The 57671-nt window shown below is 54.1% G+C and carries 55 protein-coding genes and 1 riboswitch (1 of these 56 cut by a window edge); of the genes, 26 read left to right on the forward strand and 29 right to left on the reverse strand.

Annotation, left to right across the window (positions count from 1 at the left end; genetic code table 11):
* Positions 1-71: 71 nt before the first annotated feature.
* On the reverse strand, positions 72-950 hold the full coding sequence (ilvY, locus tag KUC_RS01110) for an HTH-type transcriptional activator IlvY (RefSeq protein WP_007111218.1): 879 nt from the start codon (positions 948-950) through the stop codon (positions 72-74).
* A gap of 244 nt (positions 951-1194) precedes the next feature.
* Between ilvY and ilvC the strand changes: the two genes are divergently transcribed.
* Together ilvC and modF are read left to right on the forward strand one after the other, a co-directional pair.
* Positions 1195-2667: a ketol-acid reductoisomerase gene (ilvC, locus tag KUC_RS01115; RefSeq protein WP_040479118.1), complete on the forward strand. Its 1473-nt coding sequence runs from the start codon at positions 1195-1197 to the stop codon at positions 2665-2667.
* 119 nt (positions 2668-2786) lie between these two features.
* Positions 2787-4289: a molybdate ABC transporter ATP-binding protein ModF gene (gene modF, locus KUC_RS01120; protein ID WP_040479121.1), complete on the forward strand. Its 1503-nt coding sequence runs from the start codon at positions 2787-2789 to the stop codon at positions 4287-4289.
* A 49-nt stretch (positions 4290-4338) separates the two neighbouring features.
* Here modF and KUC_RS19645 read toward each other — a convergent pair whose 3' ends face one another.
* The 5 genes from KUC_RS19645 to KUC_RS01155 form a co-directional block, all read right to left on the reverse strand.
* Complete coding sequence (locus KUC_RS19645; RefSeq protein ID WP_162836261.1) at positions 4339-4509, reverse strand: hypothetical protein; 171 nt, start codon at positions 4507-4509, stop codon at positions 4339-4341.
* A gap of 614 nt (positions 4510-5123) precedes the next feature.
* Positions 5124-5669 carry a DUF6630 family protein gene (locus KUC_RS01130; RefSeq protein ID WP_007111222.1) on the reverse strand — a complete coding sequence of 182 codons (546 nt, stop codon included), beginning with the start codon at positions 5667-5669 and terminating at the stop codon, positions 5124-5126.
* Between the two features lie 644 nt (positions 5670-6313).
* Positions 6314-7467, reverse strand: a protein-coding gene (locus KUC_RS01135) for an IS3 family transposase (protein ID WP_085940825.1) whose coding sequence is annotated in 2 segments (ribosomal slippage) — positions 6314-7230 and positions 7230-7467 — 1155 coding nt in all. Because the reading frame shifts where the segments join, the coding sequence is not laid out codon by codon here.
* 40 nt (positions 7468-7507) lie between these two features.
* Positions 7508-7789 (reverse strand): nitroreductase family protein, encoded by a 282-nt coding sequence (locus KUC_RS01145; protein ID WP_007111225.1) that lies wholly within the window; start codon positions 7787-7789, stop codon positions 7508-7510.
* Positions 7790-8169: 380 nt separating this feature from the next.
* A complete protein-coding gene (locus tag KUC_RS01155; RefSeq protein WP_007111227.1) occupies positions 8170-9087 on the reverse strand; it encodes a LysR family transcriptional regulator in 918 nt (305 codons plus the stop codon).
* 160 nt (positions 9088-9247) lie between these two features.
* Between KUC_RS01155 and KUC_RS19535 the strand changes: the two genes are divergently transcribed.
* Positions 9248-9484 carry a hypothetical protein gene (locus KUC_RS19535; protein ID WP_141243400.1) on the forward strand — a complete coding sequence of 79 codons (237 nt, stop codon included), beginning with the start codon at positions 9248-9250 and terminating at the stop codon, positions 9482-9484.
* 216 nt (positions 9485-9700) lie between these two features.
* Here the strand turns inward: KUC_RS19535 and KUC_RS01160 are convergent, their stop codons facing one another.
* Both KUC_RS01160 and KUC_RS01165 read right to left on the reverse strand, forming a co-directional pair.
* Positions 9701-10219, reverse strand: a complete 519-nt coding sequence (locus tag KUC_RS01160) for a GNAT family N-acetyltransferase (RefSeq protein ID WP_040479130.1) — start codon at positions 10217-10219, stop codon at positions 9701-9703.
* Between the two features lie 37 nt (positions 10220-10256).
* On the reverse strand, positions 10257-10805 hold the full coding sequence (locus KUC_RS01165) for a GNAT family N-acetyltransferase (RefSeq protein WP_050804796.1): 549 nt from the start codon (positions 10803-10805) through the stop codon (positions 10257-10259).
* A gap of 283 nt (positions 10806-11088) precedes the next feature.
* Here KUC_RS01165 and KUC_RS01170 point away from each other — a divergent pair, with 283 nt between their 5' ends.
* The 3 genes from KUC_RS01170 to KUC_RS01180 all read left to right on the forward strand — a co-directional run bounded on the left by KUC_RS01170 (position 11089) and on the right by KUC_RS01180 (position 12729).
* Positions 11089-11910: an aldo/keto reductase gene (locus tag KUC_RS01170; protein ID WP_007111230.1), complete on the forward strand. Its 822-nt coding sequence runs from the start codon at positions 11089-11091 to the stop codon at positions 11908-11910.
* Positions 11911-12226: 316 nt separating this feature from the next.
* On the forward strand, positions 12227-12478 hold the full coding sequence (locus KUC_RS01175) for a type II toxin-antitoxin system Phd/YefM family antitoxin (protein ID WP_040479133.1): 252 nt from the start codon (positions 12227-12229) through the stop codon (positions 12476-12478).
* Positions 12475-12729 (forward strand): Txe/YoeB family addiction module toxin, encoded by a 255-nt coding sequence (locus KUC_RS01180; protein WP_040479136.1) that lies wholly within the window; start codon positions 12475-12477, stop codon positions 12727-12729. The genes KUC_RS01175 and KUC_RS01180 overlap by 4 nt, the downstream gene beginning before the upstream one ends.
* 150 nt (positions 12730-12879) lie before the next feature.
* Here the strand turns inward: KUC_RS01180 and KUC_RS01185 are convergent, their stop codons facing one another.
* Positions 12880-13560 carry an outer membrane beta-barrel protein gene (locus KUC_RS01185; RefSeq protein ID WP_007111233.1) on the reverse strand — a complete coding sequence of 227 codons (681 nt, stop codon included), beginning with the start codon at positions 13558-13560 and terminating at the stop codon, positions 12880-12882.
* A gap of 86 nt (positions 13561-13646) precedes the next feature.
* The gene (locus tag KUC_RS01190) at positions 13647-14477 is read right to left on the reverse strand and encodes a trypsin-like peptidase domain-containing protein (protein ID WP_050804797.1); all 831 of its coding nucleotides are present in this window, start codon (positions 14475-14477) and stop codon (positions 13647-13649) included.
* Between the two features lie 213 nt (positions 14478-14690).
* Positions 14691-14849, forward strand: a riboswitch (TPP riboswitch).
* 87 nt (positions 14850-14936) lie between these two features.
* Here KUC_RS01190 and tenA point away from each other — a divergent pair.
* From tenA to KUC_RS01205, 3 genes are all read left to right on the forward strand, one after another.
* The gene (gene tenA / locus KUC_RS01195) at positions 14937-15620 is read left to right on the forward strand and encodes a thiaminase II (RefSeq protein WP_007111235.1); all 684 of its coding nucleotides are present in this window, start codon (positions 14937-14939) and stop codon (positions 15618-15620) included.
* Positions 15621-15654: 34 nt separating this feature from the next.
* Complete coding sequence (gene thiC / locus KUC_RS01200; RefSeq protein WP_007111236.1) at positions 15655-17559, forward strand: phosphomethylpyrimidine synthase ThiC; 1905 nt, start codon at positions 15655-15657, stop codon at positions 17557-17559.
* A gap of 245 nt (positions 17560-17804) precedes the next feature.
* Positions 17805-19514: a hypothetical protein gene (locus tag KUC_RS01205; protein ID WP_007111237.1), complete on the forward strand. Its 1710-nt coding sequence runs from the start codon at positions 17805-17807 to the stop codon at positions 19512-19514.
* Between the two features lie 107 nt (positions 19515-19621).
* On the opposite strand, the gene KUC_RS01210 is transcribed toward KUC_RS01205, so the two are convergent.
* Positions 19622-20701, reverse strand: coding sequence for an NAD(P)-dependent alcohol dehydrogenase (locus KUC_RS01210; RefSeq protein ID WP_007111238.1), 1080 nt, complete (start codon positions 20699-20701; stop codon positions 19622-19624).
* Between the two features lie 203 nt (positions 20702-20904).
* Between KUC_RS01210 and KUC_RS01215 the strand changes: the two genes are divergently transcribed.
* Entirely contained in the window at positions 20905-22371 is a 1467-nt protein-coding gene (locus KUC_RS01215; protein ID WP_007111239.1) for a DASS family sodium-coupled anion symporter, read from the forward strand.
* A gap of 119 nt (positions 22372-22490) precedes the next feature.
* On the opposite strand, the gene KUC_RS01220 is transcribed toward KUC_RS01215, so the two are convergent.
* The 4 genes from KUC_RS01220 to KUC_RS01235 all read right to left on the reverse strand — a co-directional run bounded on the left by KUC_RS01220 (position 22491) and on the right by KUC_RS01235 (position 26163).
* On the reverse strand, positions 22491-22676 hold the full coding sequence (locus KUC_RS01220) for a CsbD family protein (RefSeq protein WP_040479139.1): 186 nt from the start codon (positions 22674-22676) through the stop codon (positions 22491-22493).
* A 127-nt stretch (positions 22677-22803) separates the two neighbouring features.
* A complete protein-coding gene (locus tag KUC_RS01225) occupies positions 22804-23928 on the reverse strand; it encodes a DUF2955 domain-containing protein (protein ID WP_371827724.1) in 1125 nt (374 codons plus the stop codon).
* A gap of 49 nt (positions 23929-23977) precedes the next feature.
* Positions 23978-25039 (reverse strand): HlyD family secretion protein, encoded by a 1062-nt coding sequence (locus KUC_RS01230; RefSeq protein WP_040479142.1) that lies wholly within the window; start codon positions 25037-25039, stop codon positions 23978-23980.
* A gap of 203 nt (positions 25040-25242) precedes the next feature.
* Positions 25243-26163: an EamA family transporter gene (locus tag KUC_RS01235; RefSeq protein ID WP_007111243.1), complete on the reverse strand. Its 921-nt coding sequence runs from the start codon at positions 26161-26163 to the stop codon at positions 25243-25245.
* 178 nt (positions 26164-26341) lie between these two features.
* Here KUC_RS01235 and KUC_RS01240 point away from each other — a divergent pair, with 178 nt between their 5' ends.
* Together KUC_RS01240 and pta are read left to right on the forward strand one after the other, a co-directional pair.
* On the forward strand, positions 26342-27526 hold the full coding sequence (locus KUC_RS01240) for an acetate/propionate family kinase (protein ID WP_007111244.1): 1185 nt from the start codon (positions 26342-26344) through the stop codon (positions 27524-27526).
* A complete protein-coding gene (gene pta, locus KUC_RS01245; RefSeq protein ID WP_007111245.1) occupies positions 27523-29706 on the forward strand; it encodes a phosphate acetyltransferase in 2184 nt (727 codons plus the stop codon). Before KUC_RS01240 ends, pta begins: the two co-directional genes overlap by 4 nt.
* 85 nt (positions 29707-29791) lie before the next feature.
* Here pta and cyoE read toward each other — a convergent pair whose 3' ends face one another.
* The 6 genes from cyoE to KUC_RS01275 form a co-directional block, all read right to left on the reverse strand.
* Positions 29792-30715 carry a heme o synthase gene (gene cyoE / locus KUC_RS01250; RefSeq protein WP_007111246.1) on the reverse strand — a complete coding sequence of 308 codons (924 nt, stop codon included), beginning with the start codon at positions 30713-30715 and terminating at the stop codon, positions 29792-29794.
* Positions 30673-30993, reverse strand: a complete 321-nt coding sequence (cyoD, locus tag KUC_RS01255; RefSeq protein WP_040479144.1) for a cytochrome o ubiquinol oxidase subunit IV — start codon at positions 30991-30993, stop codon at positions 30673-30675. The genes cyoE and cyoD overlap by 43 nt, the downstream gene beginning before the upstream one ends.
* Position 30994: 1 nt before the next feature.
* The gene (gene cyoC, locus KUC_RS01260; RefSeq protein ID WP_007111248.1) at positions 30995-31606 is read right to left on the reverse strand and encodes a cytochrome o ubiquinol oxidase subunit III; all 612 of its coding nucleotides are present in this window, start codon (positions 31604-31606) and stop codon (positions 30995-30997) included.
* Entirely contained in the window at positions 31606-33618 is a 2013-nt protein-coding gene (cyoB, locus tag KUC_RS01265) for a cytochrome o ubiquinol oxidase subunit I (protein ID WP_007111249.1), read from the reverse strand. The genes cyoC and cyoB overlap by 1 nt, the downstream gene beginning before the upstream one ends.
* 3 nt (positions 33619-33621) lie before the next feature.
* On the reverse strand, positions 33622-34647 hold the full coding sequence (cyoA, locus tag KUC_RS01270) for a ubiquinol oxidase subunit II (protein ID WP_040479147.1): 1026 nt from the start codon (positions 34645-34647) through the stop codon (positions 33622-33624).
* Between the two features lie 333 nt (positions 34648-34980).
* A complete protein-coding gene (locus KUC_RS01275) occupies positions 34981-35763 on the reverse strand; it encodes a DeoR/GlpR family DNA-binding transcription regulator (RefSeq protein WP_040479149.1) in 783 nt (260 codons plus the stop codon).
* A 477-nt stretch (positions 35764-36240) separates the two neighbouring features.
* Between KUC_RS01275 and KUC_RS01280 the strand changes: the two genes are divergently transcribed.
* The 7 genes from KUC_RS01280 (at position 36241) to cdd (ending at position 43062) form a co-directional block, all read left to right on the forward strand.
* Positions 36241-37014: an outer membrane protein OmpK gene (locus KUC_RS01280; RefSeq protein ID WP_007111253.1), complete on the forward strand. Its 774-nt coding sequence runs from the start codon at positions 36241-36243 to the stop codon at positions 37012-37014.
* A 54-nt stretch (positions 37015-37068) separates the two neighbouring features.
* Entirely contained in the window at positions 37069-38352 is a 1284-nt protein-coding gene (locus KUC_RS01285; RefSeq protein ID WP_040479152.1) for a NupC/NupG family nucleoside CNT transporter, read from the forward strand.
* Positions 38353-38476: 124 nt separating this feature from the next.
* Positions 38477-39271, forward strand: coding sequence for a deoxyribose-phosphate aldolase (deoC, locus tag KUC_RS01290; RefSeq protein WP_007111255.1), 795 nt, complete (start codon positions 38477-38479; stop codon positions 39269-39271).
* Positions 39271-40626 carry a thymidine phosphorylase gene (deoA, locus tag KUC_RS01295; protein ID WP_007111256.1) on the forward strand — a complete coding sequence of 452 codons (1356 nt, stop codon included), beginning with the start codon at positions 39271-39273 and terminating at the stop codon, positions 40624-40626. Before deoC ends, deoA begins: the two co-directional genes overlap by 1 nt.
* Positions 40623-41867: a phosphopentomutase gene (locus tag KUC_RS01300; protein WP_007111257.1), complete on the forward strand. Its 1245-nt coding sequence runs from the start codon at positions 40623-40625 to the stop codon at positions 41865-41867. The genes deoA and KUC_RS01300 overlap by 4 nt, the downstream gene beginning before the upstream one ends.
* A gap of 29 nt (positions 41868-41896) precedes the next feature.
* Positions 41897-42622 (forward strand): purine-nucleoside phosphorylase, encoded by a 726-nt coding sequence (gene deoD / locus KUC_RS01305; RefSeq protein ID WP_007111258.1) that lies wholly within the window; start codon positions 41897-41899, stop codon positions 42620-42622.
* A gap of 20 nt (positions 42623-42642) precedes the next feature.
* Positions 42643-43062 (forward strand): cytidine deaminase, encoded by a 420-nt coding sequence (gene cdd, locus KUC_RS01310; RefSeq protein WP_040479154.1) that lies wholly within the window; start codon positions 42643-42645, stop codon positions 43060-43062.
* A gap of 191 nt (positions 43063-43253) precedes the next feature.
* On the opposite strand, the gene KUC_RS01315 is transcribed toward cdd, so the two are convergent.
* Both KUC_RS01315 and KUC_RS01320 read right to left on the reverse strand, forming a co-directional pair.
* Positions 43254-43943, reverse strand: coding sequence for a CBS domain-containing protein (locus tag KUC_RS01315; RefSeq protein WP_007111260.1), 690 nt, complete (start codon positions 43941-43943; stop codon positions 43254-43256).
* A 160-nt stretch (positions 43944-44103) separates the two neighbouring features.
* Positions 44104-45549 (reverse strand): hypothetical protein, encoded by a 1446-nt coding sequence (locus tag KUC_RS01320; RefSeq protein ID WP_007111261.1) that lies wholly within the window; start codon positions 45547-45549, stop codon positions 44104-44106.
* A gap of 114 nt (positions 45550-45663) precedes the next feature.
* Here KUC_RS01320 and KUC_RS01325 point away from each other — a divergent pair, with 114 nt between their 5' ends.
* Positions 45664-46650 carry a J domain-containing protein gene (locus KUC_RS01325; RefSeq protein WP_007111262.1) on the forward strand — a complete coding sequence of 329 codons (987 nt, stop codon included), beginning with the start codon at positions 45664-45666 and terminating at the stop codon, positions 46648-46650.
* Between the two features lie 93 nt (positions 46651-46743).
* Positions 46744-47175, forward strand: a complete 432-nt coding sequence (locus tag KUC_RS01330) for a hypothetical protein (RefSeq protein WP_040479157.1) — start codon at positions 46744-46746, stop codon at positions 47173-47175.
* On the opposite strand, the gene KUC_RS01335 is transcribed toward KUC_RS01330, so the two are convergent.
* On the reverse strand, positions 47092-49641 hold the full coding sequence (locus tag KUC_RS01335; RefSeq protein WP_007111263.1) for a mechanosensitive ion channel family protein: 2550 nt from the start codon (positions 49639-49641) through the stop codon (positions 47092-47094). The genes KUC_RS01330 and KUC_RS01335 overlap by 84 nt on opposite strands.
* Before the next feature lie 143 nt (positions 49642-49784).
* Here KUC_RS01335 and KUC_RS01340 point away from each other — a divergent pair, with 143 nt between their 5' ends.
* Together KUC_RS01340 and KUC_RS01345 are read left to right on the forward strand one after the other, a co-directional pair.
* Positions 49785-50795 (forward strand): amidoligase family protein, encoded by a 1011-nt coding sequence (locus KUC_RS01340; protein WP_007111264.1) that lies wholly within the window; start codon positions 49785-49787, stop codon positions 50793-50795.
* 60 nt (positions 50796-50855) lie between these two features.
* Positions 50856-51536, forward strand: a complete 681-nt coding sequence (locus tag KUC_RS01345) for a gamma-glutamyl-gamma-aminobutyrate hydrolase family protein (protein WP_007111265.1) — start codon at positions 50856-50858, stop codon at positions 51534-51536.
* 9 nt (positions 51537-51545) lie between these two features.
* On the opposite strand, the gene tpx is transcribed toward KUC_RS01345, so the two are convergent.
* Entirely contained in the window at positions 51546-52046 is a 501-nt protein-coding gene (gene tpx, locus KUC_RS01350) for a thiol peroxidase (protein ID WP_007111266.1), read from the reverse strand.
* A gap of 136 nt (positions 52047-52182) precedes the next feature.
* On the opposite strand from tpx, the gene KUC_RS01355 reads away from it, so the two are divergent.
* On the forward strand, positions 52183-52899 hold the full coding sequence (locus tag KUC_RS01355; RefSeq protein WP_007111267.1) for a glutamine amidotransferase: 717 nt from the start codon (positions 52183-52185) through the stop codon (positions 52897-52899).
* 29 nt (positions 52900-52928) lie between these two features.
* On the opposite strand, the gene nfi is transcribed toward KUC_RS01355, so the two are convergent.
* The 3 genes from nfi to KUC_RS01370 form a co-directional block, all read right to left on the reverse strand.
* The gene (gene nfi / locus KUC_RS01360; RefSeq protein WP_007111268.1) at positions 52929-53615 is read right to left on the reverse strand and encodes a deoxyribonuclease V; all 687 of its coding nucleotides are present in this window, start codon (positions 53613-53615) and stop codon (positions 52929-52931) included.
* Between the two features lie 145 nt (positions 53616-53760).
* The gene (locus KUC_RS01365) at positions 53761-55476 is read right to left on the reverse strand and encodes a DEAD/DEAH box helicase (RefSeq protein ID WP_007111269.1); all 1716 of its coding nucleotides are present in this window, start codon (positions 55474-55476) and stop codon (positions 53761-53763) included.
* An 89-nt stretch (positions 55477-55565) separates the two neighbouring features.
* On the reverse strand, positions 55566-55757 hold the full coding sequence (locus tag KUC_RS01370) for a hypothetical protein (protein ID WP_007111270.1): 192 nt from the start codon (positions 55755-55757) through the stop codon (positions 55566-55568).
* Positions 55758-56009: 252 nt separating this feature from the next.
* On the opposite strand from KUC_RS01370, the gene KUC_RS01375 reads away from it, so the two are divergent.
* Positions 56010-56207, forward strand: coding sequence for a CsbD family protein (locus KUC_RS01375; RefSeq protein ID WP_007111271.1), 198 nt, complete (start codon positions 56010-56012; stop codon positions 56205-56207).
* A gap of 122 nt (positions 56208-56329) precedes the next feature.
* Complete coding sequence (locus tag KUC_RS01380; RefSeq protein ID WP_040479160.1) at positions 56330-56818, forward strand: PRC-barrel domain-containing protein; 489 nt, start codon at positions 56330-56332, stop codon at positions 56816-56818.
* A gap of 108 nt (positions 56819-56926) precedes the next feature.
* Here KUC_RS01380 and KUC_RS01385 read toward each other — a convergent pair whose 3' ends face one another.
* A protein-coding gene (locus KUC_RS01385; protein ID WP_007111273.1) for a glutathione S-transferase family protein crosses the window boundary here: on the reverse strand, positions 56927-57671 show its 3' portion. 248 nt of this gene lie beyond the right edge of the window; the window shows 745 of its 993 coding nt (coding positions 249-993); the start codon falls outside the window, past its right edge; its stop codon occupies positions 56927-56929.

A 57671-nucleotide genomic window follows, 5' to 3' on the forward strand; every position in this document is an offset into this window, starting at 1 on the left:
CGTAGCTATTCATAGATGAACAGTAGTAAGGGAAATTAGTGCGGCAAAGGAGTGCCGTGGCTTATATAGCCCTACATCAAGCTCCAAAAGGCATCGACCAGCGGGTTTTTTAAGTTTTTCTTTAACGTAAACAAACCAATATCGTAGGGTTCCAGCTCTGGTGTCACGTCGAGCACCCGAATACGATCCTTTAATGGGCTGTTATCGAGCACAATTTTGGGCACCACGCCAATGCCAAAGCCCAAGCTCACCATACTCACAATCGCCTCATTTCCGGTCACCTGTGCATAAATGCGCGGGGCAATATCGCGTTGGCGAAACCATTCATCCACACGCGCTCTTGAGACACCGCTCTCAGATAAAATCATCGGGATACTCGCCCACTCTTCTGCCGCGGTTGGCGAGGTCGTTGGAACATTCGGCACTTGCTGCTCAAGCGGGGCAATAAATAACAAAGGCGACGTAGCAATGGGCTTAAAGGCTAACCCGCGGGGTAAGTTGGCGGGGCGTGCCGCGATGCTGAGATCTTCCTTACCATCTAGCACATGCGCAATCGCGTGTTCTGGATCCCCCGTGCGTAGCTTTATTTCAATCCCAGGGTAAGCAATACGAAAGCGGCGCAGCAGCTCGTACAGAAAACTGTAGCTAGCGGTGACGGAACCGTACAAGCTGATTTCACCGCTTAGTTGATCAGCATTGTCGGTTAATTCATGGCGGATCAAGTTCCACTGGCTGCTGGTATCGCGCGCGTATTTAAGAAACTTCTGGCCTTCCTGGGTCAACGCCACGGTCCGGTTGTCGCGATTAAACAGCGGCACACCCAGCTCGTCTTCTAAATGACGAATGTTACGCGACAATGCAGAAATACTGATATGGCACTCATCGCTTGCGCGCCCGAAATGCAGCGTTTCTGCCAGGGCGAGGAACTGCTTTAAAAGTTTAATATTCATAATAAAGTCGGCGCTCCGCGACTGCGTTTATGGCGGTGCCCAGATACTAACCAAAAGTTGCGAAAAATGGGACGTGTTATTGCAAATATATCAATTTAAGAAAGAGTCACATTTGTATACATTACCTCTCATCACACGCTCTTACTGACATGGCGCTAGCGCTCTCCACTAGTGATGGTGTCACCCTTTTTAATATCGGTGTACCTTACACCGACACATTGATCATAAAATTAGGATGTTAACGATGGCTAACTATTTCAATACCTTACCGCTACGCGAGCAATTGGCTCAGCTAGCGCAATGCCGCTTCATGCACACCGCTGAGTTTGCTGACGGCGTCGAAGCGCTGAAAGGCAAAAAAATGGTGGTTATCGGCTGTGGCGCACAAGGTCTTAACCAAGGTTTAAACCTTCGCGACAGCGGCCTGGACGTTTCTTACGCACTGCGCCCTGAAGCCATTGAGCAGAAGCGTCAGTCTTGGAAAAACGCCTCTGAAAACGGCTTTGTAGTGGGTACTTACGAAGAGTTGATCCCCACCGCAGACGTTGTTTTGAACCTCACCCCTGATAAGCAGCACACCTCGGTGGTAAACACGGTGATGCCGCTGATGAAGGAAGGCGCCTGCCTGTCTTACTCTCACGGTTTCAACATCGTAGAAGAAGGCATGAAAGTGCGTGACGACTTAACCGTCATCATGGTGGCGCCGAAGTGCCCAGGCTCTGAAGTTCGCGCTGAATACGTGCGTGGCTTCGGTGTTCCCACTTTGATCGCTGTTCACGAAGACAACGACCCCAAAGGTGAAGGCCTTGCGCTCGCAAAAGCCTACGCGGTAGGTACTGGCGGCCACAAAGCGGGCGTGCTGATGTCCTCTTTCATCGCGGAAGTTAAATCCGACCTGATGGGTGAGCAAACAATCCTTTGCGGCATGCTGCAAACGGGCTCACTACTTTGCTTCGACAAGATGGTCGAAGAAGGTATCGACCCGGGCTACGCCTCACGTTTGATTCAATACGGCTGGGAAACAGTCACCGAAGCGCTGAAGTATGGTGGCGTAACGAACATGCTAGACCGTCTTTCTAACCCAGCGAAGATCAAAGCATTCGATCTTTCTGAAGAGTTAAAAGAGATCATGCGTCCGCTGTACAACAAGCACCAAGACGACATCATGAGCGGCCACTTCTCTCAAACCATGATGGAAGACTGGGCGAACGATGACGCGAACCTGCTAAAATGGCGCGCAGAAACCGCTGAAACCAACTTCGAGAAAACACCCGCTGGTGATGTAGAAATCACTGAGCAAGAATTCTTCGACAACGGCATTTTGATGGTGGCGATGGTAAAAGCTGGTGTTGAGCTTGCTTTCGAAACCATGACAGCGGCGGGCATCATCGCTGAATCGGCTTACTACGAGTCGCTACACGAAACGCCGCTCATCGCGAACACCATCGCGCGTAAGAAATTGTACGAAATGAACGCGACTATCTCTGATACCGCGGAATACGGTTGCTACCTCTACAACCACGCCTGCGTGCCGCTGTTGGCAGACTTTATGAAAGGCATCAAATCCGACGTGATCGGTAAAGGGCTTTCGCTAGACGACAACGGCGTTGATAACGCACGCTTGATCGAAGTTAACACCGCCCTTCGCTCACACCCGGTAGAAGCCGTTGGCTCGGTTCTTCGCGGCTACATGGCTGACATGAAAAAAATCGTTTAATCACCTGATTAACCGATAGACGTTCAGGTCATCAACACCTAGGCCGCCAAAAAAAGCCGAGATATCATCACGATATGCTCGGCTTTTTTGGTTCCTCGAACAGCGTAAGGAAGACAGTAATGGATTCGTTAACCCGCCTAAACGATATTCACCAAAACCATATCCTTCTAACAAAAGCGACGGTCAGCTTTGATGATCGTTTCACGCTAAGCGAGATTGATTGGACCATTACGCCAGAACAACATTGGGTAATCACGGGCCCCAATGGCGCAGGCAAATCCGCCCTAGCGGCTGCGCTCGCGGGCATTGGTGACATTCAGAGCGGTAGTATTCAAGGCATTCCCAACAATGTGGAGATCGTCTCTTTTGAAGCCCAGGCAGAGCTCATCGCCCAAGAGTTGAAAAAAGACGACGCCGACATTATGGACGTCATTTCCCTCGGCACCCCCGTCAGTGAAATGATTTTCGACCATTGCCAAGACACTGAACTTGCCCAAACCTTGGTCGAAAAATTTGGCCTAAGCACACTGGTCGATCGCGCGTTTCGCAAACTTTCCACCGGCGAAACGCGTAAAGTCATGCTGATTCGCGCATTGGCCAACAAGCCCGAATTGCTTATTTTAGACGAGCCATTCGATGGTTTGGATGTCGACACGCTCGCCATGCTGCAAGCGCATCTAGCCTCACTCATCGACACCGTTCCCATGGTTATGGTGCTGAACCGCTTTGATGAAATGCCGGACTTCATCACCCATGTGGCTTACCTAGATAAAGATCGCCCGGAGAAAAAGAGAGGGGATAAACAGAGCGGCGACAAAGGCCGCTTAACGCTCACAGTAGATCGTCAGGACAACGCCGCTTTTAATGAGCTTTACCAATTACTGCACTTGAAAACCACCGACCTAAGCGTGCCGGAGGCCGACCCCACCAATAAGCTACCCGCTCTCGACCCGAGCCAGCCATTAGTAAAACTAACCCAAGCGACCATCCAATACGGCGACACCGTGATTGTCGATAAGCTCGATTGGACGATAGAACGGGGCCAGCATTGGCAGCTGAGCGGACCTAACGGTAGCGGCAAAACCTGCGTTTTATCGTTGATCACCGGCGACCATCCGCAGTGCTATACCAACGATATTTTTGTGTTTGGCTTCCAGCGCGGTAACGGCGAAAGCATCTGGCAGATTAAACAATTTATCGGCTATGTATCCACTAACCTACAATGGGAATACCGGGTTAGCACCAGCTGCAAAAACGTGATTATTTCCGGCTTCTACGACAGCATCGGCATGTACACCAAGTCCACCGACAGCCAGAAAAAAATTGCCGACCAATGGCTCAAACTACTCGGCATGCAAGACCGCGCCGACCAGCCGTTTAACAAGCTCTCTTACGGCGACCAGCGCCTGCTGCTCATTGCCCGCGCCATGGTCAAACATCCTCCCCTGCTGATTCTAGACGAACCTTGCCTTGGCCTGGACGACATCAACCGACAACTCGTTCTCGCCCTGATCGAAAAAATCTGCCAAGGCTCCGAAACCACCGTGCTCTACGTCAACCACCACGCGGAAGACCAGATCTCAGGCATCGAGCATTATTTAGCGCTTAAGAAAAATAACTAATTTTTCAGATAGTTAAGAGCAGTAACGATACTGAAAAATGGCCAGCCAGCTAGTCTTTTTTGTCTATCGTTACCTCAATAGATTTGCTGTCACCAGCAAACCATTTCTGAACATACAGAGTGCCCACAATAGGCGCCGTTCCTTCATCAGGCACTTCCTTATAGCGAACGCTGTTTTTGGTTTCTTTCTCGTATTCAAACATGACTACTTTCTTCGACATGAAACATATCCAGTAAATAATAATTAGGCATTGGGCGACTAATGCCGCTCAACAGGTTTGTTAGGTTTTGGAGTTAATCAGTAACCGTCCACCGGTTGTAACTTTTTGTAATAAAAAAGTGCAACATTCACCCGAGGTGGTCGCCCTACGACCACTTCGGGCTCTCAGATACCATGCCAGCTACCAGAGTGGTGGTCGCCAGGCCAGGGCCTGAACGCAGTACGCGGCTATGTTTCGACGGCCGACAACCGCACACTCTCCGGAACCCTCTCCTTGAGTAAGGTGATGAGTTCGGGCTGCATCAACTCGTAGTGGTCGGGAATATCCAGACAGACCAGCGGTGATGCCCCAGCGGCAGCTGGTGCCGCCTCGGGTGCGGACGTTTGTGGCGTTTTTGGAAGAGCGACTCGCTGAACATCCAGTCTGGGCGCTGCGGCGGGAAAATCAGTAAGCGTCAATAATCCGAAGAAGCCATTTCCGCATCTCCTTTGTCTCCCTCCGCGCGATGGCTGCTAAAAATAACCGCATGGTATGGAGACTCGGGGGTGTTAGCTATTTCAGCCATAGCTACCTCTAGGGCAGTTTGTTAGGTGACGTACCACCCGTTATCTAAGTTACTGCTCATTCACGTGATCTAATCTCACTAACTCCAGCCCTAGTGATTTTCCGGCTTTTAAAAATTTATCAGTAGCGTTTAGCTGACATATAAAGCCGGTGTATTCATCAGACCCTTGATCCCACAGCACAACTTCATACCCTTTTTCTTGCAGCCACATATCATAAACAACCAACATACTCCATACCGATGCTTCTTCATCGATCTTATTGCTCGTAAATATATCGTTCACACCATGCATTTTTGCTAACGCATTTCCTTGAGTTTTTACCTCTTCAACTGCACGCCAATCTATGTTGAAATACAGCCAATAACCGCCCATATTTAAATCAACAAGACATAAAACAATATTTTCTTGTAAGACATCTTTTTTAGAATTAATCAACAAATCCAACTTAACGGATTTTACATCCTCTGGTAAAGGCAAAAGCAAGGTTGAAAGAAACCACCTTTTCTGTATCACAGCGTAAACTGCGAGCGGAATCACAACAGGAAGAATTGCCGTCACCAGAATGATAATTAACAATTTTTTAACAATAGCCATTCAAGCCCTACTAGATTGAACACAGTGACTTTTACCTAGGCTCTCTCTGAAAACTGACTGCGCTCGACCATACGGCGTTAAAAATCGGCTCAAAGTACTCATTTACACTACGTAAACTCGTGCGCGAGTGTCCGATCCGTCTTTTCGCCGACTTTTGCCTTGTCCGGCCTTCGCTCACCGACTTTTCAGACAAAGCCTAGCACTTTCAGCATACACGCCAATGTAATGCAACTGAAGCCACAATATAATATGCTAGCCGTAACTGCATCGGCTAGCATATTTAGCACATATTGATGCCTTCGTCTGTGCTGATAATATACTTTTATGATCGTCTGAGCATACATTATTGGCTTCGACTGAGGTGAATTAAAATTTACTAGTCAGCACTTGTTAGTTTTAAACCACTTAACTATCCTTTAGCAATAAAGTGTAGCGAGGACATCGCGTGACGCGTATTGCTATGTACTATTAGCCATCCCACCGCTGCCCGATACATAGCAGTGCCGTAGACTCCAAGTCTGCAGATAACCTCAATGCTTCCTTCACCCTTGAATCATCGAAACCTGCTACTAGAACACGACCAACGCCGAGAGCCGTACTCTGAAGATGAACATTTTGTGCTAAAGTGAATCGCCCCGAGTATTCTAGACACCCGTTAGGCTCTTAAAGTAACGCCTTTCATACTCAACCGGTGACAAGTTATCACTTGTGCCGTGTCGGCGCTTTGGGTTGTAAAACATTTCAATGTAATTGAACACGTCACGTCTAGCCGCTTCGCGTGTTGAATAAATCTGTCGCTTGATTCGCTCTCGCTTGAGAAGTTGAAAGAAGCTTTCAGCAACGGCGTTGTCATGACAGTTACCACGTCGGCTCATGCTGCCTACCAAGTGATTCGCTTTCAGAAAGCTTTGCCAGTCTCCACTGCTAAACTGGCTTCCTTGATCCGAATGCACCATCACCGTTCCTTGTGGCTTGCGTCGCCAGACTGCTGATAACAAGGCATCCAGTACCAACTCCGTAGTCATGCGAGACTTCATCGACCAGCCAACCACTTGACGAGAAAACAGGTCGATAACTACCGCTAAGTAAAGCCAGCCTTCGTAAGTGCGGATGTACGTGATGTCTGTCACCCAAGCAACATTTGGCGCTTTTACTTCAAACTGACGGTCTAAATGGTTAGGGGATACAACAGCCGGTTTTCCACCGCCATAGCCGCCAGGGCGCCGTCGATAGCCCGTCTGAGAGCGTAAACCTTCCCTACTCATAAGACGCGCCACACGGTGCTTGCCGCAAGCTTCGCCAGCTTCACGCAAGTCCTGGTAGACCTTGCGATAGCCATATACACCGCCGCTTTCAAGCCAGGAGTGCTTGATCAATCCCAGCAGGCGCTCATCTTCCCGAGCTCGATTAGAGAGCGCTTTTTTACACCATGCGTAGTAACCGCTGGGATGCACTGCCATCATCTGACACAAGCGACGTACCGAATATTGGCTCGCATAATTTTGAATAAACGCGTACCTCAGTCGGACTCCCTGGCGAAGTACGCGGTGGCCTTTTTTAATATATCGCGCTCTTCTGATACGCGTTTGAGTTCAGCCTTCAAACGCCGGTTCTCAGCTTGTAAATCATCCTCTTCTTGTCGTTGTTCTACCGGCTTATCGTAGCGTTTGATCCAGTTGTACAGGCTGTGACCTGACACGCCTAGCCGCTCAGCGACCTCGGCCACGCGATGGCCGCGCTCTACCACCTGTTTGACGGCTTCGATTTTGAATTCTTCAGTGTAGCGGGGATGGCTCATGGTTCCTCCTAGATACCTTTAGTATAAGGCCTGGAGGTGTCTACGAAACCTGGGGCGATTCAAAAGCCCCCGTTTCCATATATACATAGCGAGCACCGCGCTCCCCCTGGGGTGGCTGAGATTCAAAGTGTCGGATCACATCATCGAGTTTTGCTGTAACCGCGATGACGAGAGCGGCTTTTTTCAACCAGGGTTGGTCGCCAATCCCTAGCGCTTGCAATGCCTCTTCCAGAACACGATCACCCATTAGCCTCAACGAATGGCTATCGGCCAGATACGCATAGATACCGGGCTCAAGTTCTGATACCCGCTGCACCAACATTTTTAGCTGCAGCGGGTATAACCCACCTGCCGATGGCGTTACCTGCCTTCATCGATGCGCATGTTACAGAACGTGTGATTATGGGTTAGCTTTCCGCAGCTCCCTGAGCTGATTAATGGTGGAAGTCGCTCCGCCGCATACCACAACCAGGATATTGCTAAAATTTTCGAGCTCTGGTGCATTTTCATATGCCGCTGCCAAGCCCGCACCACAGGCGGGTTCTACCAATAGACAATGATCATCAAGAAAACGCTCGCAGGCCATCAGTGCGCTTAGATCTGATACCACGACACTGTGGAAAAGAACAAGTAAACACTTCCATCTTTGCGCTTCAGATTATAGCCAGTACGTATAAATCCAGAGGCCACATTAGCGAACAGCTAGCGTAATAATGGCCCAGCCAAGCGCTGTTTCTGTGCACGAACAGCGTCTGTTAGAAAGTCCATCAATGCATGAATCCTCACTACACCACGTAGATCCGGGTGCATTAAAAACCACAAGCCGTATTCCAACTCGGGGATGGGATCAGTGAGCTGGATAATGTCTGGGTCTTCGTAGGCAAGATAGCAGGGCAGAACGGCTAACCCCATACCGGAACGAACAGCGCTGAGTATATTGACCAAGGTGTCGACACGGTAGACACAAGCCGTTTTCAGCGCGTGCCTGTCCATCCACTGGTCAAGAGCTGAATCCTGCAAACGCGGTCCAGCACCAATCCAGGGTTGGCTAGCAAGGGCCTCGATGGAAGCCCCTGGTGTCAGCTTGAGGCTTCGATTTCCGTAAACCGCCTGACCTATAGCCGTCAGCGGCCGCCCAATCAGATTGTCAGGAGGCGCGTTGGAGGGACGAATGGCAACGTCAGCTTCTCTGCGCGTCAGGTTGAACAATTGGTTGGATACGGCAACATCAAGCACGATGCCTGGATATTGATGCTGAAACTGCGTGAAGAGAGGCGAGAGCACCCCCATCAACAATGAATCCGTTGTGGTGAGCCAGATTTCCCCACTCGGTTCCAAGTCGCGCCCGGCGACTTTACGTTCGGCGGCCAAGGCCGCTTCATCCATTATTCGGGCGGTTTCAGCTAGCTCTTCCCCGGCAAGCGTTGGCCGGTAACCGGTTCGGCTTCTTTCAAAAAGAGAAACACCAATGCGCTGCTCAATATCACCCAGCCGTCGGAAAACCGTGGCGTGACTAACGCCCAGGGCGCGTGAGGCGCCCGACAGAGAACCGGCGGTCGCGATCGCCAGGACGACCTCAAAGTCGTTCCATGCCAAGTGACTTCTTATTTTCTTTGTCATATCAGAAGATTGCCTGAGCGGCTCCCCTGTTCGTTTTTGCAAAGTTAATGCTCACATTTATGGAATACCTTGCAGTTTAGAACAAGATTAGCATGAACCTGAACCTATGCAACCGCGCTTTTATCCAGTCACCAGGGACGACGCAAAAGAGGTCAGGAACATGTTGAACTCAAGAAAAGAGCAGGACATTCTACGCCGCAGCTCGTTACCCCGCTGCGATAACGATGACGTTTCAGAAGGGAGTCCCGACGACTCGCTAAAGGGAAGCATCCCAACCAGATACCGAGATGCGCGGGGCGGCATTGATCTTAAACGTGTGCAGTTGGATCAGCACAAGGCTCGGCGACGGGTCATTCAGGCGTTGATACGACGTATCCAACATTTATGGTCTCGTTGATAAGACGCTGAATGAGCACTACCTAATATGTACAACACGTCAGCATGCCTAAAACGTGCTAACCGGGACACCCAGCAAGTTCAACCACGAACACCCGCTGATTTGGTCTATCATGTCTATTTGCAGCACAAATTTCCCAGCACCGGAAATATGAGGCTTTGACGATTCGGGCAGTTGGCAAACCGAGGTGATCAGACGGAGCTTCTGACTCTACCGCTACATAGATCTACTTTGAAACGACAGAAATTTACTGCCACCTAAGATACGATCCTCGACATATTTCATGCCAATTTTTTCAGCTACGCGGGCTGACGCAATATTCTGTGGGTCTATATCCGCAACTATGCAAGGAAGCCCTGCAGTATTGAGCCCATGCTCAAGAATAATCTTCGCCGCCTCTGTAGCGACCCCTCTACCCCAGGCGTCGCTGACTAAGCGCCAACCGATCTCTACTTCAGGCTTTAGCACATTGTAAGGAATTAAAAGAACCCAACCGTAGAACTTATCTGTTTCTCGATCACGGACCGCCCAATAGCCCAGCCCAGGGGGGTACACTTTCTCAATCCGCTCAACCACAAAGCGTCTATGAGCGCTAGGCTTATGCCAAGGCCCCTGGACGAACCGCGTTACCTCTGGGTCACGGTCCATTTTTAAACACTCTTCGAGATCACTTAACCTCCGTGGTCGGAGCGTTAGATGATTGGTGTAAAAGGTGGGTTGTGTATTACGCTGCATAACAAAACTCTAGATAAAAGCGGCCCCAGATCAATCCTCATTCCTCGTTTTTATTTGGAGGGCCGGTGGCTAAACCGCCGAGAAGCTGGGTGACAAACCGCACCTCCTCAAGCTGCACACCGCCAAGCTCGAAGTACTTTGGAGCTGCCCCGTCATGGGCAAACCCGAGTGAGTGGTAGAACGCAATTGCCCGTTCATTCAGAGGGAAGACCCACAGGCTGCATGACTTGAAACCTTGTTCAAGTATAAGCTCTTTCGCCCGAAGCCAGAGTAAGCGTCCAGCCCCCGTTGACCAAACCGATGGTGAAACATAGATAGCCCAGATTTCGGCGTCAGTATCATGCGAACCGATATCTCGGCATTGTCCAAAGCTCAGCCAACCTTGAACAACACCAGCTTTCCTGGCAACAAGTAGCTCGGGAATACCCACGGCTATGCATTCAGCCCACATCGCTTCACGACACTCTATCGATAGCGAGTCTAGATAATCAGCTGGAACAATAGACCTATATGCGGCACGCCAAGCCTCGACATGAATCTCAGCAACAGCGCGCGCATCTTCAGGATTGGCGTGTACTACGTCCATAACGTTAATCCTTTAAGATCCGGGGATGAGAAGACTCAGTTTTAACTATCTCCGAATGTACGCCTCTAAAAACGGGCGTTAAGACTAGCGTGAAGTATAACGCGAGTCTCACATTAGCGAAGGTTCGCAGTTTCAGATCGATAGGTCGCCTAATAGCGTAGAGCGAGCAGGTTTGCGCAAGGTGCTGGTTTTGGTTCATCAACTGCGATGGCGGCGGGCAGTCTGAGCAATACCACCGCAGAAATAGAAATACCACCGCAGAAATAGAATAGGAGATAGCGATATGCAGACGATTGAGCTAGGCGGAGTAAGCGTACCCCGTATCGGCCAGGGCACCTGGCATATGGGTGAGAATACCGGACTGCGGCAGGCTGAGATAAGGGCGTTGCGGGAAGGTCTTGATCTGGGCATGACGTTGATCGATACCGCAGAGATGTATGCCGAGGGCGGTGCCGAAGAGATCGTTGGCCAGGCAATCCGCGACCGGCGCGATGAGGTGTATCTAGTCAGCAAAGTCTACCCACATAACGCCAGCGCCAAGGGTGTTCAAACCGCCTGCGAGCGCAGCCTGCGCCGATTGGGCACCGACACTATTGATTTGTACCTGCTGCACTGGCGGGGCCAGTACCCGCTGAGCGAAACAGTGGAAGCTTTTGAGCGGCTACGCGAGCAGGGCAAAATCCTGCGCTGGGGAGTTTCGAACTTTGATATTGATGACTTAGCAGAGCTCGACGCGCCAGCTTGCGCCACCAATCAGGTGCTCTACAACCCCGAATCACGCGGCATTGAATACGACCTACTGCCCTGGCAAGCACAACAAAACATGCCGCTCATGGCCTACTGCCCCATCGGGCAAGGCGGCGCGCTATTGCATGACGCCACTCTGCAACGCATCGCCGACAAACACAGCGCCACCACCGCCCAAGTCGCCCTCGCCTGGGCACTGCGCCACCCCGGCGTGATAGCTATTCCTAAAGCCGTGAATCTGGAGCACCTCAAACAGAACGCCAAGGCAGATACCGTCAGACTCGACGAAGATGACCTGGCACAAATCGATTCCGCCTACTCTTCGCCAACACGCAAGCAGTCTTTGCAGATGGTGTGACCAAGCGCCCATCAAAGGCCCAGCACTGGAGCGCAGTCATGTCACTGCCCGCCCCAAACCGAGTCCTCAATGGTAGCTTGTCGGATGTCTACTCCTGCCATTACCTGCCCCCGTATCTTGTAATAAAGTTAAAAAATTAATTTGTTCCGCTTGCTGCGTCACCATTTAGCGGCTTGTTCGCAGCTGAATGTGCTCGGCTCACACGCCGGTTTAGAGCCGCGAAGAAGCGGGGAATCGGCCGCTGTGCAGTCGATTGTCAAACCCTATTGCGTACGATATTCTGTACAGTAACAACATCCTGTACAGGAGTGACCTTATGGATGCCATCAGCTACACGGCCGCTAGAACCAATCTAGCAAAAACCATGCAGCAGGTCTGTGAAGACCATTCACCCATGATCATCACCCGCAATAAGGCGCAGTCTGTGGTTATGATCTCTCTCGAAGACTATGAGGCACTGCAAGAGACAGCCTATCTTCTGCGCGCTCCTAAGAACGCCCGCCGTTTGCTGGAATCCGTTGCCGAGCTGGAGCAAGGTGGTGGTCAGGAGAAGGAACTTCTTGAATGAAGCTCCTCTTTGCCGAGAACGCCTGGGAGGACTATCAATACTGGCAGAAAACTGACAAGAGGGTGCTTAACCGCATCAACAAGCTCTTCAAAGAGACTAAACGAGAGCCATTTGAAGGAGTTGGCAAACCAGAGCCTCTCAAACACAGCCTCACCAGTTATTGGTCGCGGCGAATCAACGAAGAACACCGAATGGTTTACAAAGTCACGGATAACGCTTTGCTTATTGCCCAGCTCCGGTATCACTACTGATTTAACACCTTGTTGGAACCGAGCTAGCTCAGCACTTTAGCAACGCTGGCAGCGTACCGCCTGGAAGTATGTGAGGGTTACGCGAGATAAAAAAGCAGCGCCGGGGCTCGCCCCGGCGCTGCTATCGCACGTGGTAAAACAAATTGACGGCTAGAAGCTGAAACCGGCTGATACGGTAAAGGTGTCGATCTGATAGTCGCTGTCGAAGTCGTAGCGCTCGTATTCGGTACGGACCAGGAAAGGATCGAAGTTGAACTGCGCGCCGACACCGTAGACCGGATCGGTGCCGTCCTGATCTTCAAGATCAACGCTAGCACCGCCAAGGTTACCGTCGACGTCGGTTTCCCACTTGGCCACACCGGCCTTAGCGAAGGCGGTAAACCAGGAGGTGATGGGCAATTGACCGACCGGACTCACACCGTAGGCGTTGGATTCCAAATCGGTATTGGCGTCGCTGTTACCTTTCAGGCGCGTACGACCAAGATCGGCATAGAAGATTTCGGTAGCGAAATAAGGATTGAATTCGTAGCCGACGAAACCTTTAAAAACGTTGTCTTCATCATCATCCAGATCAAAGTCTCCAGCGCCATCAGAGATGAAATTGTCGACATCGTTGTCGTCGTTCTCCAGCGAGCTGAAACCGGTAGCGATGCCCAGATAGAGGCCATCCGCATTGGGTGCGGCAATACCGACGGTGCGGCGGCGAGCAGAGCGGTAGAGGCAAACGAGGCGGTAAGTATGGCGTAATAGAGCGCATATACGAGGCCAATAATGGATGCTCCCCCGCTTACTACGCCAAATATTTCGATAACCGTCATATTTGTCTACCAATCTACCGAACGCCTGGGCTCAGCCGCCGGTTTGGAGCGGAGCGGAAAACTGGTTGGCTGGAGCCATTTGATAGCTGTGGAGCTTGCTCAAGACTCATTACGAAGCCGATTATATGCGCAATTAATTTGAATAAGATCATCTCTCGATTCAATTTCAGTAAGAAAGTCTCTCAATATTTCCATTTTCCAGACGATACCTAAATCAGACTCAGAATTGATTCTACCACTATATATTCCTAAAAAATGTACCATTTCTTTTTTTGCCTGATACTGCTTTCCTTTGTGATCAACTATATCGCCTACTTTAAATCTGGCGATGACCAAAGATCCAGATTGCCCAGGCCGAGCCCGGCAGTCAATTAGGAAACTAGGGAGTTTTTTATAATTTGTATCTGGTTCTGAGGCAATGTAACCAGTTGACCAAATGGCAAAATTTTCATTCATACCAAATGGAAAACCCAATACATGAACTTGATCCGCTATGCGCCACTTATGCCAATCTTCTTTAGTTTCAACGAAGTGATGAATGGCATTGCTTATTTCGGATATAGGTACTGCAACCACATCAACTGAAGCTCCAAATTCCGGATGCTCTATCCATACAGGGCACTTCATTTCATTGTCAGTATACAAATCAAATGCATACCAAACAGGTTCATGAGAGCCAATTATCTGAAATCGAATATTATTGGGAATGCCAAGATCTTTATTAAGAGGCTCTCCTGTTTCTTGGTGTCTCCCAGTTATATTGTGCCTGTTGGTGATGAAAACAGGGCCTTTTTTAGAGTTGATAAAGAATGCTGTACCGGAAGAGAGTTTTGTATTATCGAAGTACATTTCGATATATAAAACTCGCATTGAATTTGTATTTATTTCCCCCGCAATCTCGGGATTTACTAATTTGGTAGATGTGCTCATCGTCATCCTTGTACAGCTAACAGTGATTCTACGCCCCGCTGCAAAACCTCAATGAACGCGAAGGCGCATTGATTGAGGTTTTGCAGCCACCTGCTTTGACTCTACCCCATTGATTATGCTGGTGGCAAAGCGAATGTTGGCAGCATATCCAAAATTCGCGGGCTTGCGCATTACCTTGCATCTCCACCGCCCGCCTCCTACACTCCCCAAACGAACAGCTTGACGGGGTGCCGGTGAAATCCGGCTGAGATGGTGCAGGGTATTTCCTTTTATGGATACCAAGCGCTGGTCCCGCTGAACCTGATCCGGCTAATGCGCTGCTCTTATAACGAGCGCGCGGGTACCGGCGTAGGGATCAAGCGATGGCCTTGGCTAGCTCTCACGATCTTACGCCACCTTTCCTCGCCATTTCCTCGATCTCTCCCGCCTGCCCTCCGGATCATTACCACCGGAGGCATCATGGGCTACCGCTTTACTGATCTCACCACCGCCTGCCAGCAAGATTGGCGTGCCTACATTGAGCACGATTTTGTGCGCCAGCTAGGCACCGCCACGCTGCCTGAAGCGTCGTTTCGCCACTACCTGAAACAGGATTACCTGTTTTTGATTCACTTCGCCCGCGCCTATGCGCTGGCTGCCTATAAAAGCCCCACCCTCGCCGATCTTCGCCAAGCCCATGAAGGCTTGAAAGCCATTGTGGATGTGGAGTTGGGACTGCACGTGGGCTTTTGTCAGGAGTGGGGAATCAGCGAGCAAGAACTGGCAGAGCTTCCCGAAGCCAGGGCCACGCTTGCCTACACCCGCTATGTGTTGGATACCGGTAATCGCGGCGACTTGCTCGATCTGCACGTGGCGCTAGCCCCCTGCCTAGTGGGCTACGGCGAAATCGCCAACTGGCTGAACGCCCAACCTTCTACTCTGCGCGGCACACAAAACCCTTATGACGCCTGGATTGCCATGTACGAAGGCGAAGAGTTTCAGGCTGCCATGCAGGCGGAGCTTGAATGGCTCAACGCCCGTCTTGCCGACGTTACCCCCGCCCGCTTTGCCGAACTGAGCAAAATCTTCCGCGATGCTACCCGCCTGGAAATCGACTTCTGGAAGATGGGCTTAGCGCTGATAGACGCAGACCTGACTCACTAACCCTGCAAAACAACCACAAACGAAGGAGACTGTCATGACTAAGTCCGTAAACAATAGAACCAGCCATTTTTTAGCCGAAACCGCCCAAGTCGATGCCGCCGCTATTGCCCCGCTGCCCGGCTCACGTAAGGTATATATCGAGGGTTCGCGACCAGATATCCGTGTGCCGTTCCGGGAAATTTCGCTTTCGCCGACCAAAACCACCGGCATTGATGAAGAGAACCCGCCGCTGCTGGTGTACGACACCTCCGGCCCCTACACCGATCCAGATGCCATTAACGATTTACGCAAAGGCTTGCCCGCCCTGCGCCGTGCCTGGATTGAAGAGCGCGATGACACTGAATTTCTGGAGGGCCACACCTCTGAGTACGGCAAGCGCCGCGCTAACGACCCCACCCTAGCCCAGCTGCGCTTTGATTTAACCCGCACCCCACGGCGTGCAAAAGCGGGTAAAAATGTCACTCAGCTCTACTACGCTCGCCAAGGCATTATCACCCCGGAAATGGAGTTTATTGCCATCCGCGAGAACCAGCGCCGCCAAGCGTTGGGCACTGCAGAAGTAGAGCGCATTCTGGGCCACCAGCACCCCGGCCAGAGTTTTGGTGCCAGCTTGCCCGAAGAGATCACCCCGGAGTTTGTGCGCCAGGAAGTTGCCAAAGGGCGGGCGATTATTCCCAATAACATCAACCACCCGGAAAGCGAGCCGATGATTATTGGCCGTAACTTCCTGGTCAAGATTAACGGCAACCTGGGCAACTCGGCGGTCACGTCTTCTATCGAAGAAGAGGTGGATAAAATGACCTGGGGTATCCGCTGGGGCGCGGACACCATTATGGACCTCTCCACCGGGCAGAACATCCATGAAACCCGCGAGTGGATTATCCGCAACTCGCCGGTGCCCATCGGCACGGTGCCCATCTATCAGGCGCTGGAGAAGGTCAAAGGCGTCGCCGAAGACCTCACCTGGGAAGTCTTCCGCGATACGCTGATCGAGCAGGCCGAACAGGGAGTGGACTACTTCACCATTCATGCGGGTGTACTGCTGCGCTACGTGCCGCTGACTGCTAAACGGGTTACCGGCATTGTCAGCCGCGGCGGCTCGATCATGGCCAAGTGGTGTTTATTCCATCACCAGGAGAGCTTCCTGTATACCCACTTCGAGGAGATCTGCGAGATCTGCAAGCAGTACGATGTGGCGTTCTCCCTCGGCGATGGCCTGCGCCCCGGCTCAGTAGCCGATGCCAACGACGAAGCGCAAATGGCCGAGCTGAAAACCCTCGGCGAACTGACCCACATTGCCTGGAAGCACGATGTACAGGTCATGATCGAAGGCCCCGGCCACGTGCCCATGCACCTAGTGAAAGAGAACATGGATAAGCAGCTGGAGTACTGCGACGAAGCGCCCTTCTATACCTTAGGCCCGCTGGTGACGGATATCGCCCCAGGCTACGACCATATTACATCGGGCATCGGAGCGGCCATGATCGGTTGGTTTGGCTGCGCGATGCTCTGCTACGTCACTCCCAAAGAGCACCTGGGCCTGCCCAATAAAGACGACGTAAAAACCGGCATCATCACCTACAAAATTGCCGCCCACGCGGCGGATCTAGCCAAGGGCCACCCGGCGGCACAGCGGCGCGATAACGCACTCTCCAAGGCACGTTTCGAGTTCCGCTGGGAAGACCAGTTCAACCTGGGACTAGACCCGGACACCGCCCGGGAATACCACGACGAAACCCTGCCCAAGGACTCCGCCAAGGTGGCGCACTTCTGCTCCATGTGCGGGCCAAAGTTCTGCTCCATGAAGATCAGCCAGGAAGTACGCGACTACGCCAATGAGCATGGGCTAAACGGCGACCAGGAGGCAGTGATGAAAGGCATGGAAGAGCAGGCAGAGAAATTTCGCCAGAAAGGCAGCGAACTGTATCAGGAAGTTTAACGTTGCAGCCTACTTAACAGCTTAGCTGCGGAATGTGGCTCTTGAGTCTTAGCAAAACTCAAGGGTCACTTTTATGCTGGATGATTTTCTGACCTTACCGTTTATCAATGAACTCTGAGAATATTAATAATTTTTTCACTCAAGCAGAGATTAATTATACATTGCTCGTGTATTATTCCTATTTACAGAACACTATGCTCAAAACATACCTTTAAAACCACCACCTGTTAAAGAACCGATTACAGATGAAAACCAAAATTTCCATAGCGGTTACCCTTGCCCTATTCAGCGCTGGCCTGCTCAGCGGCTGCAGCGATAAGAACGAGCCAACCGAAGCAGCAACGCAAGAGGAAGCACCGAAAAATATCGCGGCCCCCATGCTGAAATATATCCCGGCTGACTCTCCCTACTTCATGGCAACACGTGAAGCAATGTCTGAACAAGATGCCTTTGATCTTTATCTTCGCATGCAGCCCATGGCTGGCCTTGAGTCTGACCTGGATGAACTGCGCGGCACATTGCCCGAGATAGACGATGAAGCATTACGTTCGATGATGACGCTGTTAATCGCCACGGGTGAAGAGCTGGTCGCTGTTGAATCATTGGAAGACATCCATGCGCTGGGCCTGAAGGCAAGCTCCCAGGCGGCCTTCTATGGTCTGGGTATCTTGCCTGTTTTTCGCATGCAACTGCATGATGAAGAGGCCTTTCGTGAAACGCTGCAGCGCATCCTGACCAAGGCCGACATCACCCCACGCACGGCCTCTACTAACGGCACCGACTACTGGGTACTGACGCCAGAAGGTCCACTCCAGGCCATCCTAGCCATTGACGACCAGCAGCTACTGGTATCGTTAGTGCCGCAGGATGCCAGCGACGAGCTGTTAGCGCAGGTGCTGGGTAAAACGCTGCCCGACAGCAGTATTGGTGATACCGATGCACTGGTAGAGCTTGAGCAGCGCCATGACTTCACACCTTACGGTGCCGGGCAGATTGACTCCTCACGGCTATTTGATGAGCTGAGCAGCCCCACACATTCGGGTACTCAAGCGTTGTTGAATGCCGTTGATGCAGAACCTCTGGATCTATCCACCTGCCAGGCAGATATTGACCGCATTACCAGCCGCTTCCCTGGCCTGGTGATGGGCACGCGTGAGTACAATCTCGATCGCATGGAAGTGAATTTCATCCTGGAAACCGATGAGGATATTGTCAGCGACCTGCGCGCCCTGACCACTCAGGTTCCGGGCCTTGGCAGCACAGGGGGTATAGCCAGCTTTGGACTTGGCCTGGATCTACCCGTACTGGTTCAAACTGTTCAGAAATATGCTCAGGAAGTGCGTCAGAACCCCTTCAGCTGTGATGAGTTGCAGGATCTGAACAGTTCCTGGAATGAGATCAACACAGCGATCAACAACCCGATTACCATGATGGTTGGGCCGTCGCTGTCTGGTTTCAATGCACGTATTAACAGTCTGGCAATGAAAAACGGCGAACCCATCGTTTCCGGCATCCTAACCCTCGCCTCACAAAACCCTCTGGCACTGCTTTCAACAGCGAGCGCCTTCGCACCTGAGTTAGGGGCTCTTGGACTTGAACCCGGCGGAGAAGCCAAGAAAATCGAGAGCATGATGCTGCCACCCGATGCACCGGAACTCTACGCAGCCATGTCTGACACTGCCATTGCACTGGGCGCTGGCATCAGCGATTCGGCGAGACTGCAGAAAGAGCTGCAAGCCCCTATTTCAGAGCGTGACCTGCTGCTTTATGGCCACATGACAGGCGAGTTTTATCATTCGCTGGCCGATGTAATGGAGCAAGTAGCAACGGAGGAACTGACAGAGTCTGATCTTGAAATGTTCAAGCAGTATGGCGACATCTACAAGAACATGGAGTACTGGTTCAGAGTGGATGATGCTGGCGTTGAAATGAGTTTCTCGCTGGAATTGAACTGAGATCAGGCTCCTCCCGTAATTCGAAAAACCCGCGATTAAACGCTTTATAAATGCTCGTTAGCGGGTTTTTCGTTGATAGCCTCACTGCTGAAGGTGGCGTTTGAGTCTTAAGAGACCTCAAGCGCCACTTTGAGTACGCCGTCGCGTTGGTGGGAGAAGAGATCGTAGGCTTCGACGATATTCTCCAGCGCGTAGCGGTGGGTAACCATAGGGCCAAGATCTAATCGACCCGCGGCGATGATGCTCATCAGTCTGCGCATGCGCTCTTTGCCGCCGGGGCATAGCGAGGTAATGATCTTATGGTCGCCAAGGCCGGCACAGAAAGCGCCTAGCGGAATCGTTAGGTCTTGAGAGTAAACACCAAGGCTTGATAACGTTCCGCCGGGTTTTAGTACTCGCAAAGCTGACTCAAACGTTTGTTGCAGGCCGAGAGCTTCAATGGCGGAATCAACCCCGCGCCCACCGGTGAGTTTGAGTATCTCCTCAACGACATCGACCTTGCGAAAATCCAGCGTCACGTCGGCGCCCATTTGCTTGGCCATGGCTAAGCGCTCATCAACGCCGTCTACGGCAATGATCATCCCCGCCCCACGTAGTCTCGCACCGGCGGTCGCACATAGTCCAATCGGACCTTGAGCAAACACCACCACCGTGTCGCCAATTTTAATACCGGCAGCTTCAGCGCCAGCAAAACCGGTGGACATAATATCCGGACACATCAGAACTTGTTCGTCGGTTAGGCCATCGGGCACGGGCGAAAGATTGGCCTGGGCATCGGGTACCAAAAGGTATTCCGCCTGGGCGCCGTCGATGGTATTACCAAAGCGCCAGCCGCCCATCGGCTTGTAACCGTGGCTGTGGTGGCCGCCATCCTGTGAGCAGCAGTTATCCTGGCAGGCATAGGAGGTAAAACTGGGGCAGATTGCCCCGGCAATTACCCGTTGCCCCTCTTGGTAACCCTTAACGTTGGCACCCAGCTTTTCGATAACGCCTACCGGCTCGTGGCCAATGGTTAAGCCGCGCTCAACCGGGTACTCGCCTTTTAAGATATGGATATCGGTACCGCAGATCGTCGTCGTGGTCACGCGCATTAGCGCATCGTTGGGGCCAATCTCGGGAATGGGTTTGTCGTCTATTTCGATGCGGCCGGGTTCAACGAAGATGGCCGCTTTCATCATGGTAGGCATGGGTCGCTTCCTCTGTGAGGGGAGTCATGGCACTTCACCATTAAGTCATAGCTGACAGCGGGAATGATTGCGCTAGATCAAGCTTCGAATTGACGTGGGGCAAGTCGGCAAACACCCATCCGCTCTAAACTTAACAAGCAACTCAAGCACTACTTTATTGCCTATGAGCGTGTTGCAGCCATCTACTTACTTAAGGTTCCACGATGCCGACGCTGCCCTTCAAACCCTGGCCAACCGCTATTGCGGTGGCAATCACGCTGCTGATATGGCTGGCTATCCCCTTGCCGGAAGGTCTCACCTCGGATGCTTGGCTGATGCTGGCAATTTTTGTAGGGACAATTGCCGCAATTATTGGCAAGGCAATGCCCATAGGGGCCATCTCAATCATTGCCATTGCGGTTGTAGCCGCGAGTGGGGTAACCAGCGATAACCCTGGTACCGCTATTAACAACGCATTAAGCAGCTATTCCAACTCGCTGATCTGGTTAATTGCCATCTCAATTATGATCTCGCGGGGGCTGATTAAGACCGGGCTGGGGGCCCGCATCGGCTACTATTTCATCTCAATCTTTGGCAAGAAAACGCTGGGGATCGGCTACAGTTTGGCCTTTTCAGAGCTCTCCATTGCTCCCGTAACCCCCAGCAATACTGCTCGCGGTGGCGGCATCATGCATCCCATTATGCGCTCTATTGCTAAAGGCTTTGACTCACGCCCGGAAGACGGCACTTCGAGCAAAATCGGCAAATATCTGGCGCTGGTGAACTACCACAGTAACCCCATTACCTCGGCGATGTTTGTCACCGCCACTGCCCCTAACCCATTGACCGTAGAGTTGATCTCAATAGCCACCGGGGCGGAAATCCAATTGAGCTGGATGACCTGGGCGCTCGCCATGCTATTACCTGGTTTAGTCGCCATCCTGGCCATGCCCTATATTCTTTATCTACTTTATCCGCCAGACATTAAACAGACACCCCATGCCACGCAGATGGCGCGCGATAAGCTTGCTGAAATGGGCAAGATCAGCCGAGATGAAGGTATTATGCTGTTTGTCTTCTTAGTGCTATTGCTGCTGTGGGCAGATATCCCGGCGCTATTTTTGGGTGACTCGGTTACCCTCAACACCACCACTTCTGCATTTATTGGACTATCGATACTACTGCTGACTGGGGTATTAACCTGGGATGATGTGCTGGCGGAAAAGAACGCCTGGGATACCCTACTCTGGTTCGGCGCTTTGATCATGATGGCCACCCAGCTCAATCAGACCGGCTTGATCGACTGGTTCTCTACCAACATGCAGGACTGGATTACCATGATGGGTATCGGCTGGATGGGAGCATCTGCCCTGCTGGTGCTGACCTTCCTCTACACACACTACTTCTTTGCCAGCACCACCGCACATATCACTGCAATGATGGCCGCTTTTCTTACCGTTGGGTTAACGCTTGGCGCACCGCCCATGCCGTTTGTACTGATCATGGCCGCCACTTCCTCCATCATGATGACTTTAACTCACTATGCGACTGGCACGTCCCCCGTCATTTTTGGCTCGGGCTACCTAACATTAGGCGAGTGGTGGAAAGCGGGCTTTATTATGAGTGTGGTTAATCTTGCAATCTGGGTGGTTGTCGGCGGCTTGTGGTGGAAGCTACTGGGTCACTACTAAGGAAGCTTCTCTAGGCTATTCTCAAATACTTCAGCGCTGAAAATGGGAGACGGAAGTTTCCAGACCGAATAAACACAACAGGGGGCTAAGGCCCCCTGTTGTGTTTATGTAATGTCATTTTAGCGCTGTTTTTTCTGACTCTCCTTGGCGTCGCCTTTGCCTTTTTGCAGTTCGCCTTTCGCCTGCTGGGCCTTACCTTTGACTTCTGTTTTGCTGCTACCTGTTGCTTTACCCGCGGCTTCTTTCACTTTGCCGGCTGCTTTGTTGGCCGTTCCTTTAGCTTTATCTTCTTTACCTGTTGCCATGATGAACACCTCTAATCCGTTAGTAGGGAAACACATCAAATCACACGTCGACACACTCATCAGAGTAGCCTGTATTAAAAAAGTTGCGCTGATTTATTTATGCCAGCTTTATTGATGGCAGCTCTATTTATGGAAGACTGCTTTCTGGTAAGCGCGTTGGCGTCCAACGGTTCAACACAACGTGTAGGCAGGCCATAACCAGCAGCGTAAGCGCCAGCGCTACACTCATTGAAGAGAATCGGTAGAGTGCGCTGTACACCAGATCCTGCTGCGGGCCCAGCGACTGGCCAAACAGAATCCCCAGAGTGGTCATCCCGCCAAAGCCAATTCCCGAACCGCCACCTTCATGAATATGCTCGCGAGCAAAAAGCATCAGCCCCAGCCAGTAGAACAACACCACCAGCAGAAAATGGTGGCTTTGGGTATACAGGAGTAACTGCATGAGTAGCGCCAAGTTACACCCCAACAGCGTTCCTACCGCTCGCTTAGCGGCTGATACCCGCGCACCGGAGTACCCCAGCGTAAACAGTACCAAGATGGTCGCCATCTGCGCGGAAAGCGACCCCTGCAAGTCAAAAGCTTGAAACACCACAAACGACAGCGTCGCGGTTAGGCCACCGATTAAGGTTTCATGGCGAATCTGGGAGGAAGACTTGGTGATTCTAGGTGGCGGCTTACGCGCTTCCACGTCAGGGAACAGTGTATGCATCAGCATGGCGATAAACACTGCCAATAGACTGGCGACGAGATTACAGGCCAGTAGATCGCTTAAGTCCACATTGGGGTAGCTGGCGAAGTGAAGCAGAATGCTGAGCGTCAGCACGCCGTTGGCGCCGAATAGAAACAGCGGGCCTTTCGCCATCAAGTTAAAGCGAAACAGAAATATGCCCATCACCACCAGGGTCATGACTACCGGCATATGCTTGAGCAGTCCGACCACTAGGCTCACTTCAAGCACATTGATCGATACGTTGGCCAAAAACTGGCGCACGATATGGCCATTTAAGATAGGCACCATGCCCAGCAAGAACATTGGAAAAACAGTAAAAAACACCCCGTAGTTCCAGCCCATCAATTGGCTGACCACAAACCCCAGCATACCGCCCCCGGCCACTCGTAGGCACTGACGCAGGCCATTCTTTGAAAGTTCGGGCTTGCGCTTAGTGGCCGCTACGCTAGAAGACCGCGCTCTGGCAGACCTTTTTTTAGTAAATCTGGCTGATCTCTTTTTAATAAATCTGGCTGATCTCATTTTAATAAACCTGGCAGACCTGTCTTTAATAAACCTGGCAGACCTGTCTTTAATAAACATAGTGCAACCAACTGATCAGATGCGCCTGTAGCCATACAAAGGGTTTGGCCAAGGCAGCATCACCGGGTTGCAGCTGCACCGTGGCGCGGGCACCGCTGGGCAATAAGTTGGCGATTGGCTGGGTTAGCGCTAGGTGAACGCGCATGCGCTGGGCATCGCGCACCCAGCGGTCAGTAGTAGGAATATCAGCAAGTTGACCATCAGCAGCCAACTGCCCATCGCGAACCCCAGCCTCCATGGCGAATACTTGCGCATCAAATACCTGCCCCGGCCAGACATCAAACACCACTTTCGCTGCATCGCCGGGCGCCACATGACGCAGGCTCTTTTCACGAAAATCGGCAATGATATCGATTGCATCCGCCACTACCGCTACCGCTGGCTGGCCGGCCTGAACGTAGTCACCTACGTCTAACTGAAGATTGGAGATGCTCCCAGCTTGCGCGGCGCGCACCTGGGTATGGGCAAGATCCAACTGCGCCTGGGAAAGCCCGTTGTCTGCTTGGCGCAAACGCAGGTTCGTCTCGCCGGAGTCTCCCAACTGCACTTCCAGGCTGACAATTTTAGCCCTGGCCGCCGCTACGCTGGCCTGTGCGGTGCGCTCAGCAGCCACCTGCTGCTCGTACTGTTGGCGAGATACGCTCTGCTGCGCCACAAGGGTTTCGGCACGTTGCAGCTCTCCCCGCTGCTCTGCAGCCGTGGCCTCAGCGGAGGCCAGCTCCGCTTGCGCAGAGGTTAACTCTGCTTCCAACTGGGCATTCTTCCGCTCGGCTTGTTCGCGATTAAGCTGCGCCTGCTCAACGGCTAATCGAAATGGCGCCGGGTCTATCTGAAACAGCACATCGCCTTTAGCCACATGTTGGTGATCACTCACCAAAACCTCGCTCACTGGGCCACTGAGTTCGGGCGCTATACGCGTTACCGGCCGCATCACCCTGGCCTCGGGCGTCATGGGCATAAAGCTATCGGCTACCAGAAAATAGATAAAAAGCAGTACAAAGGCAGCAAGGGCTACCTTTACCCAGCGGGCAAATGTTTGATCAGGGGTCATGCAAAGCTCACTTGTTAGCCACCAGGCAACCACCTGGCCAGCGCCTCTCAACGGACGCCTATCGTTTCAGGGATAGCATTAGAGACTTTAGTCTAACAATTAATTAGCAAGCTAACAATATGGGCATTAAAATGACGCCCATAAAAAAACCCCATAACCACTTAGCTATGGGGCTTTGTATCGTAGAAATCTAATAGACTTAATTACCGCCCCTTAGATAGGCTCAGCACAACAATACCGCCAACGACGACGGCCCCGCCTATCAACTGGCCGGGGCTAAGCATTTGTCCCAATACGAAGTAGCCCAGCACCAGGGAGGCAACTGGCTCGATATTCATCACCGGCGCGTTGCGCGCCATATCGAGCCGTGGCACAAAAATAAATAGCGTCGAAAACGCCGAGCCATACAGCAACCCGAGCAGCGCCAGCCCCAACCAGCCCGAACTGTTATCGGGCAGGCTCATCCCCCCTGGCACCACACCGGAAATACCACCGATAATCATCATCACAAACACCGTTTGCATGGTCAGCAGGCTGCGTAGCGTGCTGCCCACACCGGCTAGGCGGTGTTCGGTGACCCACAGCGCGCAGGCGAACGCAAAAGCAGCGGTGAGGCCAAAGGCAATCCCGGCGATCCACCCCGGGCCCATGCCATCGGCACTGGCAAGCCACGAAGGAATATCCAATACCACCAGTAAGCCAATTAAAATAATGCCCATGATTAAACAGCGACGCAGCGTTGGAGGAGGGCCGCCCAGCGCCCAACTTAATAGTGCTAACTGAATGGGGAAGGTATTCACCAATAGCAGCGCAATCACTACCGGCAGCCGTGCCACCGCTGAATAGAGGCACACGCTTTGCACCGTAATTAATAGCCCCACTGCCAGTTGCCACGGCCAGGTGCCCGCAGGTAGCCACAGCCGCTTGCGCTGCACGACAACCAGCGTCAGTAGAATTAAGCAAGCCACGCCTGAACGCGTTATCACTGCCAGTAACAAGCCAGTGCCGTTATCAAACGCCAGCCGCGCCGAGACATGATTGGCGGCGAACATAGTCGCCACGGTCATCATTAACAGGATGGCCAAATGGCGCGGCAGTAGTTTCGGCAAAGGGGACGCTGACATAAAGACTCGTTATAGGAGTGAAGGTGTAAGATGGAGAGTAGCCAGGTAGGCAAAGAACCCAGCATGCCTAGCTTTTGCATAGAAGGCTAACGAAATCCTGGCGCTGCTTTTCTGCATCGCAGCATGTTAAACTAAAGTCTATATCTTTGCTCACTAACCTCCTAGCGAAAAGGTTTTTATGAACGCACCGGTGCTGGTAATTAACTGCGGTTCCTCTTCTATTAAATACGCGTTGATTGATTCAGATCCTCAGGCACCGCGACTTGAAGGCATAGCTGAGCGCTTGGGTAGCGAGGAGGCGCGTTTAAAGGGCAAAAACAGTGCCGGTGAGCGTTTTACTCAGCCGCTTCCTGGCGCTGATCACACCCAAACACTTAACGCGATTCTGGAGCGTATGGAGGACCGATTACCAGCGGCGGTGGGGCATCGCATCGTGCATGGCGGCGAGCACTTCACCCAAGCCGCACTCATCGACGATAGCGTCATCGCGGCGATCGAAACCACCGCAGCGCTTGCCCCCCTTCATAACCCAGCGAATTTAGCGGGTATTGCGGCGACCCAAAACGTCTTTCCTACGCTGCCCCAAGTGGCCGTATTTGATACCGCTTTCCACCAAACCATGCCGCCGCGTGCTTACCGTTACGCCCTGCCTGAAAGCCTCTACGCTGAGCATGGCATTCGCCGCTACGGTTTTCATGGCACCAGCCACGCTTACGTTAGCCAGCGGGCGGGCGAACTGAGTAGCCGAGGCGCAGGCGGTTGGCTAACCGCCCACTTGGGCAATGGCTGCTCCACCAGCGCGGTGTGGAACAATCAAAGCCAGGATACCAGCATGGGCCTCACCCCATTGGAAGGATTAGTGATGGGCACCCGCAGTGGCGATGTTGACCCCGGCCTGCACGCCCACCTGCACCGCCAACTGGGCTGGTCGTTAGACACAATCGACGACGTGCTCAATAAACAGAGCGGCCTACTGGGGCTTTCAGGCTTAACCAACGATATGCGCGAAATTGAAGAGGCTGCCGAACAGGGCCACGCCACCGCGCAGTTAGCCATAGAGGTGTTTTGCTACCGGATCGCTAAATCGCTGGCGGCCCTCTCCTGCGCGCTGCCCCAGCTCGATGGGGTTATTTTCACCGGAGGGATCGGCGAAAACTCGCCCATCGTGCGCCGCAATGTGTTGTCACTTATGCCCCACTTTGGCTTTGCGTTGGATAACGATGCTAACGAAGCCACCATTCGCGGCAAAGAGGGCAAGCTTGATAACGCTGACCATCAAGGCCCCCAGGTGTGGGTGATCCCCACCGACGAAGAGGGCCGCATTGCCATGGAAACCCGCCACTGCTTAGAGGTCCGTGTATGACACCCCACCCCGACCAGCCACAAGCAATTCTATTAGTGCCCACCAGCCAGGGCGCCGGGCTTACCTCAGCCTGCCTGGGATTAATTCAAGCGCTGGATACCATCGGCCTGAAAGCCGGATTTTTAAAGCCGTTTATGCAGAACGAACTCAACGGCCCAGGTCTGGACCGCTCCACCGCGCTGGTTTCGCGGGCGCTTAACCAGCGACCGCCTTCGCCGATTTCCCAAGCGCGCATGGAACGCTTGCTGCGCGACGACCAAACCGATGAGCTGATGGAAAATGCAGTCGAGCTCTATGAGCAGGTTGTCCAGCAGGCCCACCGCGATGGCAGCACCCTAGATCTTGTCGTGGTAGAGGGCGTGGTGCCCACCCAGCACACCACCTACGCTACCCAAACCAACGCCCAACTGGCCAACGCGCTTAATGCGCGAATTATTCTTGTTGGCACCGGTGACTTAAACGAGCCCCAGGCGCTGGCCGAACAGCTGGATATGCACGCCCGCAGCTTTGGTGGGGTAAGCTCCAGCCGCACCCTGGGCGGCATTTTGATGCGCATGCAAAACCTGCCCTACGGTCAGGAGGATGATCTTTCTGCCGCGCCAGGCACCTTCAAACCGCAGTTGGAAGAGTCGGTGCTTGCGGAGCTACGGCAGTACTCCCCAGCCCTGGCGACCGATAAGTTCCACCTAATCGGCGTGGTGCCTTACAGTAAAACGCTTAGCGCCCCGCGCACCCTGGATGTGGCGCGGGCGCTCAATGCCAAGCTGCTGAACGAAGGCGAGGCGTCCAGCCGCCGAGTGCTTTCCACCAGTCTTTGCGCCCGCAGCGCTGCCAACGCACTGCATATTTTCACCCCTGGCAGCCTGGTAGTGGCTTCCGGCGACCGCGACGATGTGGTGCTGGCCTCGGCATTGGCCACCATGAACGGTATTCAGCTAGCGGGCGTACTGCTGACCAACGGCTTTATGCCCAACGACAATATGATTGAGATGTGTCGCCCTGCGCTCAAAACCGGCCTGCCTGTTTTGGCGGTAGAGACTGACAGCCTGACCACCGCCCAGCACCTCAGCCAGTTAAGCCGTGAAATCCCCATGGATGATTTTGAGCGCGCCGAACAGGTGGCTCGTTACGTGGCGGCCCATATGGATCTTGAATGGCTGAAAGCCCACCTAAGCAGCGGTTATACCCGCCGCCTTTCGCCTTCGGCGTTTCGCCACCAGTTGGTTAAACTTGCCCAGTTGGCTAAAAAACGCGTGGTGCTGCCGGAAGGTGATGAGCCGCGCACTATAGAAGCGGCGATTATCTGCCAACGCCGGGGCATTGCCGACTGCGTGCTGCTAGGTAAGCGTGACGATATCGAAAATGTAGCGCGTAACCGCGGGCTGACGCTGCCCAAAGAGCTGACAATCATCGACCCCGAAAGCAGCCGCGCGCGCTATATTGGCCCGATGGTCGAGCGTCGTCGTGGCAAACTCAACGAGCTAACCGCCGAAGCGCAGCTACAAGACAACGTGGTGCTCGGCACCATGATGCTACAGTTGGATGAAGTGGATGGCCTAGTCTCCGGGGCGGTGCACACTACCGCCAACACCGTGCGGCCAGCGTTTCAACTGATTAAAACCGCGCCGGAGTATAATCAAGTCTCATCAATTTTCTTTATGCTGCTGCCCGAACAGGTGGTGGTCTACGGTGACTGCGCGGTGAATCCCGACCCGGACGCTGAAACCCTGGCCGAAATCGCCCTGCAAAGTGCCCGCTCCGCGGAAGCCTTTGGCATCGAGCCGCGGGTCGCCATGATCAGCTACTCCACCGGCGATTCCGGCACCGGCGCGGATGTAGATAAAGTCCGCGAAGCCACCCGTATCGCCAAACAGCGCGCCCCTCACCTAGCCATCGATGGCCCGCTCCAGTACGACGCCGCCGCCATCGAGAGCGTGGGCAAACAAAAAGCCCCCGACTCGCCGGTCGCGGGTAAAGCTACCGTGTTTGTATTCCCCGACCTCAACACCGGCAATACCACCTACAAAGCAGTCCAGCGCAGCGCCCGCGTGGTCAGCGTCGGCCCGATGCTGCAAGGGTTGAACAAGCCGGTCAATGACCTTTCCCGTGGCGCGCTGGTAGACGACATCGTTTACACCATTGCCCTAACCGCCATTCAGGCTAGTCAGCGTGAAGAGTAAATAGTCGGTTTCACGACCCAAAAAAACGCCCCGAGCAGCTAACTGCTCGGGGCGTTTGGTTTGACTGCTTAAAAGCGTTAGAGGACTACACCCATATAGGCACCATCGATTCCAACACCATAACTAAACTCATCGCGGTGATGGTGAGGATGGAGACACCGAACACCTGCTTGGCCCAGCGCACATCGTCATCCAACCGATAGCCACGCAGCGCCAGATAGAGCCAGTAGCCACCCATGGTCAGGGCCACGCATAGATACCCTGCGCCCGCCTGACTGGCCAACCCCAGCGCCAGTGAGGCGGGAATAAACGCCACGATATAGCCAAGGATATGGTGTTTGGCCATTTTGACCCCGCGCACCACCGGCAGTACCGGAATCGACGCCCGTTGATAATCCGCATAGCGGAAGATCGCAATGGCATAGGAGTGCGGCATTTGCCACAGGCAGAAAATCACCAGCAGCATGATGGCACCGCTATCGAACTGCCCGGTCACGGCGCAGTAGCCCACCACCGGGGGCATGGCGCCAGAGAGGCTGCCTACCAGGGTGCCGTACTCCGAGCGGCGCTTCATATAGAGGCTATAAAGCCCCACATACACACCCCAGCCAATCACCGCCAGGGCAACGGTTAACCCGTTGGTACCCAGCGCCAAGCACACTACCCCCGACACACCCAGCAGCGCCGAAACGCCCAGTGCCTGAGTAATAGAGATGCTGCCTCTTACCAGAGGGCGATGGCGAGTACGCGCCATCAATGCATCAATATCGCGGTCGATGACGTTGTTACACGCACAGCCTGACGCGATGATTAACGCAATCCCCACCATGACCGAGATAAAACTGAGCCACTCGAATTGCCCCTGAGCAGCGAGAAAATAGCCGCCCAGGGTGGCAATCAAGTTGCCGCCGATTATTCCCGGCTTGGTCAGCTCAAGCAGATCCCGCCAGCGGTTAGGCGCTGAAATTAGCCGATCATCATGTTGAGATGCAAATGCTGCATGATCCACAGCGAGCCTCCTACCACTAAGACGAGAACCGTCAGTGTGAAGACGAAGGACATCAGATTCCAGCCTTCGTCAGCTTTGGTATTCATATGCATGAACATAACCAGTTGCACCAATATCTGCAGCACAGCGGTCACCGCAATCACCACCACGGTAGCCAGCGTGCTTAGCGCACCACTCATCACCACCGCAAAGGGGATAATGGTCAGTATCAGCGACAATACCAGTCCTGTCACATACGACTTTACGCTGCCATGGGCATTCGTTGAGCTAGCACTCATCTCACAGTACCCCCATCAGATAAACGAATGAGAAGACACAGATCCAAACGACATCAAGGAAGTGCCAGAACAGGCTTAGGCACAAAATCCTCGGCCGGGTCATAGCGTTCAACCCTTTGGTAGAGAGCTGTATCAGCATCACCAAAATCCAGATCAAACCAAAGGTCACGTGCAGGCCGTGGGTACCCACCAGGGTGAAGAACGACGATAGAAAAGCACTTTTATCCGGGCCAAATCCTTCGTGAATCAGGTGCTGAAATTCGTAGATCTCCATGCCTACGAAAGCCGCGCCCAGCAGGAAAGTCACGGCGAGCCACGCTTTTACCTGGCCAAGGCGCTCGGCGTTCATCGCCAGTACACCCATGCCGAAGGTAAAGCTACTCAACAGCAGCAGGAAAGTTTCGACCAGCACAAAGGGCAGCTCAAAAATATCCGCCGCGGTTGGCCCGCCCGCCGTTCCCTTCATCAGCACGGCGTAAGTGGCGAACAGTGACCCGAAGATCACCAAATCGCTCATTAGGTAAACCCAAAAACCAAACACTGTAGTGCCCGAGGCATCGTGATGCTCATGGGGCTCGGCCGTTGCGCCGTGTTGTAACGTATCGGTTGCCATTACGCTTGCGCCTCCACGCCTAGCTGTTGCTCACGTTCGAGTTGTTGCTCACGTTTAAGTTGATGCTCACGTTCGATGCGCTCAACTTCAGCAGCGGGAACGTAGTAGTCGATATCGTCGTTAAACACCCGCGCCATAAAGCTCACAAAGACACCCACGGCACCTACTCCAGCTAACCACCAGATATGCCATACCAGCGCAAAGCCGATGACCAGTGCAAAGAAGCTGATAACTGGCCCGGCCACGGTATTACGCGGCATATGGATATCGGTATAGGGGGCTTCTTCAAGCTGCTCCTCGCTACGCTGTTTTTGTGACCAGAAACTGTCGATATCGCCCACTTCCGGCAAACGTGCAAAGTTGTAGAACGGCGCTGGGGAAGAAGTTGACCACTCCAGGGTACGGCCATCCCAGGGGTCGCCGGTGACATCCACATTTTGTTTGCGGTCACGGATACTTACCCAGAACTGAATAATGGTGCAGGCAATACCCAGCATGATGATCACCGCGCCTACCCAGGCCAGAATCATCCACGGCTGCCATTCAGGGTTCGCGTAGGACTGCATGCGGCGCACAGCACCAAAGAAGCTCAGCACGTAGAGCGGCATAAAGGCGACATAGAAGCCGATAAACCAGCACCAGAAAGAGCGCTTGCCCCACTTTTCGCTTAGCGTGAAGCCGAACGCTTTGGGGAACCAGAAAGTCAGACCAGCCATCATGCCAAACACCACGCCGCCGATAATAACGTTGTGGAAGTGAGCGATAACGAACAGGCTGTTGTGGAGCACGAAGTTGGCAGCGGGCACCGCCAGCATAACGCCGGTCATGCCACCTAGGGTAAAGGTGATAATAAAGCCCAGCGTCCACAGCACCGGCGAGGTGAGTTCCAGGCTGCCGCGGAACATGGTGAACAGCCAGTTGAAGACTTTCACCCCGGTAGGAATGGCGATGATCATGGTCATAATGCCAAAGAAGGCATTGACGTTAGCACCGGCCCCCATGGTGAAAAAGTGGTGCAACCAAACGACAAACGAGAGCAGGGTGATCGCAATGGTCGCCCACACCATGGTGGCGTAGCCGAACAGCCGCTTACGAGCAAAGGTGGAAATAACTTCAGAGAAGACGCCAAAGGCGGGCAGAATCAGGATATACACTTCTGGGTGGCCCCAAGCCCAGATGAGATTGACGTACATCATCATATTGCCGCCAAAATCATTGGTGAAGAAGTGCATGCCGAAGTAGCGATCCAGCGTCAGCAGCGCAACGGTGGCGGTCAAAATCGGGAACGAAGCGATGATCAGCACGTTGGCGCACAATGACGTCCAGGTGAAGATCGGCATGCGGAACATCGTCATGCCTTTAGTACGCATTTTGATAATCGTGACGAAGAAGTTGATACCGGTGAGCGTGGTACCTATCCCGGATATCTGTAACGCCCATATCCAGTAATCGACCCCCACCCCGGGGCTAAACTCGATCCCCGATAAAGGCGCATAGGCAAGCCAGCCGGTTTTGGCGAATTCGCCCACCACCAGCGAGATATTGACCAATATCGCCGCGACGGCAAATAGCCAAAAACTTAAGTTATTCAGGAAAGGGTAGGCAACGTCGCGGGCGCCAATTTGCAGCGGCACCACCAGGTTCATCAGGCCGATGACCATGGGCATGGCGACAAAGAAGATCATTATCACGCCGTGGGCGGTAAAGATCTGGTCGTAGTGTTCGGGCGGTAAATAGCCCGCTGCATCCCCGGCGGCCATGGCCAACTGGGTACGCATCATAATCGCATCTGAGAAGCCACGCAGCAGCATCACTAGGGCGACAATGAAGTACATGATACCGAGCTTTTTATGGTCAACGGAGGTAAACCACTCGTTCCATAGCCAGCCCCATTTACGGTAGTAGGTAATCAAACCAAACAGCGCAATCCCTGCAATGGCCATAAAGGCCACCACGACCATAATAATCGGCTCGTGGTAGGGAATTGACTCTAAACTGAGTTTTCCAAACACGGCTTAACCTCCCGCTTCTACGCTAGAGGAATGGCTGCGCATGGCATGATCCTGACTAGCGTGGTTGTTGGTGACATGGCCTGACTTGGCCGCATGATCAGTCGTGTGAGCGCTTTCGCTATCTTGTGAGTCTGCATGATCGCCGCTCACCTGGTGGTCGCCGCCCATCTGGTGATCGCCACCCGTATGGAAGCTTTTCAAGATGCTTTCATACAGCGACGGCGAAATGGCTGAGAAGTACTCCACCGGGTTAGATTCGCTGGGTTCCGCCAACGCTTCATAAGCTTCGGGGTAGGTCAGCGTTTGTGAGGCATCGCGTACTGTTTCAACCCAGGCGTCAAAATCGGCTGGGGTGGTCACCTTGGCTTCAAAGGTCATGCCGGAGAAGCCCGCGCCACTGTAGTTGGTGGAACGGCCAGGGTAGCTACCCGTTTCATCGGCGATGAGGTGGACATCGTTATCCATACCCGCCATGGCATAGATCTGGCTACCAAGGTGAGGAATAAAGAAGGCATTCATCACCGAGCCGGAACTGACCCGAAAGCGCACCGGGGTATCCACAGGGAAGGCCACTTCGTTAACGCTGGCAATACCCTGCTCGGGGTAGATAAACAGCCACTTCCAATCCAGCGCCACCGCCTGTATTTCGATCGGTGCCACATCGCTTTCCAGCGGTTTGTGCGGATCAAGGCTATGGGAGGTCTTCCAGGTCAACAGGGCGAGCACAGCGATAATCGCGCAGGGCACGATCCAGACCACCGCCTCAATCACATTGGAGTGCGCCCAGTCGGGTAGGTATTTAGCCACGCTATTACTGCGCCGGTAGCGCCAACCAAACAGCAGCGTCATGGCAATCACAGGAATAACCACAATCAACATTAAGCCAAAGGCGGTCAGAATCAGCGTGCGCTGCTCAGCGCCAACCTGGCCTTTTGGGTCTAGCAGGGCTGAACTACAGCCCGCTAGAAACAGACACAGCGCAAGGAGCACTAGCGTGCCTCGCCTGCGCCAAAGTGAGCGTCGTTGCATGGTGTGATCTCGTCAGAGGTTGTTTAAAACACTAGCTAGCCATGCTGTGCAGCTATATAGCAGGCTAACTACCACCCCATACTCTTCCCAAAGCATGCTCATAAGAACGTTGCTAAAAACAACGCTGCTAAAAACATTGCGTATCGCAGTGAGCGTCATTGCTCCGGGAAAAATATGCGTCGCCGAGAGGGGATTGGCGACGAGCCCTGCTGGCCCAATCACAAAAGGTTGGATCAACTAAGACTAAAGTATTTTCTATTGATCGAGATCATGAAAGAAGTGGCGCATTGCCGCACCCAAGGTATTGACTGTTATGGATAATGAGAAAATCGTTTACGCCACTGTTACTTCGGGGACAACTATCTCAGGTACAACGCGGCCATTGTTCTTAAGCAGTTGCGGGGCGCCCTCTTCGTCGGTGACGACCACATCAAAATCATCCAGTGCGGCGAAGTAGGCAGGCCGTACTACGCCGAACTTGCTGGCATCTACCACCAACAGGCGTTGCATAGCGGTGGCTATAGCGGCCTGTTTAGGCGCCACTTCGTGAAAGTGAAAGCAGCTTACTCCACGTTCCAAATCTACCCCTGCAGCGGAGATCAGCGCTTTATTAATGCCCAACCGCTCGATAGCGGCGGCCATATTATCGCTGCCAAACGACTGTGAGGCGGCATAAAAAAGCCCGCCTAGTAGCACTAAACGCACATTGGGGAGCGCGGCGACGGCATTGGCAATATTAAGCGCATAGGTCACCACCGTCAGTTCATGAAAATGACTTAACTGGCTCAGCAATGGCATCAGCGTCGAGCCGCAGTCAATAAACAGCGTATCGCCCTCTTCTATATAGGCTATCGCACGCTGACATAGGCGATATTTCGCCTGATAGTGGCTCGCCTGCTGTTCGGTTAAGTCATAAATAGGCGTTACGCCAGGGTAATTTGCCATCACTAGGCGCCCACCCAGCAGGCTAATAGCGGTGGGCTGGGTAGTCAGATCACGGCGGATGGTCATCTCAGAAACATCGCACAACTCTGCGGCATCGCGCAGATGAAGGGTGCCGCCACTGGCAAGCGCTTCCTGAAGCTTGGCAAGGCGCAGCGCGCTACGGCCATTCATGGTGGGCATCTCCTTGCAAACCCTCTCTTATTGGGTGGCGCACGACGTAACCATGCACATCGCGCCATAATCTTAGAGCTACAGCTTTTATTAATAGACGGCTTTCATTTCTATGCTGCGCGAGCGACGACGGAATTTCCACTGCTATCTTTCCACTTCTTTATTACCACTGCCGCGACGGCTTTTAACGAGCCCAGAGACCTTATATGAACCATCCATGTGAGAGCCATATGACATTTAAATAGCGTTGATGTGACAACGCTTGCAAATCAGCGTTAGAAAAATAACACTAAATGTTATAATTTTAACATTATTGCCAGCCCGCACGACTATAACCTCGGATAGCCATACCCAAATGGCTCCGCGACAACCCTTGTTGAGGCTCTCATGACTGCTCGCACACTCTTGCGTACACCACTTCGTACGCTTACTCGCTCTTCGTCTCTTGTCGCACTTGGCGCTGGCGTATTAGGGGCAATGCTCACTACGCCGCTAATGGCAGATGACACACAACCCTCACCTCTTGATCCGATTTGGTCATTCGCTAACGTCTCGGTTAACTACCTGGATTGGTCAAACGGCACCGAAGCGCGCACCGCGTCTAACGCGCCGAAAAGCGACTTTATGTTTCTCGAAATCGAAGGTGGCGCTGGTTTTAGCTGGGGTGAGTTTTACGGCTTCTTTGATTTCGAGAACCCCACCAATGACCAGTTCGATGAGTCCAGCGGTGGCAAAGACAACTTCCGCACTGCGGGTAAAATAACCTCGCACATTTATCTGGGCGACAGCCCGCTGTCGATTTATGCCCACCTTTACGACTTCCGCGATTACGGTTTTGAAAGCCGTGAACAGGATCAGATCCTAGGGTTAGGCTACCGCACTACCTTCGATAACGGCCTATGGTTTAAACCCTTTATTGGCGCGGCGCGGGTGCAAAGTAACAGCTATACCGGCATGAACGGCTTTATGGCCGGCTGGGTCGCGGGGTATGATTTCTCGGCGCTAAACCAGAACTTCAGCGTCACCAACTGGCACGAGCAAACGTTTGGCCGTGATGACGACTACCTGGAGCAAAATTACGTTGGCGATACAGCGGGCAGTGTGGGCACCAACGGTGCACTGAGCCTGTGGTGGCATCCGAGTGATTTAATCACCACTGGTATTCAGTATCGCTACTCTGAAAATAAGTTGGGCACCCCCAATGATTATCAGAATGCGATGATTTACTCCGTCAAGCTCAACTTACTTTAAACGCGTTACTGTCTATAAAAACGTAACTTACTCGCGGACTCGAAGGATCCCCATATGACACTCCTTATGAGCTTGGTAGGTATGGTCACTCTGGTGGCCATTGCCCTGATCTTCTCCTACGACCGTAAGTCTATTCGGTTACGTACCGTGCTGGGTGCCTTTGCTATCCAAGCAGGTATTGGTGCTTTTGTACTTTATGTGCCCTTCGGTCAGGCGGTGCTGCAAACCATTTCCTCCGGTGTTAGCCAAATTTTGGTGTATGCCAACGACGGTATCGGCTTTCTATTCGGCGGCTTAGCCGACGTTGAAAACGTTGGCTTCGTATTCGCCATCAAAGTTCTACCGGTGATTATCTTCTTCTCTTCGTTAATAGCCGTACTCTACTACATCGGCATTATGCAGTGGGTGATTCGTATCCTGGGCGGCGCACTACAAAAAGCCCTGGGTACCTCACGGACAGAATCACTTTCCGCAACGGCGAATATTTTCGTCGGCCAAACTGAAGCGCCGCTGGTGGTGCGTCCGTTTATCGCCCGCATGACACCTTCGCAACTGTTCGCGGTCATGTGTGGTGGTCTGGCATCGGTAGCCGGTTCAGTATTGGCAGGTTATGCCGCGCTGGGTATTCCCATGGAGTACTTGGTAGCAGCTTCCTTCATGGCGGCGCCCGGCGGGCTGCTATTCGCGAAGCTGATCATGCCAGAAACCCAAGACGTTACCGATAGCGACAGCGTTTCCAAGGTGGAAGAAGAGATTGAAGCCCAGGAAGACAAGCCTGCCAACGTGCTGGATGCCGCTGCATCGGGCGCCACCTCGGGTCTAATGCTCGCGGCTAACGTCGGCGCCATGCTACTGGCATTTATCGCCCTGATTGCCCTGATCAACGGCATTCTGGGTGGCATTGGCGGCTGGGTGGGCTTTGACTCGCTGAGCCTGGAGTTGATCTTGGGCTGGCTTTTTGCCCCGTTGGCCTTCCTCTTGGGTGTACCCTGGGAAGAGGCTACCCTGGCAGGCTCGTTCATTGGTCAAAAATTAGTGGTCAACGAATTTGTCGCCTACATCAACCTGGCGCCTTACATTGATGGGGAACAGGTGGTGGCTGCCACGGGTCAAATGATGACACCGCACACCATGGCGATCCTTTCTTTTGCGCTGTGTGGCTTTGCGAACCTCTCCTCCATTGCGATTCTGCTTGGCGGCCTGGGCAGCATTGCACCTACCCGTCGTAAAGAGATCGCTCGTTTTGGTGTCAAAGCCGTATTGGCCGGTACACTATCCAACTTGATGTCGGCCTCGATTGCTGGCTTCTTTATTGCGCTGAGTGGCGCGTCTGCATAGCGCTTGCCATTATTTGGGAGCCTTTGATTAACGTGATTAGCGCAATGACAGCTACTTAACGCATCGGGCGCTGCGGTTTTATCCGCAGTGCCCGTTTTATCTTTTACTGATTTGTGAGAATTCCATGACTGCGACTGCCTCCCCCCATATCGTCCAAGCCGCCCGCCAAGCGCTAACCCTCATGGATCTGACCAGCCTGAACGACAGCGACACTGACAGCACCATCGAGGCACTTTGCCAGCAGGTAAAAACGCCTTTCGGCAATCCAGCCGCCGTCTGCGTCTACCCGCAGTTTATTGTTACAGCACAACGCGCGCTAACCGCCCACAAACTCGATAGCCAAGTTAAAATTGCCACGGTCACCAACTTCCCCAACGGCGGTGACAATATTATGGGTGCCGCCCGGGAAACCCGCGACGCGGTTGCCTCCGGTGCCCACGAGGTCGATGTGGTGTTCCCCTATCGCGCGCTGATGGCGGGCGATGAAGAGACTGGCCTTGAGCTAGTCGAAATGTGCAAAGCCGCCTGCGCTGGCCAGGCCTTGCTGAAAGTGATCATTGAATCTGGCGAGCTGAAAGAGCCTGCGCTGATCAAACGCGCCAGCGAACTCGCCATTGAAGGCGGTGCGGATTTTATTAAAACATCCACCGGAAAAGTAGCCGTCAACGCCACCCTGGAAGCCGCCGAGATCATGCTCAAGGCGATTAAAGCCAGTGGCCAAGACGTGGGCTTCAAAGCGGCAGGTGGCGTTAAAACCGCCGAAGATGCGGCCGCGTATCTGGCCCTTGCCAACGACATTATGGGCCCAGGCTGGGCAACCCCCGCGCACTTCCGCTTTGGGGCCTCTAGCCTGCTGGGCAATCTGATGGATACGTTGACCGGCAGCACCAGCGCTGCCACTACAGACGGAGGTTACTAATGACCGCCAACGTAACGAAACACAACCTGCTACCCCAGGAGCTGATTCGCCTTAAGCGTGATAACCAGCCGCTGCCCGCGGAAGAGATCAAAGCCTTTGTGCAGGGCATTGCCGATGACCATATCAGCGACGCCCAGATTGGCGCCTTCACTATGGCAGTGTTTCTCAATGGCATGAGCCGTGAAGAAGTCGTCGCGCTAACTACCGCGACTCGCGATTCCGGTCACGTGATGCAGTGGAGCGACCTGAACCTGTCCGGCCCGATTGTCGACAAGCACTCCACCGGCGGCGTAGGCGATTTGGTCTCACTAGTACTCGGCCCCTGGGTGGCCGCCTGCGGCGCCTTTGTACCGATGATTTCCGGGCGCGGCCTGGGCCATACCGGCGGCACCCTGGATAAGCTCGAATCGATCCCCGGTTACGACCCGTACCCTGCACCAGAACGCTTTCGCGAAGTAGTGAAATCCACCGGCGTAGCGATTATCGGCCAGACCGGTGATCTCGCCCCTGCCGATAAGCGCATCTACGGCGTACGTGATGTCACCGCTACCGTGGAATCGATTCCGCTAATTACCGCGTCTATCCTGGGTAAAAAGCTCGCCTCAGGGCTGGATGCACTGGTGATGGACGTTAAAGTCGGCAGCGGCGCCTTTATGCCCACACCGGAAAAATCCCGCGAACTGGCCAAAAGCATCGCCAATGTCGCCACTCAAGCGGGTACGCCCACGACTGCCCTGCTCACCGATATGAGCCAGCCGCTGGCGCCCTGCGCCGGTAACGCCGTGGAGATCGTCGAAACGCTAGCCCTGCTGCGCGGTGACCGCCCCAACAGCCGCGTGATGCAAGTCACTCGCGAGCTGGCGGTAGAGATGTTGATCGCCGGTAAGCTCGCAGGCTCCCGTGAAGAAGCGCTTACCCAGCTTGAGAAGGCGCTGACCTCTGGCGCAGCGGCTGAAGTGTTTGCCCAGATGGTGCGCGAACTGGGTGGCCCCAGCGACTTTATGGAGCGCTCCGAGCACTACCTTGCCAAAGCCGACGTGATTAAGCCGGTGTATGCCGAGCAGGCTGGCACTGTTCAGCGTATTGATACCCGTGCCGTGGGCATGAGCGTGGTCGAACTGGGCGGTGGCCGTCTGCGTAACGATGCCAGCGTCGATCACAGCGTCGGCTTCACCGACATCGTCGAAATCGGCGAGAACGTCGATAGCCAGCGCCCCATCGCCATGGTGCACGCCCGCAGTGACGCCGCCGCCGAACGCGCCGCCGAGCAGCTCCGTGCAGCGTTCACCATTGGCGAAGCGGCGGCCAGCGCCGACACCCTGCTGCAAGACACCTTCCGTGGAGAAGCCTTATGAGCCGCGCGATTGTCCTAGTACTTGATTCGTTTGGCATTGGCGCCGCCCCAGATGCCGCCACCTTCAGTGATGAAGGCGCCGACACGCTGGGCCATATCGCCGCCGCCTGTGCCCGTGGCGAAGCCGATAACGCCAGCCGTTCAGGCCCGCTCAAGCTGCCCAACATGGCCAAGATGGGGCTATTCCATGCCCACCGCGACGCCACCGGCAGCGTTGCCGCAGGGGTCACGCTACCGGAAAGCTTGGAAGGCGCTTACGCCCACGCTAAAGAGATCTCTAGCGGCAAAGACACCCCCTCCGGCCACTGGGAAATCGCCGGTGTGCCGGTGCGCTTTGACTGGGGTTACTTTCTGGATAAAACCGACAGTTTTCCCCTTGAACTGCTCGATGCCATTGTCCAAGAAGCCGATTTAACCGGTGTAATTGGCAACTGCCACGCTTCGGGCACCGAGATCATCGCCCGCCTGGGTGAAGAGCACATCGCCACTGACAAGCCGATTGTTTACACCTCGGCGGATTCAGTGTTTCAGATTGCTGCCCACGAAGAGTATTTCGGCCTTGAACGGCTCTATAAGTTGTGCGAAACCGTCCGCGAACTGCTTGAGCCCTACAATATTGGCCGTGTGATTGCGCGTCCGTTTATCGGCGAGGACAGCAACACCTTCGCCCGCACCGGCAATCGTCGCGACTACAGCGTTGAGCCCCCGGCGCCGACCGTGCTGCAAAAACTTGATGATGCCGGTGGCGAAGTCGTTTCGATTGGTAAAATCGCCGATATCTACGCCCACTGCGGCATTACTCACAAAGTCAAAGCCAGCGGCCACGATGCATTGATGGACGCTACGCTCAAAGAGATTGAGCGTACCGCTAAGCGCGACGTTGGCGAGCGCGCCATGATCATGACCAACTTTGTCGATTTCGACTCGGTCTACGGCCACCGCCGCGACGTACCGGGCTATGCCGCCGCGCTGGAAGACTTTGACGCCAAGCTGCCAACGTTGTTGGCCGCACTCAGCGAAGACGACCTGCTGATTCTGACCGCCGATCATGGCTGCGACCCCAGCTGGCACGGTACCGAACACACCCGCGAGTACATCCCGATTCTGGTACACGGCGCAGGCTTCGTCCCCGGCTCGCTGGGCGAGCGCGGCACCTTCGCCGATATCGGCCAAACCCTGGCCGACTTTTTCCTGCTACCGGCCATGGCCGATGGCACAAGCTTTCTACCCGACGCTGCTTAAAGGCTAGCGCCGCTTAAAGGAGACCTTTCATGGCTACCCCACATATTAACGCTGCCCCCGGCGACTTCGCCGATACCGTACTGATGCCCGGCGACCCGCTGCGCGCCAAATACATCGCCGACACTTACCTGGAGAACGTTCGCCAGGTCAACGACGTGCGCAATATGTTCGGCTACACCGGCAGCTATAAAGGCCGCGAGATTTCCGTGATGGGCCACGGCATGGGCATTCCGTCGGTCTCCATCTATGCCAAAGAGCTGATCACCGACTACGGCGTTAAATCGCTGATTCGCGTGGGTTCCTGCGGCGCGGTACGCGACGACGTTAACGTACGTGATGTGGTCATCGGCATGGGCGCCAGCACCGACTCCAAAGTTAACCGTATGCGCTTTAACGACCACGACTTTGCCGCCATTGCGGATTTTGAATTGACCCAGCACGCCGTGGCCGCTGCCAAGGCCAAAAATGTGCCGGTAAAGGTCGGCAATATCTTCTCAGCGGATCTGTTCTACAACCCGCAAACCGAGATGGCCGAAATGCTCAAGCGCTACGGCATTGTCGGCGTCGAAATGGAAGCCGCGGGCCTTTACGGCGTCGCCGCCGAGTTTGGCGCCCGCGCCATGACTATCTGCACCGTGTCGGATCACATTCTAAAAGGCGACTCGCTCTCCAGCGCCGATCGCCAAACCACCTTTGACGACATGATGCTCATCGCGCTGGACACTGTATTGCGTGACGACGCAGCCCGCGCTTAAGAGGCTTAAGAGGAAGTGTGATGAGTCAACAAACGGATGAAGTATCAGCAGAGATCGTTGAAACGTTATTCAGCGCGCGGGCTAACGCCTATGTGCCCTACTCGGCACACCCAGTAGCGTCGGTAATGGTGACGCCGGATGGCCAGCAGTTTGCGGGCACTAACGTCGAAGTGGCGCACTACAAAGGCCTGTGCGCCGAAGCCTCGGCCATCTCCGCGATGATCACCGCTGGGCAGCGCCAGCTGGCCACCGTCTACGTCATGGGCCCAGGCGATCACCTGTGCACACCCTGCGGCGACTGCCGCCAGCGCATCCGCGAGTTCGCAACCCCAGAGACGCAGATCAAAGTCCTTTCCGGCAGTGGCGAATTGATGAAAACCTACACCATGGAAACGCTGCTGCCCGACGCCTTTGGGCCTGAGCAGTTGCCGCCACGCTAAGTCAGCCCGCCCGGCTTTCAAAACCAGCTCCATCGCGGGCTGGTTTTGTGTATTTATTCGAGAATGGCTAAGGTTTGAATCAACCCGTAGTGGGGGTTATTCGACCAGGGATGGCGAATTTAGCGCCCATGGATGGGTTTACAGCGCCCCGCATAGGGTTGTTAAAACCGTTGGGGATGCGCTGTAAAAGGCTACATATACCCCACGCCCCGCGGCATCATACCCAGGTGGTTTTCGACTTGGGTAACCCCTGGCACGTTTTCCGCAGCGACGGTCACCGCTTGTTTCTGCTCAAGCGATTCGACCAGCCCCCAGACCTCCACAGCACCGCCATCCACAATCACGCTAATGCCTTCTACCTGTACGCCGGTATTATTTTCAACCTCGTTGAGAATAGCCTCGCGAATTTGTCGATCATCCGTGGGTGACTGGGTCGGCGCTACCGCGGCATTGGCAATGCCTTGCAGCAGGTTAGCGCGGCTGACAATGCCCACTAACTTGCCATCACGCAGCACAGGTACCCGCTTGATATGGTGCTTTTCCAACATTCGCGCAATGGTATGTAGCGGCGTGTTCTCTTCGACAGTCATGGGATTCGGGGTCATGACCTCGTGGGCTTTACGACCATGCGACTTAACATAGTCGCCAGCATCCTTGCCGCCGGTAAACAGCGATAACCACCAGGAGCTGCCATGATCACTGTCATTTTTTACCCGGCGCATTAAATCGCCTTCACTGACAATTCCAATCACGCGGTGGTCGTCATCGACCACAGGAACGGCACTGATACGGTGATTGAGCAGCAGTTGCGCAATTTCTCGCACTTCCGCACCGGGCCCCACACTCACCACTTTGGGGGTCATGATATCGATAGCTTGCATGGTTCTCCTCCTTGCGCCAATCCTTAAGACACACCTAAAGACTGAACTACAAATGCAGGTTGCCCTGCCTGTTCTTTGAGCCTAGTTCGCTGCCGGCAGTTTGCCTATGCCGGTTGGTTATCTCAAAGAGCGCATTGAGGCTGCGTTGACCTAGCGCAGTTTATTTGCCCTTTTCTGATGGCTGCTTATCCACCAGACTGCTCTCTTCCACTTTCTCAACATCGACAATGCCAGAGCGGCTAACGACGACCTTCCAGCGGGCCAGGTAGGGCCTATCTTCACTGCCCGTCTCACGAATTACCAAGTTAAGCAGGTGGCGGCGTTCGACACCTTCACGCACCGCTTGACCATCTTTTAGCCGGTAGATGTGATGCTTGCCCTTACTCATCAGCCGGGTGAGCATGGAGATATCCAGATTGAGCGTTTCGCGGGTGTGTTCATAACCGCTGAGAAAACGCGTAGGCGACATACGCGAGCTTGAACGGTAATGCAGCACCACTTCTTCGCGCTGCGCCACCTTGCGACGGCGAATCTGCTGAATATCCTCGCCCAACGAAGCAAACCGTTTGTAGTCAAACCACTCCAGTTGACGCCCCACCAAGGCATTATGCGTGGGGTCACGATACTGTCGGCGCCATTTAGGACGTCCTTTACGCAGCCAGCGCCAGAGGGTATTGCGCAAATCATCCTTAAACACTTCGCGCATGGCGTAGAGCAGCGCCATCGCCAATACAAACAGGGCAGTAATTCCCCCCAGCACGCTGCGCAATTGCAGTACACCCAGGGTGACAAATGTCATCACCACAGCTGTCGCCAGTGCCTTGACAGCTTTCTGCTCGCCGCCACCCAGCTCCAACGCCTCTTGCTTCAAGGTGATCGGATGCTCAATCAAGCGCCGCAGCAGGCGCATTTTATTCGACATGCGAGTAGGGTCAGCCATCACACGCTCAGCGTTATACTGCTTTTCGCGGCGATACTCATCCTCACGATGGTAGACACTGATAAAACGACGACGAATATCGGTAAACTCACCGCCACGGGGCATATGCGCCACCAGCGCCAGCAACTGTTGTTCGGTAAACCAGGAGAGGTAATTATCAATATTGGCAAAGTACTTATTGAAGCTTTCATCATCAGGCTGATGACGTCGCAGCCGCTTGAGAATGCCGTCACTTAGGTCGATCATTTCATGCAGTTGGTCGAGCAGAGCGACGCTACTTTGTTGTACCTCGCGGTTCTCTTCCCGCTCCTCGTGGCGGGCATGACGAAGCTTATTGGCACTCACTAGCATCGATCGAGTAGTACGTTCCATCGCTTCCACGTATTGGTAGGCATAAAGGCTTAGACTCAACCGGTACGAGTCGCTACCAAGACGATTACGACTGGCCAGTCGACTGTGCACCAGTGGCAGGAGATACTCATCACTGTAGTAGGTGCGAGAGACATTGATGGCAGCATGATAAAACGCTTCTTCTGAGATAAGCTGGGTGCTTAATCCCAAGTCGCCAGGCACAAAAAGATAGACGTCGAGGTTATGCGATGTCTCTTCCTTGAGCCGCCGGGTAAGACGCAGCTGAAAGCTGTTTTTACGCTCAACGTTGATCAACTCATCAATCTCCTACTCCTTTGCCTAACTTGATGATATACCATGGCTAAAATGATCATGGTGCCGTATAAAGCCACCGCCCTCTGTTCACCTATTCATCTGTGGAGCTAGGAAATGTCCATTGCCCGTTTTTCACCCTTTGAGCTGCTGCTACTAAAGAGCCGCAGCCAAGTGGATACGGCAACCCTGCTGCTGTTGGCCTGGGTGCTGGTGCACCGCCAACACGTCTCGGAAGGTCAGCGGCGCCGCCGCTTGGCCCAGGTGACCGCGCAGTTTCGCCACGGGCATGAACTGAGTCCGGTTATGAGTATTGCTCATAGCCAAGACCTACAAGCGATTCAACTAGCCGCCGAGGTCGTTCGCAAAGAGTGCGGCACTGAGCGCAGCCTGAGCGTTATTCATCAGGCGATTACCGTTGCCACCGATGACGGCGAACTGTCGCTGGCCAACCACTATATTTTACGCTTTTTAGCCGATTTACTAAGCGTTACCCCGGTGACCTTAAACACTTTGTTCAAGGAAATCACCGGCACCTCGCTTGCCACCCCCGAAGACCCTAGCCGTGATGCCTACTGGCAAACTCACGATCCAGACTACCATGCTCGAAAAGCACGCGAGGCTGAGGCCGCCGAGCAGCAGCACCAACAGGCCAACGCTCGGGCCGAACAGCAGCAGCGAAAAAAACAGCAGCGCCACCAACAGAAGCAGCAAAAACAGCAGGAGAAGCAGCAGCGTCAGGAGCAGGCTCGTCAAGCCCGGGAACAGGAGCAGCAGCGCCAGCGTGAACAGACGCGCCGACAGGAGCAGGAGCGGCAAAGGCAGCAACAGCAGCGCGAACAGCACCGCTCTCGTCAGCAAGAGCATCGCAATCGCCAGCAGCGTCCCTCATCGCCGCCACCCGACCGCACCACGCGAGCGCTTTCAGTGCTGGGACTTACCCCAGGCGCCACCCGTATAGAAGTTCGCCACGCCTATCGGCGGATGGCGCAGCTCCACCACCCAGATCGCTTCTATTCGGAAAGCGAACACCAGGTAGCCTTGGCTTCAGCGCGTTTTCAGCGAATTAAAAACGCCTATGATTATTTGATGCAAACTTACTAAGACCATGTAAAGTTAGAGGTTTCGCACTATGCGCTGGCCCACGAGAATCAAGCCCTATGAGAAACAAGGCCCAAGAGAAACAATAGCCCCCCTATGCGCGATTTGTACCAGCGCCTCGCGGTTTCCCCCGAGGCCAACGACCAAGAAATCAACCAAGCCGTCGCTAGCTGCCTGCATAGCGCGCTACGCCAGGATGCCGAGGCAGTGTTCGCCGTTGCCGAACGCCGCGAAACCTACGATACGCTGCACGACACCGTGAGCAATATTGGCAAGCTGCGAGCACGCCTAGGGCTCAGCCACGGCGCTCACTGGCAGGGCGATGTAGCTAACGACTTTTCGCTGCCGCCTGACCACGCCATTTCGCGTCACGACGAACTGGTTGACCGCGTTAGCCACGCGGTCTCGCTGTATAATCGCTGGCGCCGCTTACGCGGGCCATGGCTACTGGTCGCCGTGTTCGCCGCCGGGGGTGGCATAGGTATCGCCTTGGGGCTCGCCCTGTGCCTGGGGCTTTTGCCGATGTGACGCTGAACGATTATCCGTCTTATCGTGCTTGCGCGCCTGCTCATCCTGGCGGATCTCGGCTTTTGTCGGGCGCGGCGCGGGCTTCGGCGGTGCAGGTTTCTTATGATGCTCGGTGTTTGATTCACTTTCTTGCGCTGCTTCACTCTTGTCCTGTTCACTCATGTCCTGTTCAATCTTGGACGAGCCGTTTTCTTGCGAGTCTTTTTCTGGCGAGCCCTTTTCTAAAGAGAACGAAGTGCCCGCGGTGGCCTCCATGCGGTCTTCAGAGCGAGCTTCCATACTGATACTGAGACGCGGCACGCCAAGATCAATCTCTTCGGCTTCCATACGCTGCTTCAGCAGTAGGTTAAATGCACGCGAGACATCCCATTGCATCTCTGGCGCGGTGCGAAAACGCATGCGTAAAATGGGGCAGCCATCTTCAAAGCCCTGGACACCCTGCATTTCCAGCGGTGACCAGATGTAGTGGCGCATCATCGGGTCGCGTCGCAGCTCCTGGGCGGTCTCCTGCATCAGCGTAATCGCATCGTCGATTTTCATATCAAACGGTATACGGATACGCATCAGCGCGATGCCGAACTGACGGGACATGTTATGTATCGACTCAATACGGCTAAAGGTGATGATGTGCACAATCCCATCCAAATCCCGCAGCCGCACGGTGCGCAGCGTCAGTCCCTCAACCGTGCCCATATGATTATTAATCTGTACAAAGTCATCTACCGCCAGCGAATCTTCGATCAAGATAAAAATGCCGGTAATTAAATCCTGCACTAACGTTTGAGCACCAAAACCAATCGCCAGACCGATCACACCAGCACCGGCTAGCAGCGGCGTGACGTTGACACCCAAATTGGCCAACCCAGCGATGACGGCAATAATCAAAATGGTGACGAAAATGACGTTGCGAATCATCGGCGTGATGGTTTGTGCCCGGGCCTGATTGACCCGCCGCCCCCGGGAGCGCGCCGACGACGTCAGCGCCCGCTGAATGGCGGTGTCGGCAAATATCCACACCAACCATGCCAGCAGCACGGTGGCACCCAGGCTAACCAGTGCCTGACCAATCCGTGCACTGGCCACGGCCTGCTGGCCCAGTCCAAAGAATGAACCGCCCCACACCTGCATCGAGAGTTCAGCAAACACCATCCACGAACAGATATGCGCCAACACAAAGCCGAAGCGCTCTAAACGTTTACGGTACTGGCTCTGACGGTGTCGGTGGCGACGCTTACCCATCCGTTCCGCCTGACGGCGCAGCAACCCAGTGACCACCAGCGTAAGCACCAATAGGCTGGCGGAAATAATTGAGCGCGCCAGGGCGGTTCCCACATCGCCAACGGTGATAAAAATTGCCAGCAAGGAACCCATTACCATCAGCAGCGCCGGTATATGCCATAACCCCCCCAGAGAGCGAACCATCTCGACGGCGGCATTGGCATCCCTACGCTGCTTGTAGGGGCGGTTGCAAATCAAATGGCGCACAGGGCGTTTAAATTTAAGAATAAACCGCGCGACCAAAAGCGCCGCGAGCATATTGGAAAGAACAGAGACTAGGCTCGACAACTCGCTACCCAGCATGTCGACCAGGCGAGTGGAGTTAACCGCATCGCCAAGCGCAATCAAGGCACCGATCACAAATAGACCGCGCAAAGCACGTTGTTGAAGTAGTTGTACCGCAGTAAACCGATGGCCGCGGCTAAAGAACGCGATCACCGTTTCAAATACCACCGACAGCGCTCGGCCACACAGGCAGATATAGGCCACCACCAGCACTAATGTCCGCCCTGGACTATCGGGCAGCACTTGACCAATACCCAATGTTAGAGCAAACGCCAACGCCCAAGGCAGCATGCGACGCAAAAAGTGCACTGCTAACAGCCAGCCCTTCGGATCCCGGGGCAGATCAAGGGGCCACTCACGCCGGGTTGCCAGCATACGCCCAAAGGCAATCATCATCACCAGCAGCACGATCCATATCAGGGCGAGCACGGCTCCTTCAACGACTGCGCGAATCGCTTCACCCTGGTCGGCATCATCGTTAAGCGCGCGCAAATCCTCCGCGCCTTGAACGAGATGGCGTGACCACTGATCAACCGGCGAGTCACCCGACTGGGCCTGATCGCCAAGATCGCTTAAGGTGTCGGCGAGTGCGCCCAGCAGCCCTTGGTGCACCACACCCTCGTCCTCACTGACAGCGTCCGCCGCGACCTGCAGCTCGCGTAGCGATTTAAGCAACTCGGTGCGACGCTCTTCATTTTCGAGCATGGTGATAACGTCAGTTAGCGAACTCTGGAACTCTTCGCCACTGACCTCGGTCGTTTCCTCTCCAGAACCGCTGCTCAGCCCAGGCAGCGACACCGTTTGCGCCTGGGCCTGTGTTATTGCCATGCTTGTCACTGCTAGGCTTGCCAACACAAACAAGAAAAAGCCTATTACTGAATTGATTAACCAGTGCTGTCGCACGCCCTACTCCTAAAAATTAGCTTTGATGGCGCCCTGCTTATCGTGTGCCGCCGCTATGGTTTACTGAACCCAGTAATACGCTCAGTCTCAATGCGTGACTATGATAGGCTGGAGACTTAAACGTTCACCTCAAGGATGCCGAGATGACGCTACAAGCTCCACCTAATCGCTTAAACAGCCACGGGAAAATCCGGCAAGTTGGCGTCGAAATTGAATTCGCTGGCCTGCCGCCCCGAGACACGGCGATGATCGTACGTGAGCTGTTTGGCGGGGAGCTTAACGTGGTAAGCCCCCATCGGCTACTAGTAGAGGATACCCGTTGGGGTGAATTTGGTATCGAGCTCGACACCCAGTACGCACATCCCGATAAATCGCTGGTCGACGACCCTCACGCCGAAGACAGCGAATGGGCCCGCCATCAGCATCAGCGGCGGGTCGAGTTTCATCAAAAAACCCGCGAATTGATTGGTGACATGGTCACCGGTCTGGTGCCTACTGAAATCGTTTGCCCACCGATACCTTGGAATGAACTGGAAGATTTAGACACGCTGTTTGAAGCACTGCGTGAACACGGCGCTAAGGGCACCGATGCCAGTCTGCTGTATGGGTTTGGGTTGCACCTAAACCCTGAAGTTGAGCGCTTTGACGTTGACTACTTGCTCGCCATGCTGCGCGCTTACCTGCTGCTGGCTGGCTGGCTGCGCGACGAAATCAAAGTCGATATTACCCGTGAGATGCTGCCCCACGCGAATCCATTTCCCAAAGCCTACGCGCTAAAAGTACTTGATAGCCGCTATTCGCCTGATCTCGACACGCTAATTGACGACTACCTGCACTACAATCCAACGCGCAATCGCGAGCTGGATATGCTACCGCTATTTGCCTACCTGCGCCCCGACCACTCCCATGAATTGCTGCATACCCAGCTTACCAAGCCGCGCCCTACCTTTCATTATCGCCTACCTAACGCCCAGCTTTCCCAGCCAGGGTGGGGTTCAGTGGTAGAGTGGAATCGCTGGGTGGAAGTTGAGAAACTTGCCGCTAATTCTGAGGTTTTGCTCGCTCGCTGCGCTGAGTATATCGCCGACCATAACCGACCAATGCTGACCCGTATAAAAGAAAAATTGGTTCGATGGCTTCGTCGTGAGCGCTAGCTTTCTTACAGCACCCGGTTTTGCATCTTTCATTTCCTGTCACAGTGAGTAACTACCCGCATGACTCGGCCGCTTATCGGAATTACTACCTCTGACCAAAAAAGCCTCCTAGCGTGGTGGTTTGATTGGTTTGCCGTCTGGCGGCATGGCGGCAAACCGCTGCGGTTATCGCCTTCGCGGCCGCAGCCAGAAAGCCTTGATGGCTTAATTATTGGCGGCGGCGACGATATTCAGGCCCATCTTTACGGTGACGAAGTCCAACTGGATGTGCGCCTTGACCCTGCTCGGGATGAGCTTGAGCTTTCCCTGCTTGAGCGTTTTATTCCGTTGAATACCCCTGTACTGGGCATTTGCCGGGGGGCGCAATTAATCAACGTGCACCTTGGCGGCACGCTGGATCCCGATATCTACACCACCAATGAAGGGATTAAACGGCGCCGCACAGTACTGCCGCGCAAAACCGTTGATATAGTCGGGGCGAGTCAGTTGCATCGCTTGCTAGGGGTCACCTGGTGCCGGGTTAACAGCCTGCATCATCAAGCCGTTTATCAGGCGGGCAGAGGGATAGAAATCGTCGCCCGGGATCGGGATGGTTTGGTGCAAGGCATCGAGTCGCGGGAGCACGACTTTTTGATTGGCGTGCAGTGGCACCCGGAGTGGCTGATTTTCAACCGCCCCCAGCAGCGCTTGATTCGCGCGCTGGTGAGGGCGTCAGAACAGCATGCTGAACGGCGGGGTTAAGAGTACGAACTAGCCCAACACCGCCAAGGCAGCCTGGTAATCAGGCTCGTTCTTCAACTCGCTCACCAGCTCGCTATGCAGCACGCGGTTTTCGGCATCCAGCACCACTACTGCGCGGGCGCATAGGCCTTCCATGGGGTTGTTGCACAGCGCCACGCCCCAGGCTTCGCGAAACTCGGGGTGGCGGAAAGTAGATAGCGTTTCGACGTTATCCAGTCCTTCCGCGCCACAAAAGCGTTTGGCCGCAAAGGGTAAATCCGCTGAAACGACCAATACCACGGTGTCCGCAAGGTTAGACGCCAGCTCGTTAAAGTGACGCGTGGACATAGCACAGGTGGGTGTATCCACACTGGGAATGATATTAAGCACTTTACGCTTGCCTGCATACGTATCGAGCGTAACGTCTTGCAGGTCGGTGTTCGTCAGCGTCATGGCAGGTGCCGCCTGCCCTTCTGCGGGCAGTGTGCCCGCCACATCCAGCGGTTCGCCTGCACGGGTGATCTGTTGCATTATCTACTCCTCATGACGTTAATAATTAAAGCATTCTTACCATTTAAGAAGCCATGTTAGGCTATCTTCACGCCTTTGTGCTCTTCCTTAAAGGCCTTTGTTCAACGTTTGCGTTTCATCATACCGAGGGAGTGATATGGCCTGTGTATTGATCGTTAAAACCGGTGACGCTTTTCCAGAAGTTGTCGACCAGCACGGTGATTTTGAAACGCTATTTAAAAAGCAGCTTAGCACTGCACTGCCGACCCATTTAGATCTGCAGGTGTGGGACGCAACACGCCAACCCAGCGCCCCTGACCTTGATGCAGTGGCGGGCATTTTGATTACTGGCTCGCACAGTATGGTCAGCGATGCCGAACCCTGGAGCGAAGCGCTTAAGCCGTGGCTGCAAGAGGCACTGGCAAACGACACGCCTATGCTAGGCGTTTGCTATGGCCACCAGTTAATGGCCACCGCTTTTGGCGGCGTGAGCGACTACCATCCGGCGGGCCGCGAATCCGGCACACGCACCGTGCGGCTAACCCAGGCAGGCCAGCAAGACCCGCTGTTTAGCCAACTACCGGCGAACTTTGTCGCCCACCTGACCCATGCCCAGTCAGTGATGCAAGCGCCTCTCAATTGCACGGTGTTAGCCCATAACAACCACGACGCCCACCAGGCGCTGCGCTACGGCCCACGCCAGTGGAGTGTGCAGTTTCACCCCGAGTTTACGGCGCCAGTGATGCGTGCCTACCTTGAACGCCAACGCGCTGCGCTGCGGGACCAGGGCGAAGAGCCCGATACGCTGCTGGCGAATATTACTGACTGCCATGAAGCCACCAGCCTGCTGCGGCGCTTTTTGGACTTTTTATAGCCCTTAGCAAAAACCCTTAGCAAAAGCCACTACTGACGCTCATCACGCCGTGAAGCCAACCTATCTGCTAGCCGTGTAGGCTCAGGTAGCTTGGTACGCCCTAAGCAGCGCAACACCCAGGCCAGTGAGGTCTCAAGAGTGATACGGTGCCCAGGCGATACGTATATGGGTTTAACCTTGGTTCGGGAGCGCAAAACCGCACCAATGGTCTCTTGCCCCGCATATAGCGGCACCCAGTCGCCGCGCTGCTCGCCCATCTCAACGTGTTGGCCATATAGGCGTGACTTGGCAATGCCGATGGTGGGCAAATCCAGCCATAGTCCTAAGTGAGCCGCCACGCCTAACCGGCGTGGGTGCGCAATCCCCTGGCCATCAACCATCACCAGTTCAGGCATCACGCTGAGTTTTTCAAATGCCCCCAGCGCGGCTGGGATTTCTCGAAACGAAAGCAGACCTGGAATGTAGGGCATGCGGGTGGGCTCGCGATGAACCACTTGCTCAACCACCGTTAAATCCGGTGCGGTGGCAGGATCCCATTTCAATACCACTACCGCTGCCCGGGTGATTTCGCCGCTGTCTTCAAAACCGATATCCACCCCGGCGATATGCGTTATCGGCGCTAGGCGATCTGTCATTTCCAATCGCTGCGCCAACTGCGACTGCAGCGCCCTGGCCTCTCGCGGGGCCAAATTCCATTCGTGAAGCGGTGCGGGCATGGCTTCCTCCCTGAACGTAAACAATCCTGTGAATGAAGAATAAGGTAGCAAAAAAACGCCCCCGCACCAGTAAAGGTGCGGGGGCGTTGAGATATTCTCAGCTGCTGCTTGGCGGCAGCTGATTAATCCTTATGTTGATGAAGGCTTAGGCGCGTTCGCGACGACGTACCGGCGCATCGCCTTCGTCACGACGACGGCGCGGAGCCCGCTCTGCCGGTGCGCTGTCTTCGCTGATTTCCAGCGGACGACCGGCCACACGGGCACGGGCCATCTTGGTCAGAATCGTCGAGGGCAAGCCGCTCGGCAGTTCGACCACAGAGAAAGCGTTGCGAATATCGATACGACCGATACGCGCGCCTTCAATGCCGCCTTCGTTAGCGAGGGCACCGACGAGTTGGCCAGGCTTGACGCCATCTTTATGACCAACCGATACGCGGTAGCGCGTCATACCTTCAGTCGGCGCGCCAGTACGTTCGCGGCGTGCACCCGGCTTACCGCCAGCCGCTCCATCACGCGAGGGCTTCTCTTTGCGCGGCGCCTGTAGGCGACCAATCGGCGGCTCGTCAGCGCGCGCCATAGCGGCAAACGCACAGGTTAGCTCGATCGGGTCATGACCTTCTTCGATCAGGCGCTCAATCAGAGCACGCTGCTCTTCGGCGCCTTTAGTCAAGGAGGCAATAACACGCTGATGGAAGACTTCATCGCGATGCGCGCGAATAGCGGCTTCGTCAGGCAGCGGCATTTCGGTCATTTTCTGACCGGTTGCCTGCTCCATCCAACCCACTTTGCGCGCTTCACGGAAGCCGGCAAAGGTAATCGCGATGCCGCTACGACCCGCACGACCGGTACGGCCGATACGGTGCGTGTAAGCTTCGGCATCTTGGGGCAGGTCGTAGTTGATCACGTGAGTGATACGCGACACGTCAAGACCACGGGCTGCCACGTCAGTGGCGATCAGCACGTCGACTTTGCCACGCTTCAAGCGCGTAATGGTACGCTCACGCAGGCTCTGATCGAGATCACCCGACAGGCCAGCGGCGTTAACGCCACGAGCAGTCAACTGCTCAACGAGCGTGGTACAAGCTGCACGGGTACGCACAAAGACGATGGCACCATCGACCGGCTCGACTTCAAGGATACGTGCAACGGCTTCAAGCTTAGCGCCACCGTCAACGCGCACAATGCGCTGTTCGATGTTTTCGCCGGTCGTAGTGCCCGACTCAATCGCAACTTTCACCGGATTAACCAAGTAACGGTTAACGATGCGCTCAATTTCAGTCGGCAGAGTCGCCGAGAAGAACACACGCTGAGCATCTTTCGGGGTATCGGCAACCACGCGTTTTACGTCGTCGATAAAGCCCATGCGCAGCATTTCATCAGCTTCATCCAGCACTAGGGCGGAGAGGCCATCAAGCTTGAGGCTACCGCGATCCAGGTGGTCGATAATCCGGCCAGGAGTACCGACAACTACTTGCGCGCCACGCTTAAGGGCGCCCAGCTGTTCACGGTACTCTTGACCACCACATAGGGTCGCAACTTCGAGACCTTTCAGGTTTTGGCCATACTTACTAAACGAGGCAGCTACTTGCTGAGCCAATTCGCGGGTTGGTGCCATTACCAACACTTGCGGCTCACGGCGAGTCAGTTCTAAACGTGACAGTAACGGTAATGCAAACGCTGCCGTTTTGCCGGTACCGGTTTGTGCTTGGCCCAGCATATCGCGGCCTTCAAGCAGCGCAGGGATGGTTTGCGCTTGAATCGGCGAGGGAACTAGGTATCCCTGTGATTCAACAGCAGACAGAACGGCAGGCAAAAGAGCCAGATCGCCGAAGCTCGGCGAGGCGACAGAAGTCGAGGTCATTAATCACACCTTGGTAGGCCGGTAAGTACCGGCAAAAAAACATCATAAGCGTCTCTGACTCTGTCATCGCACAACGACATAAAGTGTGGTCATTGTCGATAACAGGCACCGCCATAGCGGTCAAAGCCATCAATGGAGTCGGAGACGCCGGTCGCACCTAGCATCCGGTTGGCAAACACCGCGTTAGCGGGCCAACCGCTGTGGCGACCTTCTGCGCCGATTTCACCCGTGTGGTGAAATACTGGAGGCGCGCCATCTTCACAGCAATGAATATCTCGCAAATGGCGAGATATTCCCGCAAGCGCTACTACGAATAACTATTAATATAGACCCATTAATAATTGTGCAGATGTACGCTCACCGTCATGATGGAGGGGTCAACACATGCGAGGAGGCCGCATCCTACCATTGCATTTGGCTTCTGACCAGCACTTTTAAGTTGCGCCACCTTGGATCAAGGACTTGCACTCATGCAGATATGGTCTAACCTGGAAAGTGCCTAATCAAGTTCACTATTCTCAAGGAGCGATGCAATGAACTGGGATCAAATTGAAGGCAAATGGAAAGAAATGAAGGGTAAGGCCCGATCTAGCTGGGGCGAGATTACTGACGATGAATTGGATCAGATCGGCGGTAAGAAAGATCAGCTAATAGGCAAGATTCAGCAGAAGTACGGTCTCGAACGCGAAGAAGCAGAGCGTCAAGCCGACGACTGGGCTGATAAGCAGTAACCCTTTTACTGCACCTTCAGTACTCTATTTCCAGTACTCTATTTCTGTTTTAAGTAGGTCGGCTTTTTTAGCAACATTCGGTAAGCGACCTACCACCTACCGTAGCCACATGGAGAGATGCTATGCGTAAGACAATCCTGACAACCGCGATCGGTACTGCCCTACTGGGAACCTTTGCTATGGGTGCTCATGCCTCCAACGGGCCCCAGGGCATGTACTCTGCAGAAGACATTCTTGATGCCGAGGTCTATTTTGCTGGCGGTTCCGGTGAAGAGATTGGCGAAGTTGATGACATCCTGTTTGATGAAGAGATGCGAATCACTGCGCTGGTCATTGAGAGCGGTTCAGTACTCGGCTTAGGTGGTCGCGAAATCGTTGTGGGTACCGATTACTTCACCCTCGAAACCGACACAGAAGATGATGGTGATACCGAACACCGCATCATGGTCGAAGCCAGCCAGGAAGAGGTAGAAGCCTTTCCTGCTTATAATAACGAGTGGTGGGAACAGACCAAAGCTAACGCTCGAGACGCTTGGCAAACGACCCGAGAGGGCGCTGAAAGCGCTTGGCAACGTACCCGTGAAGCGTTAGATATCGATGATAATGGCTAACGATTACTAGCTGTGTTTAGCCGTATCGCAACGCTAGCAACAGAATCGTAACGCTAGAAAAGGGCCGCCCAATTGGGCGGCCCTTTTGATGCCTGCCTAAGTAAGTGATTAACGGCGGCGCACACCTTTGCCAGGCAAACGCTCCCGGTCGTGATGCTGCTGGAAATCAAGCAGCGGACCGGCAGGCACAATCCGGGTAGGGTTAATCGTGTCGTGGCTATAATAGTAGTGGCGCTTGATGTGATCCATATTGACGGTCTCAGCCACCCCCGGCCACTGGTAGATCTCCCTCACGTAATTGGAAAGGTTGGGATAATCCTCAATGCGCTTAAGATTGCATTTGAAGTGGCCGTAGTAAACCGCGTCGAAACGTATCAGGGTGGTAAACAGGCGAATGTCTGCCTCGGTCAACCACTCCCCTGCCAAGTAACGCTGCTCGCTTAAACGGGCTTCCATGCGGTCGAGGGCGTCAAACAATGCCTTCACATGCTTCTCATAAACCGCCTGCTCGGTGGCAAAGCCTGATTTATAGACACCATTATTAATGTGATCGTAGATATCGGCGTTGACGTCATCGATGACGCCACGCAGGTCTTGCGGGTAAAAATCCAAGTCGTTGCCGGTCAACTCATCAAACGCATGGTTAAACATACGCAGCAGATCCGCGGACTCATTATTAATAATAGCGTTGCGCTGCTTGTCCCATAGCACGGGCACGGTGACACGACCTGTATAGCTTGGGTCGGTCATGGTATACAACTGATGGTGAAGGTCGACGCCATTAATGGGGTCGCCACTGGCGCCTTCGTCCTGGCGGTAGGTCCAGCCTTGGTCGAGCATTAAGGGGCTAACA

It is taken from the genome of Vreelandella boliviensis LC1 (assembly GCF_000236035.1).
In the GTDB taxonomy this organism is placed as follows: domain Bacteria; phylum Pseudomonadota; class Gammaproteobacteria; order Pseudomonadales; family Halomonadaceae; genus Vreelandella; species Vreelandella boliviensis.

What these genes read in the sequence shown, in the direction of transcription:
- ilvY (WP_007111218.1), bottom strand. Translation starts at nt 950, where the DNA reads ATGAATATTAAACTTTTAAAGCAGTTCCTCGCCCTGGCAGAAACGCTG.
- ilvC (WP_040479118.1), top strand. Translation starts at nt 1,195, where the DNA reads ATGGCTAACTATTTCAATACCTTACCGCTACGCGAGCAATTGGCTCAG.
- modF (WP_040479121.1), top strand. Translation starts at nt 2,787, where the DNA reads ATGGATTCGTTAACCCGCCTAAACGATATTCACCAAAACCATATCCTT.
- KUC_RS19645 (WP_162836261.1), bottom strand. Translation starts at nt 4,509, where the DNA reads ATGTCGAAGAAAGTAGTCATGTTTGAATACGAGAAAGAAACCAAAAAC.
- KUC_RS01130 (WP_007111222.1), bottom strand. Translation starts at nt 5,669, where the DNA reads ATGGCTATTGTTAAAAAATTGTTAATTATCATTCTGGTGACGGCAATT.
- KUC_RS01145 (WP_007111225.1), bottom strand. Translation starts at nt 7,789, where the DNA reads ATGTTGGTGCAGCGGGTATCAGAACTTGAGCCCGGTATCTATGCGTAT.
- KUC_RS01155 (WP_007111227.1), bottom strand. Translation starts at nt 9,087, where the DNA reads ATGACAAAGAAAATAAGAAGTCACTTGGCATGGAACGACTTTGAGGTC.
- KUC_RS19535 (WP_141243400.1), top strand. Translation starts at nt 9,248, where the DNA reads ATGTTGAACTCAAGAAAAGAGCAGGACATTCTACGCCGCAGCTCGTTA.
- KUC_RS01160 (WP_040479130.1), bottom strand. Translation starts at nt 10,219, where the DNA reads ATGCAGCGTAATACACAACCCACCTTTTACACCAATCATCTAACGCTC.
- KUC_RS01165 (WP_050804796.1), bottom strand. Translation starts at nt 10,805, where the DNA reads ATGGACGTAGTACACGCCAATCCTGAAGATGCGCGCGCTGTTGCTGAG.
- KUC_RS01170 (WP_007111230.1), top strand. Translation starts at nt 11,089, where the DNA reads ATGCAGACGATTGAGCTAGGCGGAGTAAGCGTACCCCGTATCGGCCAG.
- KUC_RS01175 (WP_040479133.1), top strand. Translation starts at nt 12,227, where the DNA reads ATGGATGCCATCAGCTACACGGCCGCTAGAACCAATCTAGCAAAAACC.
- KUC_RS01180 (WP_040479136.1), top strand. Translation starts at nt 12,475, where the DNA reads ATGAAGCTCCTCTTTGCCGAGAACGCCTGGGAGGACTATCAATACTGG.
- KUC_RS01190 (WP_050804797.1), bottom strand. Translation starts at nt 14,477, where the DNA reads ATGAGCACATCTACCAAATTAGTAAATCCCGAGATTGCGGGGGAAATA.
- tenA (WP_007111235.1), top strand. Translation starts at nt 14,937, where the DNA reads ATGGGCTACCGCTTTACTGATCTCACCACCGCCTGCCAGCAAGATTGG.
- thiC (WP_007111236.1), top strand. Translation starts at nt 15,655, where the DNA reads ATGACTAAGTCCGTAAACAATAGAACCAGCCATTTTTTAGCCGAAACC.
- KUC_RS01205 (WP_007111237.1), top strand. Translation starts at nt 17,805, where the DNA reads ATGAAAACCAAAATTTCCATAGCGGTTACCCTTGCCCTATTCAGCGCT.
- KUC_RS01210 (WP_007111238.1), bottom strand. Translation starts at nt 20,701, where the DNA reads ATGCCTACCATGATGAAAGCGGCCATCTTCGTTGAACCCGGCCGCATC.
- KUC_RS01215 (WP_007111239.1), top strand. Translation starts at nt 20,905, where the DNA reads ATGCCGACGCTGCCCTTCAAACCCTGGCCAACCGCTATTGCGGTGGCA.
- KUC_RS01220 (WP_040479139.1), bottom strand. Translation starts at nt 22,676, where the DNA reads ATGGCAACAGGTAAAGAAGATAAAGCTAAAGGAACGGCCAACAAAGCA.
- KUC_RS01225 (WP_371827724.1), bottom strand. Translation starts at nt 23,928, where the DNA reads ATGAGATCAGCCAGATTTATTAAAAAGAGATCAGCCAGATTTACTAAA.
- KUC_RS01230 (WP_040479142.1), bottom strand. Translation starts at nt 25,039, where the DNA reads ATGACCCCTGATCAAACATTTGCCCGCTGGGTAAAGGTAGCCCTTGCT.
- KUC_RS01235 (WP_007111243.1), bottom strand. Translation starts at nt 26,163, where the DNA reads ATGTCAGCGTCCCCTTTGCCGAAACTACTGCCGCGCCATTTGGCCATC.
- KUC_RS01240 (WP_007111244.1), top strand. Translation starts at nt 26,342, where the DNA reads ATGAACGCACCGGTGCTGGTAATTAACTGCGGTTCCTCTTCTATTAAA.
- pta (WP_007111245.1), top strand. Translation starts at nt 27,523, where the DNA reads ATGACACCCCACCCCGACCAGCCACAAGCAATTCTATTAGTGCCCACC.
- cyoD (WP_040479144.1), bottom strand. Translation starts at nt 30,993, where the DNA reads ATGAGTGCTAGCTCAACGAATGCCCATGGCAGCGTAAAGTCGTATGTG.
- cyoC (WP_007111248.1), bottom strand. Translation starts at nt 31,606, where the DNA reads ATGGCAACCGATACGTTACAACACGGCGCAACGGCCGAGCCCCATGAG.
- cyoA (WP_040479147.1), bottom strand. Translation starts at nt 34,647, where the DNA reads ATGCAACGACGCTCACTTTGGCGCAGGCGAGGCACGCTAGTGCTCCTT.
- KUC_RS01275 (WP_040479149.1), bottom strand. Translation starts at nt 35,763, where the DNA reads ATGAATGGCCGTAGCGCGCTGCGCCTTGCCAAGCTTCAGGAAGCGCTT.
- KUC_RS01280 (WP_007111253.1), top strand. Translation starts at nt 36,241, where the DNA reads ATGCTCACTACGCCGCTAATGGCAGATGACACACAACCCTCACCTCTT.
- KUC_RS01285 (WP_040479152.1), top strand. Translation starts at nt 37,069, where the DNA reads ATGACACTCCTTATGAGCTTGGTAGGTATGGTCACTCTGGTGGCCATT.
- deoC (WP_007111255.1), top strand. Translation starts at nt 38,477, where the DNA reads ATGACTGCGACTGCCTCCCCCCATATCGTCCAAGCCGCCCGCCAAGCG.
- deoA (WP_007111256.1), top strand. Translation starts at nt 39,271, where the DNA reads ATGACCGCCAACGTAACGAAACACAACCTGCTACCCCAGGAGCTGATT.
- KUC_RS01300 (WP_007111257.1), top strand. Translation starts at nt 40,623, where the DNA reads ATGAGCCGCGCGATTGTCCTAGTACTTGATTCGTTTGGCATTGGCGCC.
- deoD (WP_007111258.1), top strand. Translation starts at nt 41,897, where the DNA reads ATGGCTACCCCACATATTAACGCTGCCCCCGGCGACTTCGCCGATACC.
- cdd (WP_040479154.1), top strand. Translation starts at nt 42,643, where the DNA reads ATGAGTCAACAAACGGATGAAGTATCAGCAGAGATCGTTGAAACGTTA.
- KUC_RS01315 (WP_007111260.1), bottom strand. Translation starts at nt 43,943, where the DNA reads ATGCAAGCTATCGATATCATGACCCCCAAAGTGGTGAGTGTGGGGCCC.
- KUC_RS01325 (WP_007111262.1), top strand. Translation starts at nt 45,664, where the DNA reads ATGTCCATTGCCCGTTTTTCACCCTTTGAGCTGCTGCTACTAAAGAGC.
- KUC_RS01330 (WP_040479157.1), top strand. Translation starts at nt 46,744, where the DNA reads ATGCGCGATTTGTACCAGCGCCTCGCGGTTTCCCCCGAGGCCAACGAC.
- KUC_RS01340 (WP_007111264.1), top strand. Translation starts at nt 49,785, where the DNA reads ATGACGCTACAAGCTCCACCTAATCGCTTAAACAGCCACGGGAAAATC.
- KUC_RS01345 (WP_007111265.1), top strand. Translation starts at nt 50,856, where the DNA reads ATGACTCGGCCGCTTATCGGAATTACTACCTCTGACCAAAAAAGCCTC.
- tpx (WP_007111266.1), bottom strand. Translation starts at nt 52,046, where the DNA reads ATGCAACAGATCACCCGTGCAGGCGAACCGCTGGATGTGGCGGGCACA.
- KUC_RS01355 (WP_007111267.1), top strand. Translation starts at nt 52,183, where the DNA reads ATGGCCTGTGTATTGATCGTTAAAACCGGTGACGCTTTTCCAGAAGTT.
- nfi (WP_007111268.1), bottom strand. Translation starts at nt 53,615, where the DNA reads ATGCCCGCACCGCTTCACGAATGGAATTTGGCCCCGCGAGAGGCCAGG.
- KUC_RS01365 (WP_007111269.1), bottom strand. Translation starts at nt 55,476, where the DNA reads ATGACCTCGACTTCTGTCGCCTCGCCGAGCTTCGGCGATCTGGCTCTT.
- KUC_RS01375 (WP_007111271.1), top strand. Translation starts at nt 56,010, where the DNA reads ATGAACTGGGATCAAATTGAAGGCAAATGGAAAGAAATGAAGGGTAAG.
- KUC_RS01380 (WP_040479160.1), top strand. Translation starts at nt 56,330, where the DNA reads ATGCGTAAGACAATCCTGACAACCGCGATCGGTACTGCCCTACTGGGA.